The following is a 57,671-nucleotide window of genomic DNA, read 5'->3' as shown; positions in this document are numbered from 1 at the left end:
CAGATCGCCTATACAGTAAGTCGTCATTACAGCGGAAGCATCAAACAACGTTGGATCGGGAGCTTCAGGAAAAGATGGAGCAAGTGCTTCTGGATGCCACCGGCAAGCTGGCGCCGGATCTCTCCGCCGCCCTCATATTGGCCGATGGCAAGAGCGGGGCCATTCTGGCCGAGGTGGGCTCGGCAGACTATCTCAGCGCTGCCCGCTCAGGCTGGATTGATATGACTCGCAAACAGCGCTCGCCGGGCTCGGCCCTCAAGCCCTTTATCTATGGTCTGGCCTTCGAGGAAGGGCTGATCCGCGCCCAGACCCAGATCACAGACAGTCCCGTGGATTTTGGCGGCTACAGGCCCAAGAATTTCGATATGGGCTATCAGGGCGATGTGAGCATCCATGATGCGTTGCTGCTCTCGCTCAACGTGCCCGCCGTGGCGTTGCTCGATGCGGTTGGGCCAGCTCGCCTGATGGAACGATTGAAGCGTGGCGACGTATCGGTCAAACTGCCTGAAGGCAGCGATGTGGGGTTGGCGATCGGCCTTGGCGGGCTGGGTATTACCCTTAAGGATCTCACCCAGCTCTATACGAGCTTTGTCAATGATGGCCGGATCAAGCGGCTGCATGACCAGCCTCTGTCCCCTTCCGCAAGAGAGATCGTCCGCGCGCCAGTGCTGGACCGCAATGCCAGTTGGCATGTCGGCAATATTCTCAAGGATGCCACCCCGCCACGAGGCACTGGCACGCTTCCCATCGCCTACAAGACCGGCACGTCCTATGGCTATCGCGATGCCTGGTCAGTTGGCTTCGAAGGTCGCTATGTTATTGGCGTTTGGGTTGGTAAACCGGACAACAGTGCCGTGCCGGGCATCACGGGGCGCACCGCCGCCGCCCCCATCCTTTACGACGCCTTTGCCCGCTCTGGCTTAACGCTTACGCCCTTCCCCAAGGCGCCGTCCGGCACGCAAGAGCAAGCCTTTGTCGACCTGCCACCAACGCTCAAACATTTCAGGATTTCCAACCTCTGGTCCACCCCATCCTTGGTGCCTGAGGCTGCGCCTCAAATCAGCTACCCGCCGGATGGGGCAAGAATTGAACTCACCCCGACAGCACAGGGCAAACAAATGCCTCTGGTCGTCAAACTCCAAAATGGCAGACCACCCTTCCGCTGGCTGGGCAACGGGCGTGTCTTTGCGGCAAACGGTCGCAAGCGGCGCATCAACTGGATGCCCGACGGGCAGGGCCAATCAACCCTGACGGTCATTGATGCTGCCGGTCGGGCAGACAGTGTCAGCGTCTTTCTGCAAGTGCCAAGTGAAACCCCATAACGGGTCATTGCTATGAGAGGGTTTCATCATGGGATATTTGCAGCTGCGCCTGCTGACGCAGTTCATGAAACAGTTTTTCCTCTTCGATGAATTTCACCGCCGATCGCATCGGCATTGTATCACCCAGGACTCTTGACAGCAGCCAGCTGCCTTCCAGTATCAGCATCGCCTTGCGCAAAGGCAGATAGGATGCCTCGGCGGAGAGTCCGAATTTCCCTCCTTCATCAATGGCTTTCATTCTGATTCTTGCATAATGCTTGCGTGCTTCCTTGCTAAAAATTTCATTGCGTTCTCCCCCTTCCTGCAAGGTTGCAGACACCGTCATGAAACGCCAGTTTCCGTTTTTCTCAAAAGACGCATAAATCTTTTTGCAAAACTCGATCATCGCATCGTGATAATCGCCCCCTTCGGAATGCGCCTTGCGACAAGCCGCTTCGATCATATCGAGAAGCAATTCTGCGGAGTAACGGGCAGCGGCAATAGCAAGATCCCTTTTGCCGCCGGGGAAGTGATGATATAGCGACCCGCGCGTCACCCCCGCAGTTTTCAGGATGTCGGAAATACCAGTGGCTGCGTAGCCTTTTTGACGCAGCAAGTTGGCTGCTGCGACAACGAGTTTCTGATATGTGGAATGTTCCATTATTTTATCTTTACAGCACTAGACCATTCGGTCTACACAGGGGTCGGCCTTCGTATTTGGAAATGAGTTTCACCGGATTCAGATGACCCGGAGGAAGACCGAAATGCATAGCTCTATGCAGTAGCCATCTTATAGCAAGATTCGGCATGTAGTTTCTCGTTTGTGAATAAAGAGAAAAATCGAGCGTGCAGACTGGCCATGCAGAAGCCCTTCCTAGGTACCATCTGTCGTGAAATGGCATAAATTTCCTGATTTAGTCCCCACTAGACCCACGGAAATATGCCATAGACCATACCGCGCCTCCCCCAGATATGGCGCGGTATGGTCGCTTAATACCTGAAACGTTTCAGACTACTAATTTCCGCCAAATCCGACACAAAAAACCGGCCATCAGAGCGCATCTGAAAGCCGGCTTGTCTATATGTAAGGTGCCGAAGGACAGTCGGCTATTTGCTGAAGACCACCGTGCGATGTCCATCGATAAAGACACGGCCTTCTGCATGCAGGCGCAGTGCGCGCGAGAGCACACGCGCCTCGATATCGCGGCCGCGGCTGACCAGCTCGTCCGGGTTATAGGCGTGATTCACCCGTTCGGTATCCTGCTCGATAATCGGACCTTCATCCAGATCCGGCGTTACATAGTGGGCCGTGGCACCAATCAGCTTCACGCCGCGTTCCCATGCGCGATGGTAGGGCTTGGCCCCCTTGAAGGCTGGCAGGAAGGAGTGGTGGATGTTGATGATCTTGCCGAAATGCTTGCTGGACAAGTCATCGGACAGGATCTGCATGTAGCGGGCAAGAACAACGAGCTCGGCATCAGTACGCTCGATCAGCTCGTCCATCTTGGCTTCCTGTTCTTTCTTGTTATCCTTGGTCACAGGCCAGAGATAGAAAGGAATGCCAAGGCGCTCCACCGTGTTGCGGGCATCGGCGTGGTTGGACACCACGGCTTTGATATCCAGCGGCAATGTGCCTTTCTGCACACGATAGAGAATATCCTGCAGGCAATGATCGAATTTGGAGACCATAAGAATGGTCGAAACCTGCTTGTCGGCGGGCTGCAACGAGATATTGGCGTCAAATTTGGTCGCGAACTCGTCAATCGAGCTTTGCAGAGTGGCAAAGTCCAAGCCTTCCGGGGTCGCCAGAACAACGCGCATGAAGAAAGAACCAAGACCATCTTCCCGATTGGAATCCGCTGCGGGCTGGAAGAACTGGTTGCTCTCCAGAATGTTGCATCCGAAGGAGAGGAGACGCGCGCTCAGGTCAGCCACAACACCGGGCTGATCGGGGCATGTCATTTTCAAAATCATGCTCATGGGTCTGTTTCTTTTCAGTCAAACGAATAAGGCACTGGACCGCCTCTTTTGAGGAGGAAAGAGCCAATCAAAGATTGAGCGGGACATTAGCCAACTGTTGCGCGATAGGAAAGGGTTCGAGCCGTGAACAAAAGAGAGTTTGACAGGTTTTGCCGTGAAAATTTCGTAATTTTGCCTTTTGCTACCTTTCTTTCGCTATGTGCATGCGGATTTTGACCCTTACACATGGGCAGACCAGCAAAAATGCTGCAACAGTTTGATGCAATTTGATACAGAGATTGCGTTGACTTGACCCTGCCGGAGCGTTAGCCAGCTAAGAAACCGCAGGGCCGATAGACATAAATCAGGAAGACCAAGATGAGCAAAGCCAAACATGTTGTCGTTGTGGGGGCTGGACAGGCCGGAGCCACACTGGTGCAGAGACTGCGAGAGCTGGGCTATGACGGCGCCTTGACCCTGATTGGGGCAGAACCCTATCTGCCTTATCAGCGTCCACCGCTCTCTAAAGCCTATTTGCTGGGCGACATGGATCTGGATGGCCTGACCCTGCGCCCGCAAAGCTTTTATGACGAGCAGCAGGTCACTCTGAAACTCGGCACGGCAGTCACCGCCATAGATCCCGCCAGCCAAACCATAAATCTCGCAGAGGAGACCATTGCCTATGACCATCTGGTGCTGGCCACCGGTGGTGACGCAGCCTGCCTGCCTACAGCACAGGGCGGAGGACTGGCCGGGCTCTACCCCATCCGCGGGATTGATGACATCAACAAACTGGAACCGCAGATCCTGGCAGGCCGTAAGGTGTTGATTGTTGGCGGGGGCTATATCGGGCTTGAAGCCGCTGCGGTCTGTTCCAAGCGCGGCCTTGATGTCACACTCGTGGTGGCTTCAGAACGCATCCTACGACGGGTGGCGGCACCAGAAACATCTGACTATTTCCGCAAGCTGCATCAGACCCACGGCGTCCGCATCATCGAAGGGGCACAGTCGGTTACGCTTATCGGGGATAAGGAAGCCGGTGCGGCCGGGCATGTCTGCGGAGCGCGGTTGGGCACAGGAGAAGAGCTGGAGGCCAACTTTGCGATTTGCGGCATCGGGCTTAAGCCGTCTGTCGAGCTGGCAGAAATAGCTGGGTTGGCACTGGAAAATGGCATCCGGACAGATGACTTCTCATGCACCTCCGATCCGCATATCTGGGCCGCAGGCGATTGCACAAGCTTTCCCTATCGAGGTGGGCGCATCCGGCTGGAAAGCGTAGGCAACGCCATTGATCAGGCCAAGGCCGTCGCTGTCAATATTGTCGAGAGTCTCAAGGGCGAGGCAATGAAGCCCTATATCGCCAAACCGTGGTTCTGGTCAGATCAGTATGATGTCAAATTCCAGATTGCAGGCCTTAACAGCGGCTATGATCATGTGGTCATTCGTGACGTTGGTGAAGGCGTCGCGTCTCACTGGTATTACAAGGGCGAGGAACTGCTGGCTGTTGACGCCATGAATGACGGCCGTGCCTATATGGTCGGCAAGCGGCTCATCGAAGCGGGCAAGACGGCTGACCCTGCTGTTGTGAGCAACACCGCCATTGACCTCAAAGTGCTGATGAAGCGAGGGTGATGGTGAATGCTCAACATATGAGTTATCGAAAATACTAATCTTGCTCCAGCTTCTTTTCTGACTTTCTTTTGTGAGCATTCGTGAGTGAAGACGCAATCAAGCCACTTGGAACAGAAATGATGCCGATCCCAATCAATAAAACGAAGAGAGTAAACACCTTCCCTCCCGTGGTAATCGGAAAGACGTCGCCATATCCCACGGTTGTCAATGTCGCAACGGCCCACCAAAGTGACTGAAATACTGAAGAAAATTTGCCTGGCTGCGCCTCGTTTTCAAAATAGTAAATTCCAACAGCCGCCAAATAAAGAACAATGAGGGACATAAAAGCAAAGACTAAGAGCTCATGCTTGATGTCGGCGAATGCCATGCGCAGACGTTCAACGGCATCAACAAAACGCACCAGCTTCAATATTCTAAATAGTCGAAGAAGTCGAATTGCGCGTAAACCTCGCAAGTCAATTCCTAAAGATAGATAGAATGGTAGAATTGCGAGTAAATCAACCACCCCCCAGAAGCTGAATATATATTGCCAACGTTTCGGAGCAGACCATATCCTCAGAATGTATTCGGTACTGAACAAAGAAACGATGGTGGCTTCTTCCAAAGCCAGAATGCTCCGCATGGTTTCTGAGAGTTTTGGTTCGGTCTCTAAAGCTAAAAAGAAAGCTGATAGCAGTATCAACGCAGCCCACACCAACTCGAACGGCCGCCCCCATATTGGATCTATTCCATTCAAAATTGCATGTACTTTCCGCCTAGACAAAGCGAAAGGAAGTAAATTTCGACCCGCCCAATGTTCTGTCATTGCTTAACTCCCTACCCCACAACTATAGGATTTAAACAATCACCTAAGCAAGTGAATAGAAAAATATTTACTTCTTCATCGGCACCCCTGCCACATAGGTTTCGGCCACGGAGCGATCGTCGGACATGATCTGTAGAATGAACAGTTCTTCTGACAGAGACTGACAGGTCTCCATGCGCAGAGCCATGGCGGAGGTGGCTGCGCTGTCGAGCACGACGATATCTGCCTCCGAGCCAACATCCAGGGTACCGATCCTGTCTTCCAGACCGAGCGCAAGGGCGTTGCCTAATGTCGCCCAATAGAAGGCGCGCAAGGGATGCATTTTGGTGTCGTCGCGCGTGGCGAGCGCCTTGTAACCTTCATGCAGGGTACGCAGCATGGAATAGGACGTACCGCCACCAATATCGGTCGCGATGGCACATGTGGCGCCACGAGCCCGCAAGCCTTCATAGTCAAACAGTCCCGAGCCAAGGAAAAGGTTGGAGGTCGGGCAAAAGACGGGACGTGCGTCTGTCTCGATCAAAATATCGATCTCGCGCGTCTGCATATGGATGCAATGGCCAAGCAGCGCGTTGGCGCGCAGCAGGCCATACTGCTCATAAATCCCCAGATAGTCCGGCGCATCGGGATAAAGCGCCATGGTCTGTTCGATTTCCGCGTGGTTCTCATCCAGATGAGTCTGGATGTAACAATCAGGGTGCTCTGCGGCCAGAGCTTGGGCGCTTTCCATTTGCGCTGGTGTCGAGGTGATGGCAAAACGCGGCGTGATGGCATAATGCGCCCTTCCCTTGCCATGCCATGTGGCAATCAGCGCCTTGGAATCGTCATATCCGGATTGCGGCGTATCCCGCACCCCTTCTGGTGCATTGCGGTCCATCAGAACCTTGCCACCAATCACACGCATGTTGCGTCGTTCGGCTTCTGCGAAATAGGCATCTGCCGAGCTTTTGTGCGATGAGCAATAAGCCACTGTGGTGGTGGTACCATTGGCGATAATCTCATCAAAAAAGCGCGCGGCCATCGTGGCACAATGCTCCGGATCGGCATAGCGGGCTTCCGCCGGAAAAGTGTAGTTTTCCAGCCAGTCCAGAAGCTGTGCTCCCCAGCTGGCAATCACCTGCACCTGCGGAAAATGCAAATGAGTGTCGATCAAACCCGGCACGAGCAAATGAGGGCGATGATCCTTGATGATCGCCTCTGAGCTCGCCTCTGCCTGCACGTGTTCAAAGGTGCCTCTGGCTTTGATCAGGCCACCCTCGATCAACAGCGCACCATCTTCGATATAGAGATGTGCGCTGTCATCCTCGGGCATCTGAGGCTCTCGCAAAAAAGTTAGCAGTCTTCCGCGCAGGATCGTTTCAGCCATCATTTGTCCTATAGTCGTCTTTGCCAAAGGCAGGGTGGGTACTAGCATCGGGCAGCGCTGTGCACTATGCCTCAGGGGAATTCCTGATACCAGTCCAAAATGAAGCGGCCATATGACGAGGCTCGCATTCCTTTATGGGGAGAAGCCCGCAAGGTCATTCTCTGGACGGTTCCCCCAGTGCCCCATTGAATGAATTTGTCTTGTTCAAAAAGGCCGATACCACCTTCGTACCAATAAAGTCTGTCAAATAACTTTCATCCGCTAACGATTGTATTTGCTCCGTCATTCGGAAGACGAATTGAAATTGGCTTTGATTGGTCTTCTACTCTTGGTAGATGGGTTGGCTCACCTGAAGGCTCATCAGCCAGTCCATTGCAAATGGGGACGGGAGCGCATTAAGCGCCCAGTGAGGAGATTTGGCAATGGCAAGTTCAGAGACCCTGTATATGGGGATAGACGGAGGCGGCTCCAATTGCCGCGGACGTCTGAGAAGTGGAGACGGATCCCTTCTTGGAGAAGCAATCAGTGGCCCGGCACAAACCAGTCAAGGCATCATGGCAGCGCAGGAGCAGGTCGCGCGTGTCGCGCGGGAAACCCTCAAGGATGCAGGCTTCGGTGCAGAAGTGTTGGAGACGACCCATGTGGGGATAGGCCTTGCAGAGCTGCATATCAGCGCGGACAAGGAAGCCTTTCGCAACTGGGAACATCCCTTCGCCTCCTTGCGGGTCTCCAGCGATGCTCACATCGCCTGTCTTGGAGGACATGCGGGCGCGCGCGACGGCGGCATTCTGATCCTTGGCACAGGCAGTTGCGGATATGGTCTGGTCAAGGGCCACTCGGTGAATGTCGGCGGCTGGGGCTTTGACCTTTCAGACATGGCAAGCGCGGCACAAGTGGGCGTGTTGGCCTTGCGCTATGCAATCGCGGCGCTGGATGGCATTTATGAAGTCAGCACGATGACAGACCATATCATGGCGATGTTCGGGGACAGTCAGGAAGAAATGGCCCTATGGGCGAGCAGAGCCACACCGCCGGACTTTGCCGGTTATGGTCATCTTGTGGTGCGGTTCGCCGAAAAGGAAGATCCGGTGGCCCTCAAACTCATGTCTGACTGTGGCACACAAGCCAGCGCCATGTTGCGTGCTCTGGCGTGGCGCGGCATCAATCAAATTGCCCTGATGGGCAGCTTCGCTGAAGCGGTTGAACCATGGCTGGAAGCGGAGACCACATCCCTGATTGTTCCTCGGCTCTATGATGCGCGTGATGGAGCCATTCTCATGGCTGGCGGTACCCTCCCTCCTCTTCAGCCAAACCATGAGCAGGATATGGGTTACAAAGAACGATACGGTCATGGTTGAGTTTGGCCGCCTTATCGAGCATGTCAGGCAGGTCGCAGATCTTGAAACCCCCAGCGCTACGCCGCTTTATCTAAGACTTCAGCGCGGCATCGAAAAGGCAATCGAGGCCGGTCTTGTCGCGGTCAATGATGCCTTGCCCGCCGAACGAGAACTAGCCCATGCGCTGGGCATATCTCGCGTTACGGTGCGCAATGCGGTTCGGGTGCTCGTAGACAAAGGCATTCTGGTGCAGCGCCATGGGGCGGGCACCTTTGTCGCCTCAAGCCAAGCTCTGCGCCCAAGGCAAATCACAGGCTTTACCGAAGACATGCAAATAAAGGGGCACGCGACGGCCGCTCTATGGCTGGAGCGTTCAAGCGGGCCGCCCACCCCCGAGGAATGTGAGGCGTTGGAAATACTGCCCGAAAGCCCTGTCAGCAGGCTGTATCGATTGCGCATGGTGGATGAAAAGCCCGTATGTCTTGAGCATACGGTACTCCCTCACAGCGTCTTGCCAGACCCGACTGCGATCGAGACATCGCTCTACGCGTGGCTGGAAGATCACCATCAGCGCCCCACCCGTTGCGTGCAAACCCTGTCGGCGCGATTGCTGGATGTGAGCCACGCCCATCTATTGGGTGTACCAACCGGCTCAGCCTGTCTCTATGTGGAGCGGCGATCCTTCATCCGGCAGCGCCACGCGTACTCGGGATCGGGGGCCGGAGTAGGAGCAGGATCAACAGCTCCTTCGTCCCCCATTAACCCAGACAAGCCGACCCGAAGAATCAGTCTGATCAGGCAAGAGGATCATCCAATCGAATTTGTGAGGGCCTACTTCCGCGGAGACCTCTATGAATTCGTCTCCGAATCCACAATTTGACCCAAACCGTCGGAGAACTATGCACCAACAACTCGGCGGAGCTGTGTGTTTTGTCTTCATAAACCGTCAAAACCGCCTCCAAGCGTGGAGCCTCCCTTCTGTGATGCTATGATGGAGTATCCCTCTTGCCGCAGGATGCTCGTCATGTGCTTCCTTGCCAACCGGACCGATGCCATGACACAGATTCTGATGCATGCCCGCCTGTTTGATGGCGACCAGTTCCACGCAGGCAAGGCCGTGACACTGGAAGACGGTCGGATCAGCTCCATCATCGACAGCCCCAACAAACTGGGTGGCTATGAGCCGCATGACCTCACAGGGCTCGTTCTGGCTCCCGGTTTTGTTGATGCGCAAGTGAATGGCGGTGGTGGCGTTATGCTCAACGCAGACACAACCCTGCCACAGCTAGAGGCCATGGCAGATGCCCACAGGGCCTATGGCACCACATCAATGCTACCGACCCTAATCAGCGATGCATGGCCCGCCATGGAGCATGTTGCGCATCTGATCGAGCTGGCGCACCGCCATTGGGGAGAAGATCGCAGTCTGTCCGCAATCAAGGGCGTGCATTTCGAGGGCCCCTACCTCAATGCCGCCCGCAAGGGTGTCCATCCCGAAGAGCAATTGCGCCCGGTAGATGATCGGGCAGTGGATTTGATGACGCATCCCGATCTTGGTGTCCGCCTCATCACGGTAGCGCCGGAAAAAGTCGGCCCGGGCTTCATTCGGGAGTGCGTTCATCAGGGGGCTCTGGTTTCGGCAGGCCATACGGCTGGCAGCTATCAGGATATGACGGCAGCCATCCGGGCGGGTCTGCGCGGCTTCACCCATCTGTTCAACGCCATGACGCCCATGGGCAGTCGTGAGCCGGGGGTGGTTGGCGCTGCGCTCGATGATCCCGATACATGGTGTGGTCTCATCGCGGATGGCTTTCATGTGCATCCGGCTTCCATGCGCAACGCCATCAAGACCAAACCGCGCGGCAAGGTGATGCTCGTGACCGATGCCATGGCGAGCGTGGGGTCTGACGAGGCAGCCTTCACATTGCATGATCAAACGGTCACGGTTCAAGATGGACGCTGCCAGCTCAAAGATGGCACGCTAGCCGGCTCGGCCCTCACCATGATAGGCGCGGTGCGCAATGTGGTAGAACTGATCGGCCTACCTCTATCGGAAGCCCTGCGGATGGCGTCGCGCTACCCGGCCAGCTTCATGCGCATGGACACATCGCTGGGGTTGATTGCGCCTGGCTTCAGCGCCGATCTGGTGGCCTTCGATCCGGAGACATGGACCGTCAAGCATAGCTGGATCAATGGCTTTCACCGGGCGCATTGAAGGGCACACTCCTCATCAAGGGACAGCTATCGGTACTTGAGATTGTGATTCAAGTCAGCTGTCTCATTCTTAAGAAACCGATTCAAGTCGCGGTGCCAACACGTTCGAAAATCACTTCAAGTGAATGGAAATTCGCGAGTCTTATCATAATGATAGTCATCACTGTTGAAAGTGTGATTCAAACAGTTCAAGCCGTTCACAGACTGATTCAAGTCGGTGATGACAAGAGCGCCCGCACACACAGATCCACCGGCGCTAAAAGGTTCGTAAGGCTTGCCTGCGAGCAAAAAAACCGGGGTCGCCTCGGCGTACCCCGGTTCATGAACCTGCTTTTCTTCAAAGAATGAGAAAGCGGAGGAGAGAGCCTTATAGGGCTGACTTGATGCTTTCTGCAATGGTCGTTGTCGGGCGACCGATCAAGGCAGACAGGGTTTTGGAATTGTCTTCAAGCCAGCCGCCCGCAGCGTTGGCGCTGGAGTCAGCAAGCACCTGGGCAAAGCCTTCCGGCACGCCTGCACCCGTAAGCGCAGCGATATAGTCTTCCTTGGACATGTCCATATATGCAGCCTTCTTGCCAGACAGGGTCGCAACTTTGGCAGCCAAGGCACTCATCGTGAAGGCTTCGTCCCCTGCCAGCTCATAGATCTTGCCAGCCTGCTCTTCAACAGACGATGTCAGAACCACGGCAGCGGCTTCGGCATAGTCTGCGCGCGAGGCAGAGGCAACACGGCCCTCACCCGAACATCCGATCACGGCACCTGTTTCAAGCACCGGAGCGAGGTTTTCGCTGTAGTTCTCGTTGTACCAGCCATTGCGCAACAGGGCATGAGGAATGCTGGATGCATTCAGAATCGCTTCTGTCGCCGCATGCTCTTCAGCAAGCAGCATCGGAGACTGATCTGCCCTCAGGATGGAGGTATAGGCCATGAACTTGACACCATTGGCTTTGGCAGCCTCGATCACGGCTTTATGCTGAGGCACACGCTGGCCGACGGCGCTGCCGGAGATCAGCAGCAACTTCTCGACGCCCTTGAGGGCTTCGCCATAGCTCTCTGGCTGATCGTAATCGGCCTTGCGCACGTTAACACCCTGAGCTGCCAGATCGGATACGGTTTCGGGGTTGCGCACCAGAGCGACAATTTCGCTGGCTTCGGTTTTCGCCAACAGAGCTTTGATGACAAGTCGGCCGAGATGGCCAGAAGCACCTGTTACTGCAATCATTTTGTTTCCTTTCCCCGTTGCCCATGCTGGTGGGCGGTCGGTTTATCATTGATGTTGACCCTAATATGGGGTTGCTGCATTGTTATCACTAGAACTAGTTTTCAGAATGGATAGTTCCATAAATGAGTACAATCGGATATCAGCATTTGCGTCCGCTGGCAATTTTTGTGCGGGTTGTCGATGAAGGCAGCTTCGCTTCGGCTGCCCGTTCCCTCAAATCAAGCCGCTCTCGGGTTTCAGAACAGATCACTCAGTTGGAAGATGATCTGGGCGTGCGCCTTCTGCATCGCTCCACACGCAAATTGTCGCTGACGGAAGAAGGCCGCAGGGTCTATGACAAGGTGCGCGCCCTGCCCCGCCTGCTTGAGGAAACCATTGAAATCGCGACGCAGGAAAAGCCGTCCGGCCGCGTTTCCATTACGGCGACGCACGATGTCGGGGTTTCGCAATTGCTGCCCGCACTGGAAAGCTTCCGCGCCCGCTATCCCGATGTAGAGCTGGATATCATCCTCAGCGATGAGCGCCTTGACCTCGTCGCCGAAGGGATCGACATGGGCATTCGTATCGGCCTGCCCCGCGATGACAGCCTGATTGGGAGGGTGCTTTATGAAGACAGGTTCGGGCTTTATGCCAGTCGGACCTATCTGGCCGCCCATGGTACGCCAGCTGATGTGCAGGCGCTCAGTCGGCATCGCTGGGTCTGTCTGAGCAATGTCAGTCCCGGCGGCGTGCATCGGCTGTTTCGCGGCAAAGAGCTGATTACTATCACTTCGGCTCACTATGAGCTTTGCAATTCACCGCACATGGTGATCGCCATGGCGATGGCAGGCATGGGGCTGGCACAGATGTTTCCGTCCACCATCCGCAAAGAGGTGGCCGCAGGACAGCTGGTGCCTATTCTACCTGAATTGACCGGAGAGACGATGATCTTTTCACTGGTCTATCCATCTCGCAAACATTTGCCTCTCAGAACACGCGCATTGATCGACCATCTGTTGGCCGCGCGCCTGTTTGACGCCCCACGCGTTTGAGAGGACGACAGGCAAACAAAAACGCCCGGAGGATAACCCCGGGCGCTTTCAATTCATGTTGGGCAGCTCTACAGCTTATGATATCAGCTGAAGCAGCGTGTCCAGAGATGCCTTGGCATCGCCATAATACATGCGGGTGTTCTCTTTGAAGAACAGCGGGTTCTCGATACCAGAGTAACCTGTGCCCTGACCACGTTTGGAGACAAAGACCTGCTTGGCTTTCCAGACTTCCAGAACCGGCATGCCGGCGATCGGGGAGTTCGGATCTTCCTGCGCTGCAGGGTTCACGATGTCGTTGGAACCGATCACGATGACAACATCCGTTTCCGGGAAGTCTTCGTTGATTTCATCCATTTCCATCACGATGTCATAAGGCACCTTGGCTTCAGCCAGCAGCACGTTCATGTGACCGGGAAGACGACCAGCCACCGGATGGATGGCGAAGCGAACTTCCTTGCCCTTGGCGCGCAGGCGGCGGGTCAGTTCAGCAACATTCTGCTGAGCCTGAGCAACGGCCATGCCGTAACCGGGAACGATGATCACGCTATCTGCATCTTCAAGGCTGGCGGCAACGCCATCAGCGTCGATTGCGATCATCTCGCCTTCGATTTCCATGGCCGGGCCAGTGGAGTTACCAAAGCCGCCAAGGATCACCGAGATGAAGTGACGGTTCATTGCCTTACACATGATGTAGGACAGGATGGCACCAGAGGAGCCCACCAGAGCACCGGTCACGATCAACAGGTCGTTGCCGAGCAGGAAGCCGGTTGCCGCAGCAGCCCACCCCGAATAGGAGTTGAGCATGGAGACAACAACTGGCATGTCGGCACCGCCGATGGCCATAACCATGTGAACACCAATGACGAAGGCAATCAGCGTCATCAGATAGAGGGTCCATGCGCCCGCACCATTCATATACATGATGAGCAGGATGAAGGACACAACCACCATCACGATGTTCCAGAGGTGACGGCCCGGCAGAAGCATGGCTTTACCGTCAATGCGGCCAGCCAGCTTGCCATAGGCAATCAGAGAGCCGGTGAAGGTGATCGCACCAATGAAGACACCGAGGAAGATCTCGATCTCATGGATGACCTCTTCGGCAGGGGTCGGGAAAGCATGCGCAGTCATATCGGAGTTGAGACCGATGAAGACAGCAGCCAGACCCACAAAGCTGTGCAGCATGGCAACCAGCTGCGGCATGCCGGTCATTTCAACGCGCTTGGCGACAACAGCACCGATGACGGCGCCGATGACAACTGCGATGAGCAGAACGACAGGGCTGGCAGCAAGCACAGTGCCCAGAGTGATATCATGTGGATCGATCGGACCGAAAACGGTGGCCAGAACAGCGATCGCCATACCGACGATGCCGAACCAGACGCCGCGCTTGGCGCTTTCCTGATCCTTCAGTCCACCCAAAGACAGGATGAACAGCACAGTAGCCGCGATGTAGGCGGCGGTTTGCAATTCAGCGTTCATAATAACCTCCGCCTATCAGGATTTCTGGAACATCTGCAGCATACGACGGGTAACCATGAAGCCACCGACGATGTTGATTGAGGCGATCAGGATGGAAATGAATGCCAGAAGCAACACAATCCATGACCCTGAGCCAAGCTGCAGGAGCGAGCCGAGGATGATAATCCCCGAAATGGCGTTCGTCACAGCCATAAGAGGCGTGTGCAGGGAGTGGCTGACGCCCCAGATAACCTGGAAGCCGATGAACACGGCCAGTACGAACACGATGAAGTGGCCCATGAAGGCAGCAGGTGCATAAAGGCCGATAAGCCCCATAATAACTGCGCCAGCCACCAGAAGGCCGATCTGCTGACGACCAGCCTTGCGGGCGGCAGCTTCTTCTTCGGCCTTGATTTCTTCAGGAGTCTTTTCCTTGACTTCCTTCTTCGGCTGAGCCGCAATCGCCTGAATTTTCGGCGGTGGAGGCGGGAAGGTAATTTCGCCTTCAAAGGTCACAGTTGCGCCGCGGATCACATCGTCTTCCATGTTGTGGTTGATCTGACCATCCTTTTCAGGGGTCAGGTCAGTCATCATGTGACGGATGTTTGTTGCATAAAGCTCGGAAGCCTGTGCGCCCATGCGAGATGGGAAGTCGGTGTAGCCAACGATGGTTACGCCATTGTCGGTTACGACTTTCTCGTCCTTGACCGTGCCTTCAACGTTACCACCGCGTTCGGCGGCAAGGTCGACGATCACGGAGCCAGGCTTCATGGCCTTGACCATGTCTTCAAGCCAAAGCTTTGGAGCGGGACGGTTCGGAATCAACGCAGTGGTGATGACGATGTCCATGTCGCCGGCGATTTCGCGGAATTTGGCAAGCTGGGCGTTGCGGAACTCTTCGGACTGAACCGAAGCATACCCGCCAGTGGCCGAGCCATCCTGCTGTTCTTCTTCAAAATCCAAATAGACAAATTCGGCGCCCATCGATTCGACCTGTTCGGCCACTTCGGGACGCACGTCAAATGCATAGGTGACAGCACCGAGCGCAACAGACGTACCGATTGCGGCCAGACCGGCAACACCGGCACCAACAATGAGAACGCGTGCAGGCGGCACTTTACCGGCAGCGGTGATCTGACCGGTGAAGAAACGACCAAAATTGTTACCCGCTTCGATTACAGCGCGATAACCGGCAATGTTCGCCATGGAGGACAGAGCGTCCATTTTCTGGGCACGGGAAATACGTGGCACCATTTCCATTGCGATGACATTCGAGCCAGCAGCCTTGGCTGCTTCCATGCCTTCTTCGTTGCCTGCAGGGTTGAAGAACGAAATCAGTGTCTTGCCCTTGGCAAGATATTTCAGTTCGTCAGACTCTGGCTGTCGCACCTTGGCAACAATGTCAGCAGCCTCCCACAGCGCAGCCGCGTTCGGGACAATTTCAACGCCCGCTTCTGCATAAACCGCGTCGGAAAAACCGGCCAGAACACCGGCACCGCTTTCCAGGACACAGTCATATCCCAATTTCTGAAGCTGCTGTGCCGAAGACGGCGTCATGGCTACGCGCGCCTCTCCCTCGAACAGCTCCTTAGGTGTACCTATCTTCACGACAGACTCCCTTCTCACAAAATGTTAATGCTCCCCGCTGAGTCTCCCCAACAAAGAAGCAAATTACCCTCCGGCTCTTATAGTGCAGACCAAAGTCAAATTGCCAAGCCATCTTTGTGGATCAGTTGCGCGTTATCCGGTGCGATTTACCAAAATTTGTCCCGCATCGTGGTAATTTTTCCTCATTTACGCAAATTCACATAGATAAATCAGACGATTTGACATACTCCCTACAGTCATCAGAACCACTTTTTGAGTAGTTCGATTTCTGTCTCCATAATCAATAAGCGCGGCAATCATCCGGATGGATGCCAGGCGGGATATTTTCCATAAGAGCCAATATGGACCATATCTCTCTGTGCCACAGTGGGCTCAAGCCGTATGCAATTTCTAACCATACTGCACTGACTGCACATTAGATGATTGTAGCGCTTTGTGAAAGAGATGGAAGTGATCCGAGAGGACAGCTTTTCTGTATCGAATTGCCTAATTTTACAATTGTTTTGTTCAGAATCACGTTTTTTCCACGACAATTTACATTGATTATCGATATGGGCTGGCCAGAAGAGGGCCCGGCCCGTTGTATCTAGCTAGTCTGCGTAATGAATGGTTGTGGCCCGAGCCCTATTGAGAATGACCCGCACTGGCGCGTCTTCCACGAGTCCGACTTTCTGGGCCTCACGCAGGGTAACTTTCTTTTCTTCGCCCACGATCAACACGTGGGCCTTGCGGGCACGTTCCAGAACCGGAGCCGTTAGCGTGAAACGCGGCTCCCCATCTTCATGATCGCGAACCACCATGACCGTCGGCGCCCAAAGCCCCAGCGCTTCTTCAAGCTGGTCTGAGTTGGGAAGGAGCGCTGCTACACGCGTATCCGTTCCCATGCCCAGGATGCACACATCAATCGGTAGAATCTCATGCAGATCGGTTGCGATCAGAGGCAGCGCATCTTCCGGCTCGGAAACCTCGTGATAAAAAGGATGGAACTGGGCTTCAGCAGCCAGATTCTGCAACAGGAGTGTGCGAACCTGACGCCCGTTCGAGTGTCCGGAAGCTTCGGGCACAAAATGCTCATCCGTCAGGATGACAGAGACGCAGTCCCATTCGACATTTTGCAGACTGAGTTCGCTCAGGAAAGCACGCGGGGTTTCTCCGCCCGGAACAGCAAGCGTGGCTCTTCCCCTCTTGCGGATGGCCTTGTTCAGTTCAGCTGCCACCTGTTCGGCAAGGCCCGCCGCCAGGCTGCCTCGGTCGGGATAAACTCGGGTTTCAGTCACGTTTTTCTCCTGCATTCAGAGCATGCTGCGGTTCTGCAGCGGAACAGGCCCTGTTTATTCTTTCTGGAATGAATATGTCCGCCCGTTGCAATGCGCGACCTTATGAGGAGCCCCCATTCCAGACCGCGTTGGCAAACAGCAGGAGGACCAGATTGGCCCTCTCGAATCGCTACCCATGCCACCACTGGCTTATTAGGGCTGGCACATTGCAGTTTTATGATTGTCGGAAAAGAGCGGGAGACCTGAAAAAGGCAGCGCCCGGATGGAGCGCTGCCTGAAATAGCCCGACGGAGGAGATGACTAGTGATCAGCTCTAGTGCAAATCCGGATCAAAGGTCATGGCGTTGATCGCCCCTTCAAGACCGAAATTGGAATTACGGTATAGATAGATCGGCATATTGACGCGGAATTTGGTATGACGTCCGCCCTGATTGAAGCCGCGCAGGAAGTGTGGATTCTGGAAGATCCATTCATTCTTCTGCAGCACACCACCGGTCAGGAAGACACCGCCATAGGCAGAAATGTAAAGCGCCAGGTCGCCCGCCACAGCGCCCAGATGATGGGCAAACATGTTGATGGCGCGCACGGCCAGAGGATTGCCCTCTGTGCGGGCGACATCAAAGATATCGCGCGCCGACATCTCGGAGGGCTCTTGTCCGTCAAGCAGCTCCAGCGCTTTCATCAGATAAGGAATACCGGTACCCGACAGGATTGCCTCGGCTTCCAACGCAAGACAAGGGGTGCTGTCCATCTGGGTTTCGGGCCACAGTTCGGCCAGCTTGGTGAATATGGCGACCTCATCAAGGGAATGAGGCGCAACACGCACATGGCCGCCCTCGCCTTGCAGCACTTCGGGCTGATGGCCAGCCCAGACTTGGGTACCAACCCCCAGACCAGTACCCGGACCAATGATCAGGCGCGGCGGCGTCGGGACTGGCGGGGTTTGCAGAGCCGCAGGAAGCGCGCCCTGAATAAGCGTGAGGTCATCCGGATCGGCCGTGACGAGAGACCATGCAGCCGCCTCAAAATCGTTCAGAATGCGCGCGCCCTCGGCTCCGGCCGCGACGATGAGGTCGGCCTGCGAAAATTGCTGATTGCCAGCATTGGTCAATGTGACATAGCCATTCTGGATAACACCCGCTGCGGCCACCACGACATGGCGCGGGCTCGATCCAATCTTGCCAACGAAGCTTTTGACCGCATCGGTCAAGTGCATTGTGCCGGTCGTATCGAAAGTATGCTGTTCTTTGATGCGGCCATCCACCGCGGCAGCCAAACGCATATTGGTTCCACCAACATCGGCAACCAGTTCCCAAGCCATTGCGCTTCCCTCACAAATTAATAGTCTGACAAACAGGTTTCACTTCAACAGACAGCGCCTTAATCCATGGCAAGTCTTTGCCAAACTGCGCCGGGGCAATATCATCTCGCCCGAACCACGTTCTGCATACAGGGAATCAATGTTATTTTCATCCCCCAAATTAATTTTCCCTTTCTATAGGGCCGCCTTTGAGCCTTTGGAAGCTCCTTTTTCGAATAGCTGCAATCCCATGGAATTGCCCATTAGAGGGATCTCCGATAGATCGTCAGCAGACCGCGCTCTGAAGGTGAAGTCAAACCGGTGTTCTCCCAACAGGCCTTTTCGATCAACGAGCGCGCGCCATCGGTTGTGCAGTAAATTACCCCGAGCCCATGGTCTCTCGCGGCCTCCTCGACAGCACTAATCAACGCAAACCCAACGCCTCGGCGGCGATGGACGGACGGCACATAAAAGGCAGACAGGAACGGCCCGAATCCATATTCTTCTCCCAACCCCTCATTCTTCAACGCCACTATGCCCAGAGGCTCACCATCAGGGGAGAGAGCCAGACGAGCCAAAGGCAGGGCGTCTCCATCAGCCCATTCTTCCAGATCGGCAATGGCATCTCCAGGACCCTCTGGCCCATACCAGTCAGACCATTGGTAACAAAACCATTGGGCAATCACCGGAATTGCACTTTTGCATTTCGAAAGTGATACTGTATCAAACTTTTGCGTCATATGACCTTCTGCTCCCATTCAAGGAAGACCAAACCATGTGTGAAGACTTCCTCTTTGTCTATGGCAAGTTACGTCAGCATTTCGATAGCGAAATCTCTCGCCTCTTTTTCAATCATGCCCGCAATGTAGGCCCCGCCCTGTTTCAGGGACGCCTTTATCAGATAGCGCACTATCCCGGAGCAGTCCCGTCTGACGATCCGCAAGAGCAAATCGTGGGGCACCTGCTCGCCCTGCCAACTGAAGAGCCCCTCTGGCGCGCTATTGATGAATATGAAGGCATCGGACCCGACTTTTCCGAGCCGTTCGAATATGAGCGCTGCAAAATGCCGGTAAGCCTTGAAGATGGAACGCAGGTTGAGGCCTGGCTCTATATCTACAGACACGATCTCTCAAACAGCGACCGCATTCCCCATGGGGACTATTTCCGGTTTCTCGAGGTTGCCCCCCTTTAGACAAGCCCTTCCAGACAAGCCCCATTTGTCCAGAAAAAAGGGGCGACCCGATTGGCGCCCCTTCTTTGATAGACCGAAAGCGGATGGTGCGCATCAAACGCCCTGTCATGCGACCAGCACACGATCCGCCAACTTGGTCAGCCGCGCGAAAGCAAGGCACTCGGACGTGCCTTGGCAATGCCCTGAAGCACGAAACCGGCAACAAAGGCTTTGATCACGTCGCCCGGGATGAAGACCAGAACCATGGAAGCGGCTTCCATGAAGGATTTATCAAGGCGCACAGCCATGCCCAGAACACCCAGCAGGTAGAGTACGAAAATGCCGCCAACGATGGACGCGAAGGTACCGGCGATGAGCAGGTTGCCCTTGCCCCATTTCTCCACGATCAGACCGGTAGCATAGGCTGCAAATGGCCAGCCAAGGAAGAAACCGACGGTCGGACCGGCAAGCACGCCCAGCCCACCACGTCCACCAGCCAACAGCGGCAAACCGGCCAGAACCAGCACGACGAACAGGATCATGGAGAGAGCACCGCGGCGCGCGCCCAGCACGACGCCAGCCATCATGACACCAAGGCTCTGGGCGCTGACGGGTACTCCGAACGGTAGCATAAATTGTGGCATGAGGCCCAATGCGGCAACGAGTGCCGCAAACAGAGCGATAAAGGCAACTTGGCGTTCCATAAACTGTATTCTCCCTTACATTTTAGTGCACGCGCTATTGGGGCGCGCTATCCGACTGAGTTTCTTTTGTCTTTGTATTCTGAAGCCCGCCGCGCGCCTTCAGCGCTTCGGCAACTCGATCCGCATCATCAATGGCGCTGAGCGCCAGCGGCACCAACAGGCGCGGGCTTGTCCGCCGAGGGCTGCGTGCGCGCCAAGCCTGATTGAGCTGGGTTCCTCTTTGCAGGAACAGCGGCGTGAAGCGGATGACCAGCCCCATAGCAAACCCCAGCGCACGGGGCGGCAAGCCAAGCGCATGGAATGGCTTTGCCAGCGTTTCGATTACGGCCATCATATCATCAAGACGCGATGTCATGGTCACCAAATTTGCAAGGCTGACCGTCGCTATTATCTTGAGACAAATAGCGAGCCCTTCCTCGATGCGCCCTGTGACGACCTGATAGATGAAAATAATGGCAACAAGATAGACAACCGGCTTCAAGCGCTGGGCGCCCAGTTTCGCGAAATAGCGTCCGGCAGAGGCATAGAGCAAAACCACAGGAAGGCAGGAGGCCAGCAGCAGGCGCCAGTCAGCCAGCGGCCAGAGCACCAGCGTAAAGAGGCACAGCAGAAGAAGCTTCAGCCACACTGGCAATCGATGCATCCAGCTTCTTTGCTCTACGGTCAAGGACAGCATCAGCCCTGCTCCCCATTCGTGGCGGGCAGGCCGGGGCCAAGAATTTCGTCATCGCTGAAGACCAGACGTTCCATCTTTTCGCGATAGGCTGGCAACACATCGGCCGGGGCACCATCCGCAATCAGCTGTCCTTTTTCGAGCCAGAGAATGCGATCATAGCTCTCCAGATGATCAATATCGTGGGTGACAAGCACCACTTGCTGCTCAAGCCCGTCCAGCCAATGATAGAGCCGCCGCGTGGTAGGCCAATCGAGACCGGCAAAGGGTTCGTCTAGCAACACCGCCTTGGGCTGCATGGCCAGCACAGCCATCAGACAGACCAGATGCCGCTGCCCTTGCGACAGCGTAAAAGTGCCCCGCTCGGCCCAATCGAGCCGACCAAAGGAAGCAAGGAAGCTTCGTGCTCCTTCTCGGGCCTGCTTGCGGTTGCCAGACAGGCTTTCCAAGCCAAAGGCAATTTCCTCTTCCACTGTCGGGAAGATGATCTGATGATCGGGATTCTGAAAAATGAGCCCGATGGTTTCGATGGCCTTTTTGCGATCCTTGGCGATGTCGACCCCATGCACACGGATTTCACCGGCCTCAGGTTCGATGAGACCGGAAATCATGCGCGCCAAGGTGGATTTGCCCGAGCCATTACGCCCGATCAGACCAATGCGCTTTTCACGCAGCTCTATGGACAGGTCCTTGAAAAAGGGCTTGTCATTCAATTGATGGTTTACCCCATCAAGGACGATGGCATTGTTCATCATGTCACTATCAGCCGCATCTGAGGCGGCACCGGAGCGAAGGTCCGAGAGGCCTTTTTCGAAATCACCGACAGGTCAACTCCAGATCACGCGAGCCAAAGGCTCAAAATCTGCACGCTCAGAGGGCGATAGCGCTCATATGCGCTGATGCCAACTGCGTGCGGGCTGGCAAAGGTCATAGCCAAGAATGGACACAAAGGCCAGCAATCAGACCCATCCCAATGGTTCCTTTTGTGGAGAAACTGATCACAATTGTCGCAGATTGGGCCCAAAGGCCCTGTTTGCGATCTATCCGAGGTAAACCAAAGGTAATTTGCGAGTAACAGCACCAAAGGGCGATGCCACGCAGCACCGCCTTTTGATATTGCAATCATGAAGCGCCCTTTGCGCAGCGTCCGCTACTCGGCCAAACCAAGCGCCTCGAGATGTTTAACCGTTTGCGGCAACAGCTCCTTGCGGTCGCGCGCTTCGATGATCAGGCGCGGCGCGGCGTGGATGTCCGATAGCGCCTTGAAGACACCGCCCCAGGGAATAGAACCCTCACCCGGATGCCAGTGGCGATCGGCAAAGCCGTCGGCATCCTGCAAATGCACATGCCCCAGAAGCGGACCGGCGACAGTCACATAATCCGCCACCGGAGGGGCCTTATACTGGCCATGGGCCAGTTGGGCATGGCCGGTATCGAGGGAAACCTGCAACATCGGGCTATTGATGATTTCCACCAATTCGCAGCGCAACGCCGGATCGGCATCATCGATATTTTCCAGCATCAGGCAGCAACCAATCTGCTCGGCGCGCTGGACAACAGGTTCCAGTATCCGCTGCGCTGCTTCAAAGATATTCGGCTTGAGATAGGCATAGTTGGTGAAATTGAGGCTGTGCCAGAAAGTGAAAGGGCTATGCACGACCATGTGTGTCGCGCCCAGCTTTTCGCATTTGTTAAGTGCATCAAGCAGACGCACCGTCACAACCTGCTGGATCAGCGGATCGGTTGCAGCCAGATCGAGACTGAAAAACGGGCCGTGAATGCCATGCAGGCCCCTGAAGCCATCCAGAACATCCTTATAGGCCTCGATCAGGTCGTCCTGATCGTCATCCAGAACATCCACCATGCAGAAATCCTGCAATTCGATGGTGCGGTTCTTCTCAAAAATCCAGTCTTTCAGAGAAACAAGTTCATCATATTTGAGCGAAGCGCCAAGCACTGGCAATGGAGGCATGGGATGTAATTCCTTTTATCTGGCCTGTTTTTCAGGCCCGTATTTCAGATCCGTTTTTCTGGCTTTGACTATTTGGTCAAGGTCGGGCCGACTCGTTGGTTTGGCCTATTTAATACCAGCTCGCATGAAACTTTGAACAAACTGTCTCTGGAAAAGCAGAAAGCCCACAAGAAGAGGACCGGAGGTCATCAGCGTTGCGGCATTGATGACCGACCATTCCACTCCGGATTCTGTCATGGAAAAGACAGAGAGCCCGACGGTCAACGGACGGGTTTCCACCGAGTTGGTGACAATCAGCGGCCACAGGAAGTCGTTCCAATGGGCAGAAACCGACACAAGGCCAAAGGCAAGATAGGTGGGTTTAGCCAGCGGAATATAGACCCGCCAGAGAGTTCCGATCAGCCCTTCCCCTTCGATCCGCGCTGCATCATCAAGCTCTTTGGGGATGGTCATGAAGGTCTGGCGCAGCAGAAAAATGCAGAAGCCAGAGGCAAAATAGGGCAGCCCGATTGCCAGAATGCTATCCACCAACCCCAAGGTGCCCATGGTCTCATAGTTCTTGACCAACAGAATATCGGGTGTGACCATGAGCTGCAGCAGCACCAGCGTGAAGAGGATGGTCTTGCCGGGGAATTTCAACCGCGCAAAGGCATAGGCGGCGAATGTGCTGAGCACCAACTGCGCGCTGAGCGTCATGGCCACCAGAATCATGGTGTTGAGGAAATAGCGCGCAAAGGGCGCCTGCACCCACGCCTTTGGAAAGTTTTCCAGCGTCAGCGGGGCGGTCAGTGTGAAATTGGTCTCGTAGGCCGAGGGGTGGAACGCTGTCCAGACGGCATAGGCCAGTGGCAAAATCCATAGAAGGGCAAGTAGCCAGGCCCCGAAGGTCATCAGCACCCGATCGAGACGGGCTGCAAGCGAGGTGTCTTGAGCAGTCATTTGTAATGCACCTTACGATCGAGCCAGAAGAATTGCCCAATGGCCAACAGCGAGAGAACGAACAGGATGACCACTGTCATCGCACTGGCCGAAGCGGTGTCCCAATATTCAAAGGCCGTTTCATAAATGTGATAGAGCAGCAATCTGGAGGCATTGTTTGGCCCGCCGAGGGTCATGATGAAAATATGATCGATGAGGCGCACCGAATTGATGATGGCGTTCACCAGAATGAACAGGGTCGTGGGCATGATCAGCGGCAGGGTGACGCGGCGGAAGAAGGTCCAGCGCCCTGCCCCTTCCAGCTTGGCCGCCTCGCGCAAGGGTTCCGGAATGGTCTGCAAGGCGGCGAGATAGAAAATCATGAAGAAACCGGCATTCTTCCAGACGGCAACCACCAGCACCGTATAAAGGACCGTATCAGGGTCGCCCATCCAGTTCTGCGCGGGCAAATCAAACAGGGCGCGGATCTGGTCGATGAGCCCGAAGCTTGGGGTAAAGAAGAAAAGCCAGATGTTGCCCACCGCGATCATCGGCAGCACGGTCGGTGTGAAGTAGGCCATGCGCAGAAAGGAAAGCCCAGCCATGCGGCTATGCACAAACAGCGCCATGACCAGAGCAATGATGATGGAAGCAGGGATCGTGATGGCGGCATAGATGAGGTTGTTCCAGCAAGAGCGGATAAACACATCGTCTTCGAGCAGATAGAGATAGTTATCGATACCGACGAAATGCGCCGGACGACGTCCGTGGGGCGTCGAGAAAAAGCTGCTGATGACGGTTTCAATAGCTGGAATATGGGTAAAGCCCATGAGCAGCACCATCGCCGGTAACAGCAGCAGCAGAGCATATATCCAGTCGCGTCTCATTCTTGCCCTCACATGCGATCCATCGCAAAGTCATAAAAGAAGCGAGGGGAAGACATCCCCCTCGCAAAAGCCGATCGCAAAGTGGATCAGCGATAGTTTTTCAGAACGCGTTCCGCTTTCTTCTGAGCTTCTTCAAGCGCTTCCTTGGGTGATTTCTCACCAGCCAGAGCGGCATGAATGGCGTCGTTGAGGAAGTTGGTCACTTTCTGGTTTTCATAGGTGGACAGCTCTGCAACCGCATATTCAAGCTGATCGCGGGCAACGGCAGCCTGCGGCACGTCCTTGGCGTAGGCTTTCATCGCTTCGGTTTCCCATGCGGCCGGGCTTGGAGCGACATAGCCGGTTGCGATGGACCATTTGGCAGCCTGTTCCGGAGCAGAAATCCATTTTACGAAATTGACAGCGGCCTTCTTCTGGTCTTCGGAGGCATCCTTGAACAGAACGAAGTTGCCGCCACCGGTTGGTGCGCCGTAGCGTTCATGCTTTGGCAGGAAGCCGACACCAAAATCAAACGGAGCATTGGTGCGGATGTTGGTCAGGTTGCCGGTGGTGGTCCAGATCATGGCGGACTGACGCTCGAAAAAGGCTTTCGGCGTGGCAGACCAAGAGGTTACACCATCTTCGATGACCTTCTCTTTTTTGGCCATATCGACGAGGAACTGGAGGGCCTCAACCACTTTCGGGTTGGCAAAGTCGGTCTTGTTGCCGTCTGCATTGGCCAGAATGGCACCTGCTGGCGTGGACAACCCCTGGAATAGCCAGTAAGGGAAACCATCAAGCGGAATGCGCAGGCCCCACTGGGTTACGTTGCCGCTGTCGTCCTTTTTGGTCAGCTTGTGCGCATAGTCGACCATCTCTTCCCAGGTTGCCGGGGCCTTGTCCGGGTCAAGACCAGCTTCCTTGAAAGCTTCCTTGTTCCAATACATGACGGGCGTGGAGCGTTGGAAAGGAATGCCCCAGGTTTTGCCGCCGGTCTGACTGTTCATCATGAAAGCAGGGTAGAAAGAGCCGAACCATTCCTTGCCTTCTTCATCGGTGACGAAGTCATCAAATGGCTCGATCAGGTCCTGATCAATCAGGGTGAACATGTCAGTGGAGAGCAGCACCGAAAGCTGAGGTGCGTTGCCACCGCGGGCAGCCGTCATGGCTTTGGTCAGGGCGTCGGTATAGGAGCCTGCATAGATCGCATCGATATTCACGTCTTCATGGGACGCGACATAGTCTTCGGTCAGCGACTGGATGGTATCAGCAGCCTTGCCGCCAACAGAAACCGGAAAATAGAATTGCAGGTCAACAGCAAATGCTGGCATGGCAACAGCGGAAAGCATGGCTGCTGCAAGAGTGGATTTGAGAAAACGGGAAGCCATGGGTATGGTCCTTTTCATCCTGTTTGACTGTTAAAAATAGATTTGGTTATCGATCAAGACCGCAGGGCCTCGACCAGTTTTTGGGACTTTATGAGACGTGCCCCTGATGCCTTGTCGAACAAGGCCAGTTCCTCAGGAGCGAAGGAAAGGGAGACCGGACTGCCTGCAGCAAAATGGCTTCTGCCAGAGGCCCGCACGGTGATCATTTCATCGCCAACCAGACAATCGAGCATGGTGTCTGCGCCCTGAAACTCGGCGGCAGCGATGGTGGCCTTCAAGTGGCCCTTCTCATTAGGGGTTACTGCTTCCGGGCGAAGCCCGAGCAACAGTTCGGTGCCGGCATCACGGCTCAGTTGCCGCCCCATATCGCCAAGCGCAGAGGCTTCGAACAGGCTCATGGGAGGCGTCCCGATAAAGCGGGCAGCAAAGGTGGAGCGTGGCGCATCATAAAGGGCGCGTGGTGCATCAACCTGTTCCACCTGACCTGCATTGAGCAGCACCACCTGATCCGCCATGGTGATTGCCTCGGCCTGATCGTGGGTGACATAGACCATGGTAAAACCGAGTTTTTGTTGCAGGGCCCGCAGCTCGACCCGCATCTCGTGACGCAATTTGGCATCAAGGTTTGAAAGCGGCTCATCCATCAGACAAATGGAACGCTCTGCAATGACGGCGCGGGCCAGCGCCACGCGCTGCTGCTGTCCGCCGGAAAGCGCGCCGGGCTTGCGATCCAACAGTTTTTCAAGGCCCATCAGCTCAGCAACTGCGAGCAGCTTTTCGGTGCGCTGTTTCTTCGGCTCCTTGCGGGTCTTGAGGCCAAATATGATATTCTCGGCCACATCCAGATGCGGAAACAGAGCGTAGGACTGGAACACCATGGACAGATCGCGCTTATCTGGAGGGCGGCGAGTAACATCTTCATCGCCAATCCGAACCGTGCCTTCCGTGGCGGTTTCCAGACCTGCAATGATGCGCAACAAGGTCGACTTGCCGCAGCCGGATGGTCCAAGCAAGGCTGTAAAAGAACCAGCGGGAATGGATATGTTCACGCTATCGAGCGCCTTGGTCTGATCCCAGCTTTTGGAGATCGACTGCAGCTCGATAGATCGCCCGTGATGGGCCGGATGTGCAGCGCTCATCGCGTGCCTCGCTCATAAGGGTCGTTGCTCGCGTCAGCCTTCTCATCACGGCTTGTTTCATTGGCAATAATCACGCTGGCCGAGCCAAGCCCGCTTTCAAATGGATGCGGAATGGGTTCATCGCAGACAATGCAGGACACATCAGAAAGATGCCCGCCCCGCACATGGGCCGCGCGCCCGAATTTGGTATGGTCCATGACCAGAAAAGACTTTCGACTGTTTTTCATGATGGCCCGGCGGCTCCCTACTTCAGCCTCGGAGAAATCCAGCAGGCCGCCATCGGGCGTCACACCCGCCACGCCGAAAATACCGAAGTCCACCTCGAAGCGATCAAAGAAGGCCTCCACATCCGAGCCCAGAATGTCCTTGTCGCCCGGGCGCACGCTGCCACCCGCGATGGTCACAGACCAGTCGTGGCGTTCGCTTGCCTGCATGGCAACATTGAGGTTGTTGGTAAAGACCTTGAGATTGGCCTTTTCCTGCAAGGCCTCGATGACCATTTCCGGGGTGGTGCCTATGGAGAGCGCTATGGTGCTGCCATCGGGAATATGTTTGGCAACTTCAAAGGCAATCTGCCGCTTGGCGGTTACGTTCATGATCTTGCGCTTGGCATAAAGCAAGTTGCCGCTCACGGGTGGTGGCTCAACCCCGCCCCAGACGCGACGCAGCTCGCCAAGTTCACACAGGGCGTTGACATCACGGCGAATGGTTTGAGTGGAAACATTGAACTGTTCGGACAAGGCATCGATGGCTGAAAAGCCGCTTTCGGTAACCGTCCGAATGATTTCCAATTGCCGTTCGCTATAGTGTTTCATAATGCCCTGATCCGCTCTTTGCGAAGCTCACCAAAAGCTACCTTGCCCTTGTCCCCTCCAGTCAGGGGTGCCGACTTGTGGCTTTCGCCAAAGCTTGCACCCCCGTCGCCTGGAGAGGCTAAAGGCTCAATTGCTCTGTTTATGAGGGGACGTTAGGGCGGGAATATTTCAGCCATTTGAACGTTATGTGACATTCAAATGAAATTGAAAATGAACATGAGATTTTAACAACCATCTCTTTTCTGACTGAATTTTCTATTCTTTTCTGAATTTCCCGACCGTGCAAAGATGCTCAAATGACCATCGCTTTTAACCCGCGGCATGAAGGAAGCATGACAGGGCTAGCGATAGGGACGGCTCTGGTTAGGGCGTTCCTGCCAGATTCCGGTGCTGCAAGGCCGTGCTCTGAGCTGATGCTGCCCGTCTCGTCTTTTGTCAGCAAAGAGTCGTCATTCCATTATCTGATTGTCATCTTTGCGGAGCATAGTCGCCCGACTTCGGGAACCTCATCGAGCGTTTCCGCCTTGAAACACAGGTGCCTGCCAGATGATCAAAAATCCCGATATGCTGAAATTCATCCATCTGACCGATTGCCATATTGTCAAGGATGGCGGTGCTGTATACGGCCAACAGCCAGCAGGCAGGTTGCGCGCGGCAATCGACAGCATCAACAGCGAGCATCATGATGCGGACTTCGTCGTCATAACAGGCGATCTGACCCACCATGGCGATGATGCTGCTTATGAAATATTTGCCCGTGAACTACGGCGGCTGTCCATTCCGTCCCATCTTCTCGTTGGCAATCATGATGACGTGCGTACCTTCCGCTTTCATTTCCCCGAAGCACAGCGCTGCGATTGCGGCTTCATTCAAGGCTCCAAGCGCACGCCATTCGGCCTGTGCCTGTTTCTGGATACCAGCCAGCGCGGCAGCGATGTGGGGCGTTATTGCGAAGAGAGGCAAGGATGGCTGAAAGGTGTCTTGAGCGAAACCTCGGGGCCGGTGATGCTGTTCATGCATCATCCCCCCTTCGCCATTGGTCTGCCCGACATGGATGAGAGCCGCCTTGAAGATGCGGAGGCTTTCTGGCAGATCCTGAGGCTCCATCGCCATCGCGTGCGGCATATTTTTGTCGGTCATGCCCATCGGATGGTCTATGGCAATTGGCGCGGCCTGCCCGTTTCCTGCATGCGCGGGCTCAACCATCAGGTGGCCCTTGAGATGACATCCTCTCCGAAGGGGCAATATGGCAATTTCGAAGCTCCAGCCTATGGCGTGGTGCTGGCCAACGAAGAGCAGATCATGGTGCATATGCACGATTTCATGGATCGCTCGGATCGCTTCATCTTTTAGCGGCTCTAGTCGGTGATCACCGCGCCTTGTGGGGTCATCAGAATGCGCGCCAGTGTTTCATCCATATGCCGCGCCCTTACATCAAGCAGCTTCTCGGCATAAATGAGCCGTGTGCGCTGATAGGCTTCATCCTCGGCGACATTGTTAAGGCACCGGGGGTCTTTTTGCAGGTCGAACAACAGGGCCGGAAAGCCGGGGATATGCACATAGTGGAAGGCTTCGTCCCGCAACACTGCGAGCGAACAGTCCTCCTGCCGCATACGGGCCTTGAGTTCGGCGCTGCCTGCACGCTGGGCACGGAAATCAAACTCGTAAAAGGCGGCATCGCGCCACCCGCCTACAGGATTGCCGCAGACATGCTCCATAAGCGAGGTGCCATCAAGCACGTTAATCGCCTCATCTCCGAGGATTTCAAGCAAGGTGGGGAAGATGTCGCCGCTGGACGTAAAGGCGCTAACCGTCTCGCCGCGGCCACCGTCCGGCGTCCGGATAATCAGCGGAATGTGATAGCTGGAAGCGTGAAACCCGCCCTTTCCGAGCATCCAGTGATCCCCCATCATTTCGGCATGATCGGAGGTAAAGATGAAGGCCGTATTCTCCCAGAGCCCGCGCGCCTTGAGGCTGGCAATCAGGCGGCCAATGGCGGCGTCAACTTCCGAGATCATGCCATAATAGAGGGCGCGAATACGGCTGATATCGTGAGCTGACAGATCCTTGACACATCCTTTCGGGTTCGGGTTGCCGTCCTCATCATAGGTGAGGAAGCTCGATAGCCCGTTATGCTGCATCATCAAGTCGGCAAACGGGTGGCTTGCCGCCTCGGCTGTAGCGCAGGGATGCCGATCGAAGGCAGGTGCTGCGTCTTGAGCCGCCCCGGATGCATACATGCTGTTGTAAGGCTCTGGCACAACAAAGGGCGGATGCGGACGAATGAAGGAGAGATGGGCAAAGAAAGGCGCGTCCTCCCCCTGCTGCTCATCCAGCCAGTCTTCCATTTTTTCCAGCAGAAAGGCCGTCGGCGTTTCATCGGCTCCGTAGCAAGGCGGCAGCATGGAGACCCGTTCCCCCGGCTCCATCGGCGGCGTGTGGGCCTCAAAGCGGGACGCAACATCATGGCCGCGCGTCTTGAGCCATGTCAGCCATGGCTTGTCATCTTCGGGCAGCGCTTGCCCCACCTCCATGCCCGGCAGCACATTTTCATAGGTGGTCAGAGCCGGATCATCTGGTGCCAGAGTGCGCGGGTCGAGCGCCGTGTCGGTGTAGCCGAACAGCGTCGGCTTGTAACCAGCCCTGCGCCCGGCCTTGGCGAGCGTATCAAATTCGTCAGCCAATGGCGCTCCATTGCGCACCACCCTGTGGTTCATCTGGTAAAGGCCGGTGTAAAGGGTTGCCCGCGCCGGCGAGCAAGGAGCCGTTGCACAATAGTGATTGCGAAACAAAACCGCGTCGGCCGCCAATGCATCCAGATTGGGGGTCTTGAGAATCGGATGCCCCACCACGCCCAAACAATCACCGCGCCACTGATCGGCCGTTATAAGAATGATATTGGGTCTGGACATGGCACGGGCTCTCCTCAAATCCGATCAAAGGATCTTTTAACAATCAAAGTGTTTCGATCAGGGCTGACAGATCGGCCACCGTGTCGATGACATAATCCGCCCCACCCTCTTTGAGTAGCACAGTGGCAGCCTCTCGCAAGCTGGCAATTTCCCCTTCGGAAAGCGCAGCCAGTTCTTCCGGCGTCTTGCCGACGAAATTGCCGGAGAGCGCCAGCCCGACCGTGATACAGCCTGCGGCGACACCTTCCTTGAGGCCCGGCACAGTGTCATCCACCTTGATGACAGCAGAAGGCGGATAGACAGCCAGATCCACAAAGCTCTGATACATACCCAGTGGACCAGGGCGGCCCTCGGCCAGATCATCAGCACAGATGAGATTGTCCGGCTCGAACCCCTGTTTCTTCACAACAGGCAAGACATGCTCCATGATCGAGCGGGTATAGCCTGTCGTGGAGCCAATCTTGATGCCGCGCGCACGCAGCCAGTCGATGGTTTCCAGCGCACCGGGCACCAGATCGGCATAGTCGGCAGCGACCTTTTCATTCATTGGTACGAAGATCTCATAGATCTTGTCGACATCGGCATCGGTTGGTGCCTGACCATATTTGGCCTGCCATTGGGCTGCGATGGCGACATCGTCCATCATGGTGCGGATATGGTTCCATTTGGGCAACCCCATGGGGGCACGAGCCTGTTCAATGGACGCCTTGATGCCAAATTCCTCGAAGCATTTGACGAAGACGCCCATGGGCGCGAAGCTGCCGAAATCCACCAGCGTTCCGGCCCAATCAAATATAACCGCCTTTATCTGTGTCATGATTTTCTCTCTCCGAATGGCCCTCAAGCGTTCAGTTTCTTGCGTTCTTCAAAGGCTGCCTGAGGCGGGGCGGCGCTTGTTACGCCCAGTTCCTCAAGGCTCTGTTTTGCCGCAGCCACCACGCGACGCATGATGGCTTCATCCATCTGGCCGATGCAGCCAATGCGGAAGCTTTCCACCACCGTCAGCTTGCCTGGATAGATGATGAAGCCCTTGTCTTTCATCAGCTCATAGAAGCGATCAAACACGAAGCGCTCATCGGCCGGGCAGAAAAAGGTAACGATGATCGGCGAAAGCCAGCGCGCATCGAGCAGGGTTTCAAAGCCCAACTCCCGCATCCCGGCGACCATCACGTCGCGATTGCTGGTGTAGCGGGCCCCACGCACCGCTACACCGCCCTCGGCCTCATGGGCTTTCAATGCCTCAAGAAATGCCGCTACCACGTGGGTCGGCGGCGTGAAGCGCCACTGGCCGCTCTTTTCCAGATTTTCCCATTGGGCATGAAGATCAAGACTGAGAGAATGGCAGTTGCCTTTGGTGGCGATAAGCTCACTGCGGCGCACCAGCGCGAAACCAAAGCCCGGCACCCCCTCGATGCATTTGTTCGCCGAGGAAACCAGCGCTTCATAACGGATCTGATCGGGCTCCATGGGCACGGCGCCAAAGGCAGACATGGAATCCACCAGCAGCTTGCGCCCGGCGGCATAGGTGACTTGGGAAATCTCGGCGATGGGGTTGAGAATGCCCGAACTGGTTTCGCAATGGATCGCCAGCACATGGGTGATGGCAGGATCATTGGCAAGGATATCAGCCACCTCGGCACCACGCGGAGGCAGATAATCGCCCTTGTCGAGCAGATGATAAGCCCTGCCAATGGCTTCCATTGTCTTTGCTGCCCGCAGGCCATAGGCCCCATTGGCCAACACAAGCAATTTGCCATCTTTAGGCACCATGTTGCCGAGCATCGCTTCGACCAGATAGGAGCCGGAGCCTTGCATGGGGATGCATTCAAAGGCACCTTGTTCCGCCCCCAAAAGAGCGAGCAGTCGGCGGCGCATATCGGCGGTCATGGCACGGAAGTCGCCATCCCAACTGCCCCAATCCCTCAGCATCGCCTGCTTGACGGCAAAGGAGGTGGTCAGCGGACCGGGTGTCAGCAGAAAGGGTTCGCCCATTTCGGGATCAGGCAGCAAACTGCTTTTCAGATTGTTGGCACGTTCATTGTCCAGCTTGGACATCGGACGATCCTCTTCTCGTTAGACTTTCTTGGTTATTGGGGAAGCAGCAGAGCTGGTTGCTCCCTTTTGGGTCTGGTTTCTAATCGGTGGTATCTGCGCTTTGTTTGTCGCGCGAGAAATCGAACTCATCCACCCTGTGGCAAGCCACAAAATGCTCTGGCGCTATTTCCTGCCAAGTCGGGATTTCACTGGCGCATTGCTCCGTGGCATAGGGGCAGCGGGTGTGAAAGCGACAGCCGGATGGCGCGGCGAGCGGGTTGGGAATTTCGCCTTCCAACCTGATCGGATCGAAACTCTCGTCCGGATCTATGGTCGGAATGGCCGACAAAAGCGCGTGTGTATAGGGATGGCGCGGCTTATAGAAAAGACTCTCGGTAGGCGCATATTCAACAAACTTGCCCACATACATCACGGCCACACGATGGGACATTTGGGCCACCACAGACAGATCATGGGCAATGAACAGAAAGGCGACGCCCATTTCTTCCTGCAGGTCTTTGAGCAGATTGACGATCTCTGCCTGAATGGACACATCCAGCGCGGAAACGCTCTCGTCGCATACGACAAAATCAGGCCGCGTTACCAAGGCCCGCGCGATGCAGATGCGCTGGCGTTGTCCGCCCGAGAATGCGTGGGGGAAACGGCGCAGATGCTCCAGATTGAGCTTGCAGCGACTTGCGATATCGCGCACCCGCTGATCGATCTTGTCGCGATTTTTCATCATGCCGGATGCGACCAGAGGCTCGGCAATGATGTCACGCACAGTCATGCGCGGATTAAGCGAAGAATAGGGGTCCTGAAAGACAAGGCTCATGCGCGGGCGAAAGGAACGCAGAATGTCACTCGCCATATTCGCAATCGAATGGGGACCTTCAGAGAAGACCATGCCCATTTTCTTGCGAAAACGGCGCAGCTCTTCTCCTTCCAGCTCGTCGAGATAGATATCATGCTCGCGAGTGTGGAAGATCACATCGCCTGCAGTGGGGTCAATGGCGCGCAGGATGGCGCGGCCAACGGTGGTTTTGCCAGAGCCGGATTCTCCCACCAACCCGACCGTTTCGCCTCGTCTTATGTCAAAGCTGACATCGTCGACCGCACGCAGATAGGAGACTTCAGATGAAAAAAGCTTCTTCTTGCGGATCGGGAACCGGACTTCAAGATTCTTGACCTCGATGAGAAGCTCGTTCTCTTGTTTGGTGCTGTTGTCCATCCTTGTTGCGTCCATGGTCATGCGCTTGCCCTTTGCTGTTTTTCATGCAGGAAGCAGCGCACGGTGTGATCTTCTCCCACCTGTAAAATCTGCGGCTGATGTTGATCGCAGAGCCCGGCAATCACCTTGGTGCAGCGGGTATGAAACGGGCAGCCTGTGGGCCGGTCGTTGGGGCTGGGGATGTCTCCGGGAATGGGCGTCAAGCGGTCATGCAGCCGGTCGACGCTGGGCAAGGCCTTGATCAGTCCTTGCGTATAGGGATGGGCTGGCTCGTGGATGACCTTGTCGGTCGGGCCTCGCTCAACAATCGTCCCTAGATACATCACCGCCACATCATCGGCGATATGGGAAATAACGCCTAGATCATGGGTAATGAAAATCATGCCCATGGAAAGATCGCGCTGAAGGTTACGCATCAATTCAAGCACCTGTGCCTGAATGGTTACGTCCAGCGCGGTAGTCGGCTCGTCGGCGATCAGTAAAGCGGGCCCTGCCGACAGGGCCAGTGCAATCATCGCCCGCTGACGCATGCCGCCGGACATTTCGTGAGGATACTGATCCACCCGTGCTTCCGGGTTGGATATACCCACCTTGTCGAGCATTTCTACGGCGATGCGGCGCGCATCCTTGCGTCCGACATTGCGATGCAGCCGGATCGCTTCCACCATCTGGTTACCGATGGTGTAAACGGGAGAGAAGGACGCCATGGGCTCCTGAAAGATCATACCTATTTCGCCACCCCGAATATGGCGAATGGCCCTTCCCTTCTTTCCCAGCCTGTTGATATCGCGTGTCTTTCCGGATTTGTCGGTATAGAGAATTTTCGCTTCACTGGAAATGATGCCGTTGCCGGGCAATAGCTGCATCAGTGCCTTGGTGGAGATGGATTTACCCGAGCCGGATTCCCCAACGATGCCCAGCGTGCGCCCCGGCTGGACTTCAAAAGCAATATCCTGAACCGGCGTGATCAGCCCTTCATCGGTGCGGAAGGAAATGGAGAGATTTTCTACTTTCAGCATGATTGATATCCTTCCCGTTTCCTATCGTGCGTCAGAATATGGGTCGGCCGCATCGCGAAGACCATCGCCCACCACAGTGAAGGCCAGCACGGCCAACACCACGAAGATTGCGGGAATAAACAGCCAAGGCGTCTGCTCGATGACTCGCACCGACTGGGCCTGTTGCAACAAAACACCCCAAGACACCGTGGGGGGGCGCAAGCCGAGGCCGACGAAGGACAGCGCCGTCTCGCTGAGGATCATGTAGGGGAACGAAATCACCAGATCGACAATGATAAAGCTGGTGAAGCTGGGCAGCATATGCTGGGAAATAATGCGCAACGGGCGCGCTCCGGCCAGCCGTGCCGCCACCACATAATCCTCCGAACGGATGGAAAGTAACTGTGAGCGGATGCGTCGAGCCAGCGTGGGCCAACCAAAAAAGCCTAGGATGAGCGTCATCGCGAAATAGACTTCTGTGGTGGACCATTCCTTGGGCATGGCTGCGGCCAGCCCCATATAGAGCGGGATGATCGGCACCACACGGATAACCTCGGTCACGCGTTGGATGATGTTGTCCACCCAGCCCCCAGCATAGCCAGCCACGCCACCGATGATGAGAGCGAGCACGAAAGAGATCAACACGCCAATCACACCGATAGAAAGCGAGGTACGGGTTGCATAGATCGTGCGCGAAAAGACATCGCGGCCCAGATCATCCGTGCCCCAAAGATGCAGCTTGGCACGCTTGTCATCCAACAAAAAGAAATGGGTCTTGGAGGGGATAAAGCCCAAGAGCTCTGTCTTTTCCCCTTGGGCAAAGAAGGTGAGATAGACACGCTTCTCGGGATCGGGCACCGAAATAGCCCGCAACGTCACGGGATCTCGCTTTGTACTGACACCATGCACGAAGGGGCGCCATGAGCAACCATTCTGATCGCAGAAGAGCGGCACTTGAGGCGCGCCATCAAGATATTTGGTGTCGCGGCTAGTTGGGCCATAGGGCGCCACGAACTCGGCAAAGATGCCCAACAACGCCATGAAGATAAGCACCGCAGCAGCAACCATGGCTGCACGATGGCGACGGAAACGCCACCAGATCAGGGTCCATTGGCTGGCTGAATAATATTTGAGGCGCTTCTTGTGTTCCTTCGCGCTTTCTTTCTTTCCTTTGGTTGAGGTCACCATGGAAGCGCAGGTGTCTGTGATATCTGCCATGATCAATTGCTCCCCAGTTTGATGCGTGGATCAAGCCAGGCCAGCAGCAGGTCCGAAATGAAGTTCATCAACACAATCACAAAGGTAAGCATCAGCAGGATGGCTCCGGCGACATACATGTCGAGATCGAGATAGGCATTGAGCAGCAATTCGCCGAGCTCTGTCAGCCCCAGCACGACGGCAACGATGGGGAGCTCGGAGAAGATTCGGTTGACGTCAAAGCCGATGGTGGAGACCACCGGATTGATGGCAAGGCGGGCGGGATATTTGATCAGCAACTTGGTCTCCGGCACACCACGGGCACGCGCTGCCGTAACCGAAAGCTTGTTGAGTTCATCTGACATGGTGGCGCGAATGGTCTGGATCTGATAGGCGACCGCAGACCAGGCCAGCACGAAGGCCGGAAGCCACAGATGCTTGATCAGATCCCATGCCTTGGCAAAGGACCAAGGCGCATCGGACATGCCCGTTGAAAACAATCCACCAATGTCCGCACCGAACCAGAGATTGACGAAATAAAGCAGAATGAGAGCCAGCAGGAAGTTGGGCAGAGCCAGCCCCAGATAAGAAAAGATCGTGAGACCGTAATCGGCAAAAGAGGCCCGTCTGACAGCGGCATAGATGCCTATTGGGATGGCTATCAGATAGGTGAGCAGCAATGTTCCAAACAGGATCGCCATTGTCAGCCAGACCTTGTCGCCGATGACCTTGGTCACATCGGTCTCAAAGGCGAAGGCCTGCCCGAAATCGCCATGTAGAACGATGTTGCCAATCCAGTCGACATAGCGCAGTGCCATGGGTTTATCGAGGCCGAAATCATGCCGGATGGCCTCAATGTCCGCTTCCGTAATGGCGATACCGGTGCCTGAATATTTGCGGAAGGCATAGCGATCCGCATAGTCACCAGGTGGGATTTCCATGATCAGAAAAACCATCATGGAAACAAGCACCATCGTGACAATCATGCCAACCAGTCGCTCAAGCGTAAAACGAAGCATTCTCGGATCCCCACAGGAAAACCCTGCCGACATGGGCAGGCACCGGTGCGGAGAGCATTCCCCGCACCTGATTGGTTAGAGCAGCCTTGTCGATGGCTTTATTTGGACAGGAACCACTGTTGTGGGCGGTATGGGTATGTCCAGTAGAAGTCGTAAGACTTGGCTTTGATCGGTTTGACGTTTTTCAGATCATTACGATACATGAATGGCGCGACGATATCGCCGACGGTGCCTATTTTCAGCAGATTGTCGACATGGATCTTGACGATCTCGGCACCCAGTTTATTGGATTCTTCAGAGCCCATGGAAACCTGTAGGAACTGCTCGGACAGGTCATAGAGCTTCTTGACATAAGCAGGTGGCTCCACGCCTTCCTTGCCATCGGAATCCATCCACTGAGCCCAAGCAAAGCCGGTGCCCGGGTTGAAGACATCCCCGAATGGCGGGATGAACGCAGTCACATCCTGAGAAATGGCAGGACCGGCGGTGCCGTCATATTTCCAGGTCGTCAGATCAAGATCATTGTTGTTGGCGCCAGCGCGATATTCATCAGAAGTCACCTCTTTGAGATCGATGCGAACACCCACGGCGGACCAATAGTCGCGCACCAGTTCCATCATCTTCACTGGCACACCCTGAGAGGAATAAATCAGGCGGATCACCAGCGGCTTGCCATCCGGACGTTCCAGCGTGCCGTCGCCATCAGCATCCTTGAGGCCCATATCGGCGAGCAACTCTCTGGCATGATCAGGATCGAATTCGATATCCTGATTGAGGATGTCTTCGGAAACAAAAGACACGGTCTTTGGTTCGGCCGGTACACCCTGTGCCGGCGTCCCCTGCCCCAGATAGACAATCTCGTTGATTTCTTCACGATCCAGCGCAATGGACATGGCGCGTTCAAAGCGGATGTCATTGAACATTTTGGCCAGCACCGGATCCTTGTGGGTGCGGTTGAAGGAGAAGAAGATATTCTCCCCGAAGGTCGGCGCGTAGGAAACGGTATAGTTGCCCTTGGCTTCATTCTCCTTGAGCAGCGGGAAGTCCTCCAAGAAGACGGCCTGCTGTTTCCAGACAACTTCACCATTCATGATCTTCAGATTCTGGACTTCCTTGTCCTTGACGTAGCTTTCGTCAATTTCTGGAATATAGGGAAGCTGATTGCCAGCGGTGTCAACCATATGGAAATAAGGGTTGGCGACCAGCTTGCGGCCTTCGGCATTTTCTTCCACCACAATGTGGGATTCCAGCGTCGGCACCACGGCACGACCGAATCTCTCAGCGACTTCAGCATCCTTCAGCAGCGGGCTCGGCACGTCTTTCCAGTCGGAGCCGCCATAATACATCTTGATTGCCGCAACGCCATTCTCAAGCCCCATATCCTTGGCCAGCTTGTCGGCATCCTTGTTGTATTTCGGCATGAACTGGGCGAGAAAATGCTTGGGCTGGAAAGCTTGACCATAGTCAACGGCGAAGCGGTTGAGAATGCCTGGTGTCGGCACAGGGAAGGTGAAGGAGACGGTAACATCATCCAGCGCCTTGACAGCAGCAGGCTCTCCGGCGAACAGCCAGCGGCCCGGCGTCTTCTCGTAAACATCTTTGTTCAGGATCAGATCGTTATACCAGAATTCGATATCGGCAGCGGTAAAAGGCTCGCCATCAGACCATTTATGACCCTTGCGCAGGGTGAAGGTCAGCTGCGTGTAGTCGTCATTCCATTCCCAACTCTTGGCAATGTTCGGAACCACAGTCTGAAGGTCATCGGCATAGCGCACTAGATTCACATGGCGCACGGAGAGAAGATCCGAGGTGCCGGATTCAGTCCCCTTGGAAAGACCGGTGATCACACCACCATAGGTGCCGACTGTATCATAAGGAGCCACGACCAGTGGCTCTTGCGGCAAACGATCCGCAAGCGCAGGCAGCTCTTTGTTACCGAGGATCTGGCTGTTGAATTTGGCAATATCCGGGTTCTGGGCAAAGGACAGCTCGCAGCTACCTGCTTTTTGAAATTCGGCCAACTCAAACTGCTCAGGATAGGCAGAGGTCAGGCCTTTCATATCTGCAACAGTCGCTACCGGGCAAGCAGCAAAGGCAGAAGCGCTCAGCGCGACATAGGCCGCTCCGGCGAGAAAAACGGATTTGGGGCTCATTGGAAGGTCTCCCTGTTTGGATCGAGCAGCCCCTTCCTAGAGACACTATTTAACAGTTTTATGAACATTCATTATCTATAGCTTAAAGCTATCAATTGGGTCATGACATAGAACAGTCACAATTCTGACGCGCACCCCGCCGGGGATTTCCACTTCTATTTTCACTCATTGTCTTGAAGGGCATTGAACATTGCCCTGATCGCGGAGACATGCTGCATCTCTGGCAGGCAAGCAAGATAGTGCGAAACGGAGAGGGTTTCATCTTCAATGGGAATGATGACCAAATTGTTGGAAGGCAGCACCTCGCCTTCCATCGCTACGCCGATGCCCATACCGCTGTTGATCGTGGTTACAATAGCGCCCCAGGACCCCAGTGCAAGCACCGTGTTCAGCTTCACTCCAGCTGAAGTTGCAGCCTTTTCAAACACCCGACGCGTGCCTGAGCTGTTTTCCCTCTGCACGAGAGCCGCATTGGCTACATCCTGCCAACTGGCCGAGCCCTTCCCGCAGAGTGGATGATCCGGCGGGACAACGAGAACGATCCGCTCAGTGCGGATCTTTTCGACATACAAACTGCTTGGCGCCTCATCCGAGGTAATGAAAACAACATCAAACTTGCCATCTTCCAGCAGGGGCAAAAGGTCATTCGAAGCCATGGCGCGCGCTTCAATCTCCACCTCCGGGAACTGGGTCATGAAGTCTGACAAAATGGGCATAGCAAACTGATAGGTGGAATAGCCAAGACGCAGTGAACCAGCCTGCATGCGCCGGCGCCCTTCAAGGGCATGTTCGATCTCGTCGGTCATAGCCAGAACGGAACGAATGCGTGACAGGATTTCGCGGCAGGTTTCCGTCGCCTCGGCCTGACGCCCGTTTCGATGGATCAATTGTGTGCGATAGTGCTTTTCCAACGCAGAGAGATGGTTGGAAACCGAGGGTTGGGAAATGCCCAACTCTTTGGCCGCAGCAGAGAAGCTGCCAGTGCGCACAACGGCTTCCACTGCGCGCATCTGATTGATTGATAATTTCATTTCCCGTCACCCATATGTCGCTATCCACATTTAGTGGATCACAGATGACCTCAGGATGACAAGATTGTCGCCTCTCAAATCGCAAAAGTTCGCCAAAAAGCAAAATTGCGAAAAATTTGGAATATCGAGATAAAACAATGTTCCGGACATAGTGCAGAAGCAACGATTACGCAACCATTCCGTTTAATTCGTCTTCTTTTCTTGAATTCTAAAGTAGTATTATTTTAGGAGAGTTGTTTTCATTCCAACTTTACGATCTCTCTCAAGTGATAATTAACCAACTTTTTTTCTGTTGGTTGCGCGCTGCTGCTTATGGCAAGTTTTTGTATGCTGATTGCCTTCCCGAATATCTTTGTCGAACTGTTCTATATTAGAAATTGAAGATAGAGCGATGAGATTGTCACGACATCCATTCGCAGAACTCGTCCACAGCCTCACTCGGGTAATAAATTACCTTTCAAATCAAGCAATAAAGCGAAATTTCGATTCTCTCTCTGTTTTGCGTGAATGGATGAGAATCACCGGTGACCCCATTTTCACCGTCCCCAGTGGCCAGCGACTGTCTTTGATGCATCATCCTCTGGAGAGAGACGCCTGCCGCCCCAATTTAGCAATCAACAACAGCCATGGAACGCCGTGGAACAGCATATCGAAAATATCAACGGGTCGGGTGAGCGTACCCGCGACCAGCATCTTGAGCTTTTGCCAGACGTGCGGTTCGGGCACAAAGGGAGCCAGCCCCAATGTCAGAGCGATCATCACGAGTGTGCCCAATGGCAATCTGTCCAGAGTCTTCATCATGGCAATGCAATTCCCGCTCTTGGCTGCCTTCACGTGCCTGTGCTTTTTTGTAACCAGTCTCTGCCCCTAATCGCTTCCAGCAGCATCGCAGAGTAAAGAAGGCCGATTTTTCGAATGGCTACTCTTATTTGGTAATAATCGCAACAATGCTTTCGATTGAGACCATTGACCAAGCAAATTGATGGGCGCGCCACCTTGCCTCCGCACGAACTGTCCTTATATCCTTAAGAGACTACGTAAAAAGGACAATTAGCAGAGGGGTAATCAATGTTTGATGCATCAAAACTGATCAATGAATTTCTGGGAGCAGCCGGTGCCCCCGGAACACGGTCTCAGGGCACCGGGGCTGGCAATGGCGATTTGATGCAAAGGGGCAAGGATTATCTTTCACAGAATGCGGGAGGCATTGGCGGCGGCGCTTTGGCCGGAGGTCTGGCAGGCTATATGATGGGTTCCAAGAAGGGACGCAAAATGGCCAAGAAAGCCGCAACCTATGGCGGGCTGGCACTGGTGGCAGGCCTGGCATACAAGGCCTATTCGGATTATCAGGGCAAGAAGGCAGGCGTTCCGGTGGTTGACGGACAGGTCGGGCGTGGCGATCAGACGATTCCTGCCCATCTTCATGCCCCTGAAGGCGCGGTAGCACGCAAGATCACCCATGTGCCCGTGGTTCCCATGGGCTCCGGGTTTGAAGTAAACGAAATGACCCAGCGCGCCACGGGCTTCGGGGCAACGCTTGTGAGCGCCATGATTGCGGCAGCCAAAGCCGATGGCACCATAGATGCGCTAGAGCAACAGGCCATCTTCGAGAAAATCGGTCAGGAAGATCTGAGCGCTGAAGAAAAGGCCTTTTTGCTCGATCAGATCAACAAGCCGCTCGATATTGATAGCATCGTCTCTCAGGCACGCAGCACAGAGCAGGCCATGGAAATCTATCTGGCCTCTCTCATGGCCATTGAACCGGACACTCCTTCCGAGCAAGCCTATTTGTCTTTGCTGGCTGCACGCCTTGGCCTCGAACCAGAGTTGATTGATCAAATTCATCAGACCCTGCTGGAAGCAACGGACTGAGTCGGTCCGCTCAATCGAACGCTACGATATCGGTTTTCAGACCGCGCTAATTCCCTCTTGGCGCGGTAGGATAAAGCGGCCTGATTGAGAAAATACAAGCCTCGGGGCATGAGTGCTGGCCCTCTGAACGAGCAGTCGTTAAACTACAGACATATGGGCTTGGAGAGTTTTGGACCTTTGTTAAGAGAATCTCGCCATAGGAGCCTTGAACATATTGATAGACTAGGGAGGAGGGCGCGCACCGCAAGAGCGTATGCCTCAGCCCTGTCATTGTTGTTTCTTGTTAACGGCCCTCTTCCCTTTTCATATGCGGGGAGGTGGAGCCATGCTTGAGTGAGGGCCCATGTTCCAGTCATTATTCCGCCGTTTTCGTCTTTCCCATCTGATCCTGCCCTTACTCGCGCTTGGCACTGTGAGCATGCCGACAGACGCCAGCGCCAATGATGCGTCAGCGATGCTTGATGCTGGCGGCATACGTCTGGTAGAGACCAACGCCATTTCCCTTGACGTGGAAGATCTCTATATCAGTCCCGAGCAGATCCGCATTCACTATGAATTCTTCAACCATTCCGCTGAAGACCAGCGCATGCTGGTTGCCTTTCCGGTTCCCGAAATAGAAGCTGAACCGGAATGGAATTATGGCATCAACAATGCGGATCCGATCAACTTTCTGGGCTTCACTGTGCATTCCAATGGCCAGCCGATCAGGCCTGAGTTAGAAGTCAAGCTCACCATGAATGGCCGCGATTATACCGAAGATCTGGTCAGCAATGGTGTTCCTTTACACCGCTTTGCGCCGGACTATTATGATCGACTGGAGAATATTCCAGACTCCGCCAAGCAGGCACTGGCCGCGAAAGGCCTGATCAACTGGGTGCCGGGAGAGGCATGGTTCGACAAGAAATGGAAAGTAAAAGCCACCTATTATTGGTGGCAAACCTTCCCGGCCAATAGCCGCACCGTGCTGGACCACAGCTATGCGCCGGTCGTTGGTGGAGGCGTGATTGATGAGCAATATGGCATTCGTGACAATATCGAACGCTTCTGCATCGATGACAGCTTCATCCGGGGCTTTCGGCGTTTGCTCAAGAAGGGTGGGCATGAAACCACCGTCAGCTCTGAAGTTCGCTATATTCTGAAAACCGCCAACACCTGGCTTGGCCCCATCGGGGACTTCCGGCTGGTCATCGACAAGATGCAGCCAGACAACTTGATCACCCTCTGCATCAACGGCATTCGCAAGATCGCCCCGACGCAATTTGAATTCAGGGCCCAGAATTATGTGCCCGACCAGAATCTCGACATTATGGTCGTGAAGATGCCGGACTGGTAAATGCTGGGCGGATGCACCTTGGTGCCTTTTGCTATGATAGGAATGGTATCAAGGTTTACTCGCCAAGATTCAATTCCAGAAAAGTCAGGTCCAGCCAACGGCCGAATTTTGTGCCAACTTCATGCAGGGTTCCCGCCCGATTGAAGCCCAGCTTTTCGTGCAGCCTGATGGAGGCTTCATTGCCAGCCTCAATGCCTGCTACCATCACATGAATGTCAGTCTGTTTGGCCTTGCTGATAAGAGCTTGCATAAGCGCCTTGCCTATCCCCTGCCCCCGGTTGTCTTTTTGCACATAGACCGAATGTTCCACGGTGTGGCGATAGCCATCCCATGCGCGCCAGGGGCCATAGGTTGCGTAGCCAGCCACAGCGCCCTGCTCGTCTTCCATCACAAACAGCGGCCAGCCATCTGTCTGTTTTGAGGCAATCCAGTCGGCCCTGTTCTGAACGGTCACGGTTTCATCATTCCAGATGGCCGTGGTGGTACGCACGGCATCGTTATAAATCTCTGCGATGGCGGAAGCATCATCCAGATTTGCAAACCTGATCATTATCCTATGCTCCCCTTGCTTCTGGATTCTGGTCAGCGCTCGAGGCTCACCCAGAGCACCACGGCATCTTCCTTGCTGGTGGTGACACAGCAATGCCCCATGGAGCTGTCATAATAGACGCTATCGCCCGCTTGCATAGCCAGAGGCCGGTAATGCTCTGTGTGCAGTTCGAGCTCGCCAGAGAGCACATACATAAATTCCTCGCCGCGATGGCGAATCCAGTCGCCGAAATCGGAAATATCTCGCGCCTTGATCGTGCTGACATAGGGCAACATCGCCTTGCTGGTCAGCTCGTTGCACAAAAGCTCATGGGAATAGGTCGCGGTAACCTTGCCTTCGCCCTCGCCCTTACGGGTAACATCCCGCCGCCCGGTCAGGTCGCTCTTGCCGCTTTGCAGAAACAGGTTCGGCGTTTCCAGCTCCAATGCCTGCGTCAAACGGCGCACGATGTCGAAGCCCGGGCTGGTCTGGCCATTCTCGATCTTGGACAGGGTCGAGCGACCAATGCCCGCATGACGCCCTGTTTCTTCCAGCGTCCAGCCTTTGCGCTTGCGTGCCTCGCGCACCATTTGGCCCAACTGATCCATGCCGGGAGCACCGGGTGCCGACGCACCGGCCGGAGCAAGCACACCGGGAATGGCTTCCGTGACAGACGTGTCCTCTTGGAGGCTTTCGATGGTGCCAAATTCCCCGCGTTCCAGATCACCCATGCTCCACTCCTGTCGTCGCTGCCCTGATTGGGCTGCAAATTCGCACAAATTTCTCTCAAGGTCAAAATCTGCAATGAAACCCCTCCGGGGTAGATTTTGACAAGCATAAGCATCATTATTGCATATAGGGGAAAATTCCCCTATAAGAAACTTAGCAAGAAACCACGTGAAGAATCGGCAGCTTTCCGCGATCCTCTATGTTTCCTAAAAGCCCTAGCCGATCGTTTCCCTTGGAAAAACCGCGGGAGACTGTCACGATCCGGGGTGTGACAGCCACAGGCAAAGACAAGGATTGAGGAGCAGGCAATGACCTTCAAACTGACCGATTATGAAGCTTATGATTTTGCCAACCGACGCCATATCGGGCCGTCGCCGAGCGAAATGGCTGAAATGCTCAAGGTGATAGGCTTCACCACACTGGATGAGCTGATCGATGCAACGGTTCCGGCGTCCATCCGCCAGAAAGAGCCGCTCAAATGGGGTGGTGCACTGGCCGAAGGCGACACGCTGCATCACATGCGCAAGGTTGCTTCCAAGAACAAGCTGCTCACCTCGCTCATCGGTCAGGGCTATTATGGCACCAGCACCCCGCCGGTCATCCTGCGCAACATCCTTGAAAATCCGGCCTGGTACACAGCCTACACCCCTTATCAGCCAGAGATCAGCCAGGGCCGCCTTGAAGCGCTGCTCAACTTCCAGACCATGGTATCCGACCTGACCGGCCTTGAGATCGCCAACGCCTCATTGCTCGATGAAGCCACAGCCGCAGCGGAGGCCATGACCATGGCCAAGCGCGCAGCCAAGTCCAAATCCAACATTTTCTTCGTGGATGAGAATTGTCACCCGCAGAATATCGCTGTCATCGAAACCCGTGCAGAACCGCTGGGCATCGAAGTGAAGGTTGCCGCTCCTGAAGAGCTGGAGCCAAGCGAAGTCTTCGGTGCGATCTTCCAGTATCCGGGTACCCATGGCCATGTGCGTGATTTCACCTCTGCCATAGACGCGCTGCACGAGAACAAGGCCCTTGGCATCGTGATTGCCGACCCGCTCGCACTGGCGCTGCTGAAATCTCCGGGCGAAATGGGCGCAGACATTGCCGTCGGCTCTACCCAGCGCTTTGGCGTTCCGCTTGGCTATGGCGGACCGCACGCAGCTTACATGTCCTGTCGAGATGCCTTCAAACGCTCCATGCCGGGGCGCATCATCGGGGTGACCATCGACAGCCATGGCCGCAAAGCCTATCGCCTCGCCCTTCAGACCCGAGAGCAGCATATTCGACGCGAGAAAGCCAACTCCAACGTGTGCACCGCACAGGCGCTGCTTGCTGTCATCGCCTCCATGTATGCGGTCTATCATGGGCCGGATGGCATCAAGGCGATTGCGCAATATGTCCATCGCAAGACGGTACGTCTGGTCGACGGCCTCGAAAAACTTGGCTTCAAGCCGGAGCCGGATGTGTTCTTCGATACTATCACGGTGGAAGTGGGCGCGCTGCAAGGCGTGATCCTCAACGCAGCTGTCGCCAATGGCATCAACCTGCGCAAGGTGGGCAACACCAAGATCGGCATCAGCCTTGATGAGCAGACCCGGCCAGAAACCGTGGAAGCGGTCTGGAAGAGCTTTGGTGGCGAGCTGACCTATGGTGCCTTCGAGCATGAGCGCGAGCAGGATATCCCCTACCGTCTGCCAACCAACAATCTGCGCACGACCGAGTATCTCACGCACCCGATCTTCCATCTCAACCGTGCCGAAGCCGAGATCACCCGCTATATGCGTCGCCTCGCCGACCGCGATCTGGCACTCGACCGGGCCATGATTCCGCTTGGCTCCTGCACCATGAAGCTCAACGCCACCATCGAGATGATCCCGATCACATGGCCCGAATTTGCCAACCTGCATCCGTTTGTGCCCGATGATCAGGCGCTGGGCTACAAGGAGATGATCGACGATCTCAACGAGAAGCTCTGCCTTGTGACCGGTTATGACGCCATTTCCCAGCAGCCGAACTCGGGTGCACAGGGCGAATATGCCGGTCTCATCACCATTCGCAACTATCACATGGCGCGCGGCGAAGGCCATCGCGATGTCTGCCTCATCCCGACCTCGGCCCATGGCACCAACCCTGCCTCGGCCCATATGGCCGGTTTCAAGGTGGTGGTCGTCAAATCAGCCGAGAATGGCGATATTGACGTGGAAGATTTCCGCGCCAAGGCCGAAAAGCACAGCGCCAATCTGGCCGCTTGCATGATCACCTATCCGTCCACCCACGGTGTTTTCGAGGAAACAGTGCAGGATGTCTGCGACATCACCCACGAGCATGGAGGACAGGTTTATATTGACGGGGCGAACATGAACGCCATGGTGGGTCTTTCCCGCCCGGGCGACATTGGCGGCGACGTCAGCCATCTCAATCTGCACAAGACCTTCTGCATTCCCCATGGCGGTGGTGGTCCGGGCATGGGACCGATTGGCGTCAAGGCGCATCTTGCCCCTTACTTGCCGGGTCACCCTGAGCGCGATGCAGCCATCGGACCGGTGTCTGCGGCGCCATTCGGCTCGCCTTCCATTCTGCCAGTCAGCTGGGCCTATTGCCTGTTGATGGGCGGAGCTGGCCTAACCCAATCCACCAAGGTGGCTATCCTCAACGCCAACTATATCGCGGCCAGCCTCAAGGGCGCCTATGATACCCTTTATGCTTCCAAGGCCGGCCTTGTGGCCCACGAATGTATTCTGGAAACCCGCCCGCTCAAGGATAGCTGCGGCGTAACCGTGGATGACATCGCCAAGCGCCTGATGGACAATGGCTTCCATGCCCCCACCATGAGCTTCCCGGTTCCGGGCACGCTGATGGTCGAGCCAACGGAATCCGAGCCCAAGGCCGAGCTTGATCGCTTCATCAATGCCATGCTCGACATTCGCCGCGAAGCACAGGATATTGAAGACGGGAAAATCGACGCGGAGAATAATCCGCTGAAAAATGCCCCACATACCGTGCGCGATCTTGTCGGCGAGTGGGACCGCCCCTACTCTCGCAAACAGGGATGCTTCCCGGCGGGGGCCTTCGAAGTGGATAAATACTGGCCGCCGGTTAACCGCGTCGACAATGTTTATGGTGACCGCCACCTCATCTGCACCTGCCCACCGGTGGATGCCTATGAGGAAGACGAAGCTGCGGAGTGATCCGCAGCACCTCTCATTGAGTGAGCGCCCATGTTCCTCTCCATCTTCGACATCTTCAAGATCGGCATTGGTCCTTCATCGTCCCACACCATGGGGCCGATGAATGCGGCCTTGCGGTTCATGGATGATTTGCGAGCGGGACGCTTCATGGGTGTCGATGCTGGAGACGTCCGTCGCATAAGCTGTTCGCTGCATGGCTCGCTGGCCTTTACCGGCAAGGGCCATGCGACAGACCGCGCGATTATCCTCGGGCTTCTGGGCTTTGCGCCAGACCGGCTTGATCCGGACAAAGCCGAAGCTCAGGAAGAACGGGTACGCGAGGAGAAATTCATCGAACCAGAAGGGTTCCCGCGGCTGCGCTTCAATCCGGATGAAGACCTCATCTTCGATTATGGCCCATCGCTTCCCGGTCACGCCAATGGCATGAAGCTGTTCGCCTATGGCGAAGGCAATCGACAGCTGGCCAGCGTCACCTATTATTCCATCGGCGGTGGTTTCATCGTGACAGCCAGCGAAATGGAAGAGAAAATCAGCCACAAGCCCGACGCGCTTCATCAGGCACAGGAAGCAGCAGGGTTCCCCTACCCCTTCGGCTCGGCTGCTGAGATGCTGGCCATGGGGCAGCGCTCCGGCCTTTCCATTGCCGCCATGAAGCGCGCCAATGAGGAAATCAGCCTGTCGCGGCAGGAGCTTGACGCAGGCATTACCGGCATTTGGCAGGCGATGCTCTCTTCCATCGATAGAGGACTGGCCAAAGATGGCATTCTGCCCGGTGGCCTCAAGGTCAAGCGGCGCGCCAAGCACATCCATCAGCAGCTCACCGGCGCCCATGGCGACAATATGCCGATGCCGCATCAGGTGAATGACTGGCTGAGTTGCTACGCGATGGCAGTTAACGAGGAGAATGCAGCAGGCGGGCGTGTGGTCACGGCCCCGACCAACGGCGCAGCGGGCGTGGTGCCTTCCGTTTTACGTTACTATCGCGACCACTGCCCCGGCTCCAATGATGCGGGCATCACAACCTTCCTTTTGACTGCCGCGGCGATTGGTGGCCTCATCAAGCATAATGCGTCCATATCGGGAGCTGAGGCGGGCTGTCAGGCCGAAGTCGGTTCCGCAGCGGCCATGGCGGCCGGCGGACTATGCGCAGCTCTAGGCGGCAGCAATGAGCAGATTGAGAATGCAGCAGAAATCGCTCTGGAGCATCATTTGGGCATGACATGTGATCCGGTCAAAGGACTGGTTCAAGTGCCCTGTATCGAGCGTAATGGCCTTGGCGCCATCAAGGCCGTGTCAGCGGCTTCCCTCGCTCTATATGGTGATGGTTCCCACTTCATGCCGCTCGACAATTGCATCCGCACTCTGAGGGAAACCGGTCGCGACATGGATGAGAAATACAAGGAAACGTCGCTCGGCGGGCTTGCCGTCAATCTTCCCGAATGCTGAGGCATGGTGCGCCCGCCTCGCTTCTTTTCTGGCGATAGGCTCATCCTGAGCCGCATGGATCATGGGCCTATCTTGTGGCGGGCTCGCCGTCAACCTTCCCGAATGCAGAGACATGGTGCGCCAATCAGGGAACAGGCAATTCCAATTCATTCACACATGGCTATTTTGCAGTGCAAAAATTAGGAAATACGATAATTTACGGATGCCCACCTCCGTAAAAATCAGTAAGTATCTTCTACAAAAGTAGGAGAATATGATGGTTGGCGTAGATCAAGACCCTGAGCTTATTGAAGTGGCGCGTGCCATAGCGCTGGATGCTGAAGCAATCTCACCAAGCCCATGCACAATGGACGAAGAACCAGCTTTTGCGGCATTGGACACGCAGCTTCTCGCCTATAGCATCGGCCGCGACAGGGTCCGTACAGGTGCTGTTTCTTATGATTTTCCAATCCTGATGCAAGCCATTGAACATGTGATTGCGCGCGAAAAGTCGGCTAGTCTCTAATCCTAAGCATGTTGCAGCGCACTAGAATATGCATGAAATGCTATAGTCAGGCTTGTATCTGATTTGCATGACAGCAACGGGCGTTCCTTCCAGCCCATCTGTCAGAATATATTCTTTATTGATCAGAGGCTCCCCTACCTTGATCCCCAGATGGCGCGCTTCTATGTGATTGGCTTTCGATGCGGAAACACACAAACTGCCGTGATAAAAAGGATTCTTTTCCAGTAACGTGATGCAGGGAGCTTTGACCTTGCCTCCTTCTTGGAACAGTTCGGGAAAGGCATTTCTGCGGAACCAGCTTCGCTCAAATTGAAAAGGGGTCTCACTGGCATAGTGAACCCCCTCTGTCCGCAAGCACTGATCTTCCAGCCTTGTCTCTCCAATATTTTGCAGGAGCATTGGGAGTGCACACATTTCCCTCTTAAGGGAAACATAGCGATGATCCTTTCCCATCGCCTCGATTTCGCGACACGGAAACTGGATTTTCAGATTGGCCATCCGTTCGCGACCATCGCGCACGCGGCTGCCCGCCTTGCGCCTTCGGTCAATAATCTGTTCTTCGGCCAATTCCCCCAATGCGCGGTTGACGGTTGCTCTGGCGCAATCGAATTGCGCAGCCAGCTCTGTTTCTGTTGGCAGCAAATGGCCCGGGGGCCATTCTTTACTGCGGATCATAGTCGAAATATAACCCTTGATCGCAAGGTATCCACTTTTTGGCACGCTCCCTACACATCCTCCGCCTGAAACAATCGCAACCCTGGCGCTCTCAACGCGCATGTGCGTTGTCTTGACCACCCTCTGCGCCCATATGAGCCACGCATAAAATATTTTAGTCCAAAAAATATATTAATTCTTGCATAATCAATCAAGACTATATTTATAGTTGCATTTTGTATTCGGACTTTCTCCAAAAGAGACGTAACTGCAAGACTTTGATCCCCTTACACGGGCGCTGTCCGAGCCTTGGAAGGCACTCTGTTGGCGCCTACCATAGTCTGATCAACCGCGCCCTATGGATGCGCTTCTTGCCAAGGGCTGTGATTGGCGGCACACTTGCGTCCTCACGCCATGCATAAGGAGACTTGACTTGATAAAGCCAGGGCACAGCTATAATGCCGCCTGTCATTGCGGTTCCGTACAATTTCGTGTCACGATATCGGAAAATGACAAGCCGCCGAGACGCTGCACATGTTCCATCTGCCGGATGAGGGGCGCCGCGGCAGTTTCAACACCATTGGATGGTATCGAGTTTCTCAAAGGCGAGGAGATGCTGACCAAGTATCAATTCGGCACGATGACCGCCGAGCATTATTTCTGCTCCAAATGCGGTATCTATACCCATCACAAGCGCCGCTCTAGCCCGAATGAATATGGCATCAATGTCGCTTGCATTGAAGGCGTCAGCCCGTTTGATTTTGAAGAAATCGTCGTTTTTGACGGGGTCAATCACCCCAAGGACAATGACGGTGCATCACATATTGCCGGCTATCTGCGCTTCACCCAGGACTAGATTGGCTTCCGCCTTCATCCTTCCCGCTCGCCTGATTTCTCGGCAAACATAGCGAACAACAAAAAGGCCGGAGCGAGGTTGCTCCGGCCTTTTCATTATTCTTGCTTCTGGTCACTCAGGTTTAACCACCAAAGTCATCGAGCATGATGTCTTCGCGATCAACGCCCAGATCAAGCAGCATGTTGATCACGGACTGGTTCATGATAGGAGGACCGCACATGTAATATTCGCAGTCTTCCGGAGCTTCATGGTCACGCAGATACTGTTCATACAGCACATTATGAATGAAGCCGGTGTAACCGTCCCAATCATCCTCGGGCAAGGCATCAGACAAGGCAACATGCCAAGTGAAGTTCGGATGTTCTTCGGCCAGCTTGTCGAAATCTTCTACATAGAACATTTCGCGCTTGGAGCGAGCACCATACCAGAAGGTAATCTTCCGTTTGGTATCGAGGCGCTTGAGCTGATCGAAGATGTGCGAGCGCATCGGAGCCATACCGGCACCACCACCAATGAAGACCATTTCTTTTTCCGTATCGCGAGCGAAGAACTCACCAAACGGACCGGAAATATTGACCTTGTCACCTGGCTGGAGGTTGAAGATGAAGGATGACATCTGGCCCGGAGGTACGTTCGGCTGGCCCGGAGGGGGACTGGCGACACGCACGTTGAGCATGATGATGCCTTTTTCTTCAGGATAGTTGGCCATGGAATAGGCGCGCTCGATCGGCTCTTCAACCTTGGAGACATATTGCCAGAGATTGAATTTGTCCCAATCTTCGCGATATTCCTCTGCAACGACGAAGTCCTTGTAAGCGACCTCATGAGCCGGCGCTTCAATCTGAATATAGCCACCAGCGCGGAAATTCACATGCTCATCAGCGGGCAACTGCAGGACAAGTTCCTTAATGAACGTGGCCACGTTGTCGTTTGATTTAACCGTGCATTCCCATTTCTTCACACCGAAGACTTCTTCAGGCACCTGAATTTTCATGTCCTGCTTCACAGCGACTTGGCAGGAAAGGCGATCGCCTTCCTTTGCCTCACGCTTGGTGATGTGGGCTTCTTCGGTTGCCAGGATGGACCCGCCGCCTTCGAAGACCTTACAGCGACACTGCGCACAGGTACCACCGCCACCACAGGCGGATGCAACAAAGATCTTTTCGCCAGCCAGAGCGCCAAGCAACTTGCCGCCAGCGGGAACAGAAATGGTTCTTTCACCATTGATGGTGATGTTCACATTGCCTGAGGAAACCAGTCGGCTCCGCGCAAACAGAATGAGGGCCACCAACGCCAGAACGATGAGAACAAAGAACGTGATGCCAAGGGCAAACTCTTCCATCTTATAGCCTCCCTTACAGCTTCACGCCGGAGAAAGCCATGAAGCCCATGGCCATCAAACCTGCGGTGATGAATGTGACACCGAGGCCCTGCAAACCGGCAGGCACATCGGAATATTTGAGCTTCTCGCGTACACCAGCCATCGCAGTGATGGCCAACGCCCAGCCAAGGCCGGAGGAAACACCGTAAACGGAGCTTTCCACGAAGGTATAGTCGCGTTCCACCATGAACAAAGAACCACCAAGGATGGCGCAGTTCACAGTGATGAGCGGCAGGAAGATACCCAGTGCGTTGTAAAGAGCGGGGAAGAAGCGATCGAGGATCATTTCCAGAATCTGCACCATGGCGGCAATCACGCCGATGTAGGAGATCAGACCGATGAAGGTCAGATCCACATCGCCAAGGCCGAGCCAGGAAAGGGCGCCGTCTGCCAGGAAGAAATGCAGGATCAGGTTGTTGGCAGGCACGGTAATGGCCTGAACAACCGTCACGGAGATCCCGAGACCGATTGCGGTTTCAACCTTCTTGGACACGGCAAGGAATGTACACATGCCAAGAAAGAAGGAAAGCGCAAGGTTCTCAATAAAGATCGCCTTTACCGCAAGAGAAATTAGACCTTCCATAATTAGTGGCCTCCCTCTTGTTCGATGATTGAGAAGTCACGCGCCTCAACCTGATCCGGTTTCCAGGTACGGAATGCCCAGATGATCAGACCGATAATGAAAAAGGCACTTGGCGGCAGAAGCAGCATACCGTTTGGCACATACCAGCCACCGTTGTTCACGGTTTTGAGGATGGTAATACCGAACAGGGAGCCTGAGCCGAACAACTCACGCACAACGCCGACCAGCATCAGAATGAGCGAGTAGCCAAGACCGTTGCCGATACCGTCGAGCAAGCTTGCTAGCGGCGGATTCTTCATGGCGTAGGCTTCAGCGCGGCCCATCACGATGCAGTTGGTAATGATCAGACCAACGAAGACCGAGAGGGTCTTGGAGATCTCGAAGGCATAGGCCTTGAGCACCTGATCCACGAGGATCACGAGGGAAGCAATGATCACCATCTGCGCGATGATACGGATGTTGTTTGGAATATGGTTGCGGATGAGCGAGATGAACAGGTTGGAGAACGCCGTCACCAGCGTCACCGAAATGGCCATCACGAACGCCACTTTGAGGGATGAGGTCACAGCAAGAGCTGAACAGATGCCCAGAACCTGCAAAGTGATCGGGTTGTTATCGACCAACGGGTCGACCAACATGCTATTTTTGTGCACAGACATTAGACCGTCCCTTCTTTGAGATTATCAAGGAAGCGCTTGAAGCCTTGTTCGCCCATCCAGAAATGGATGAGGTTGTCAACGCCTCGGCTGGTCAGCGTAGCACCGGCCAGACTGTCGATATGGTAATCCTGCGTCGCAGGGGTCGCAGGGGTCTTGGTGACAGCAATTTCAACATTGCCATCTTCACCATAGATCTTCTTACCCGGCCACTGGGCACGCCAGCGTGGGTTGTCGACCTCGGCACCAAGGCCTGGAGTTTCACCCTGTTCGTAGAACTGGAAGCCAGCAACTTCATTGCCATCAGCTTTCAGAGCAACAAAACCAAACATCGTGGACCACAGGCCATAGCCATGGACCGGAAGGATGATCTTGTCGATGTCACCAGCATCGTTGCGGATCAGGTAGACAGACGCCAGTTTGGCCTGACGACCGATGCCGGCAGGGTCATTCTGTAGATCAATTGACCGAGCAGGATCGTTGGCTGCTTCACGCTGATCGTAAGTGGTTGGATCAGCGGCATCAGAGAAGGTGCCGGTTTCGATATCAACGAGACGCGGTTCAACTTTTTCGTTGAAAACCTCATTGACGTTGACACCAGGTTCAAACAGGCCAGCCACCTGCAAAATATTGCGGCGTTTGTCCAGAACCTTGTTCTGCTCCTGTACCGGTCTGAGAGCCACGGCTGCAGCTGACACGATCATGGAACAGAACAGACACAGGGCGACGGCCACGATAACCGTCTTGACGGGATTGTCCGCTGGCATCGCCAGAAAACGTCCCCAAGGACCAAGTTTCTTATCCGTTGCCTCAGGCATTGCGAGCAGCCCTCCGCTTGATGTTGGCGCGCACAACGAAATAGTCGATGAGCGGCGCAAAGATATTGCCGAACAGGATCGCGAGCATCATTCCTTCCGGGAAAGCCGGATTGACGACGCGGATCATGATGACCATGAAGCCGATCAAAACACCGTACCAGAAGCGACCGGCATTGGTTTGAGCAGCAGACACGGGCTCGGTGACCATGAAGACCAGACCGAATGCCCAACCGCCAAGAACCATGTGCCACCAGAATGGCATACCGAACATCGGGTTGGTGTCAGAACCAATCAGATTGAGCACCAGCGAGAAGCCGACGGTACCGGCAACACAGCCAGCGATCAGACGCCAGTTTGCGATGCGGGTGTAGACCAACACAATGCCGCCGATCAGGCAGGCCAGAGCGGAGGTTTCACCCATAGAACCCTGCATGATGCCGAAGAAGGCATCCCACCAGGATAGGCCCATATCGGCCAGCGCCTGAGTTCCGTGCAGTGCAGTTGCACCCAGAGCAGTAGCGCCGGTGAAGCCGTCGACCGGGGTCCAGATCGCATCACCGGACATTGCTGCCGGATAGGCGAAATAGAGGAAGGCACGACCGACCAGAGCCGGGTTGAGGAAGTTCTTGCCGGTGCCGCCGAACACTTCCTTACCCATCAACACACCGAAGATGATACCCAGAGAGACCATCCAGAGTGGGGTAGAGGCAGGAACGATCAGAGCGTAGAGCATGGAGGTCACGAAGAAGCCTTCGTTGATCTCATGACCACGCACGATGGCGAAGATCACTTCCACTATGCCACCTGCGGCAAGCGTGAAAATATAGATCGGCAGGAAGTAGAGCAGCCCATGCACCAGGTTGGCTAAGATGCTGTTCGGATCGAAGCCAATGCCCAGAAGGTTGATGATCCAGGCGCGCCAGCCGGCGACCTCGGTCAGCCCCATGCTGGCGATGGCTGAGTTGGTTTGATAGCCTGTATTATAAAGAGCCATCAGAACACAGGGGAATGTGGCGATAACCACATAAGACATAACACGCTTCAGGTCGATATCGTCGCGCGCATGTGGCGCGGCGCGTGTGACCATCTTTGGCGTGTAGATGAAGGATTCCACCATTTCGTAAAGGGCGAAATACCGTTCCAGCTTGCCGCCTTTATGGAAATGCGGCTCGATGCTGTCGAAGAAATTGCGCAGACCCAAGGCTTAGCCCTCTTTTTCGATTTTGAAGAGATTGGCTCGCAGAGCTTCGCCATACTCATATTTCGAGTGACAGATGAAGGTGCAAAGGGCCAGATCTTCTTCCTCCAGCTCCAAAGCCCCCAAATTCTGGGCGAGATCGGTATCCAGCGTCAGCAGCGCCTTGAGCAACTGGGTTGGCAGAATGTCCAGAGGTACAACCTGCTCATAGCTGCCGAATGGCACCATGGCACGCCGTCCACCGCGCTGGTTGGTTCCGAAGGCAAATTTCTTGCCCGCGCCAAGCAGCGAGGAAAGGTGAACGTTGGTGAAGGACCAATAGTTGTTGGAAGGATAGCCCCACCCCAGAATGCGCTGTTTGGTGTCTTCTTCCATCAATGTCAGCTGGGTTGCCGAGCGGGAGAGGAAGGCGAACTGGTCTTCAGCGTTCGTCCCCGAAAGAATGGAACCGGAAACGACGCGGCAATTGATGCCGATTTCGATTTCGCCAGCCGTCAGTTCGTCAGTGGAAGCACCGACTCGTGTCTTGACCAGCCGCGGGTTGCTGGCCAGAGGACCACAAAGCGCGATGGTACGGTCGGTGTCGATCTTACCTGTCGTGAAAAGATTGCCGATGGCGATCACATCTGCGTAACCGATAGACCACACGGTCTTTTCAGCATTCACGGGATCGAGAAAGTGAATGTGCGTACCAGCCAGACCGGCCGGATGCGGACCTGCGAAGGATTCGAAGACGACCTTCTCAGAGGTTACGCCGGGCATTTTATCGTCCGGAGCATGGCAAACATAAACGTGACCGTCTGTCAGATTGGACAGAACATCGACACCAGCGCTGAAGGCTGCTGCATTCTCGCCGATGATTACGGCAGGATCGGCAGCAAGCGGGTTGGTGTCCATTGCTGTGACAAAGATGGAATGCGGGACTGTCCCTTGTTCAGGCACATAGGAGAATGGCCTTGTCTTGAGATAGGTCCACTGCCCACTTTCATAGAGACGCTTCTGGACATTTTCGCGCGGGAGGGCGCTCAACTGTTCTGCAGGAGTCGACTCGAAGGTGATCTCTTCTTCCACCTCATCCAGTGCAATCACAATGGTCTCAAGCACTCGCCGTGCACCACGATTGATTGCCGTAACGGTTCCGCCTCCTGGAGCCACATAGACCACGTCTTCGGAAGCTTTGTGCAAGAAGAGCGGT

General features: G+C 55.0%; 52 protein-coding genes (2 of these 52 only partly in view). 14 read left to right on the top strand and 38 right to left on the bottom strand.

Annotated features, from left to right (window positions below):
• On the top strand, positions 1-1,322 hold the 3' portion of the coding sequence (pbpC, locus tag BM258_RS00800; protein WP_244544548.1) for a penicillin-binding protein 1C. It extends 787 nt beyond the left edge of the window; 1,322 of the gene's 2,109 nt are visible here — the last part of the coding sequence; its start codon lies off the left edge, out of view; its stop codon occupies positions 1,320-1,322.
• Positions 1,323-1,332: 10 nt separating this feature from the next.
• On the opposite strand, the gene BM258_RS00795 is transcribed toward pbpC, so the two are convergent.
• Positions 1,333-1,962: a TetR/AcrR family transcriptional regulator gene (locus BM258_RS00795; RefSeq protein WP_090067870.1), complete on the bottom strand. Its 630-nt coding sequence runs from the start codon at positions 1,960-1,962 to the stop codon at positions 1,333-1,335.
• 446 nt (positions 1,963-2,408) lie between these two features.
• Entirely contained in the window at positions 2,409-3,281 is an 873-nt protein-coding gene (gene purU / locus BM258_RS00790) for a formyltetrahydrofolate deformylase (protein ID WP_090067868.1), read from the bottom strand.
• A 357-nt stretch (positions 3,282-3,638) separates the two neighbouring features.
• Between purU and BM258_RS00785 the strand changes: the two genes are divergently transcribed.
• The gene (locus BM258_RS00785; RefSeq protein ID WP_090067866.1) at positions 3,639-4,892 is read left to right on the top strand and encodes an NAD(P)/FAD-dependent oxidoreductase; all 1,254 of its coding nucleotides are present in this window, start codon (positions 3,639-3,641) and stop codon (positions 4,890-4,892) included.
• 34 nt (positions 4,893-4,926) lie between these two features.
• Here BM258_RS00785 and BM258_RS00780 read toward each other — a convergent pair whose 3' ends face one another.
• Entirely contained in the window at positions 4,927-5,697 is a 771-nt protein-coding gene (locus BM258_RS00780) for an ion transporter (protein WP_090067864.1), read from the bottom strand.
• 67 nt (positions 5,698-5,764) lie between these two features.
• Positions 5,765-7,063, bottom strand: a complete 1,299-nt coding sequence (gene guaD / locus BM258_RS00775) for a guanine deaminase (protein ID WP_090068890.1) — start codon at positions 7,061-7,063, stop codon at positions 5,765-5,767.
• 422 nt (positions 7,064-7,485) lie between these two features.
• Here guaD and BM258_RS00770 point away from each other — a divergent pair, with 422 nt between their 5' ends.
• The 3 genes from BM258_RS00770 to nagA all read left to right on the top strand — a co-directional run bounded on the left by BM258_RS00770 (position 7,486) and on the right by nagA (position 10,615).
• Positions 7,486-8,421 (top strand): glucosamine kinase nucleotide-binding domain-containing protein, encoded by a 936-nt coding sequence (locus tag BM258_RS00770; protein ID WP_090067862.1) that lies wholly within the window; start codon positions 7,486-7,488, stop codon positions 8,419-8,421.
• Entirely contained in the window at positions 8,414-9,280 is an 867-nt protein-coding gene (locus BM258_RS00765) for a GntR family transcriptional regulator (protein WP_175527853.1), read from the top strand. The genes BM258_RS00770 and BM258_RS00765 overlap by 8 nt, the downstream gene beginning before the upstream one ends.
• Before the next feature lie 144 nt (positions 9,281-9,424).
• Positions 9,425-10,615 (top strand): N-acetylglucosamine-6-phosphate deacetylase, encoded by a 1,191-nt coding sequence (gene nagA, locus BM258_RS00760; RefSeq protein WP_210186613.1) that lies wholly within the window; start codon positions 9,425-9,427, stop codon positions 10,613-10,615.
• 366 nt (positions 10,616-10,981) lie between these two features.
• Here nagA and BM258_RS00750 read toward each other — a convergent pair whose 3' ends face one another.
• On the bottom strand, positions 10,982-11,836 hold the full coding sequence (locus BM258_RS00750) for an SDR family oxidoreductase (RefSeq protein WP_090067856.1): 855 nt from the start codon (positions 11,834-11,836) through the stop codon (positions 10,982-10,984).
• Positions 11,837-11,958: 122 nt separating this feature from the next.
• Here BM258_RS00750 and BM258_RS00745 point away from each other — a divergent pair, with 122 nt between their 5' ends.
• Positions 11,959-12,867, top strand: a complete 909-nt coding sequence (locus tag BM258_RS00745) for a LysR family transcriptional regulator (RefSeq protein ID WP_090067854.1) — start codon at positions 11,959-11,961, stop codon at positions 12,865-12,867.
• 75 nt (positions 12,868-12,942) lie between these two features.
• Here BM258_RS00745 and pntB read toward each other — a convergent pair whose 3' ends face one another.
• The 5 genes from pntB to BM258_RS00720 form a co-directional block, all read right to left on the bottom strand.
• The gene (gene pntB, locus BM258_RS00740) at positions 12,943-14,349 is read right to left on the bottom strand and encodes a Re/Si-specific NAD(P)(+) transhydrogenase subunit beta (RefSeq protein WP_090067853.1); all 1,407 of its coding nucleotides are present in this window, start codon (positions 14,347-14,349) and stop codon (positions 12,943-12,945) included.
• A gap of 15 nt (positions 14,350-14,364) precedes the next feature.
• Positions 14,365-15,936: a Re/Si-specific NAD(P)(+) transhydrogenase subunit alpha gene (locus BM258_RS00735; protein WP_090067851.1), complete on the bottom strand. Its 1,572-nt coding sequence runs from the start codon at positions 15,934-15,936 to the stop codon at positions 14,365-14,367.
• A 590-nt stretch (positions 15,937-16,526) separates the two neighbouring features.
• Positions 16,527-17,213 carry a 6-phosphogluconolactonase gene (gene pgl, locus BM258_RS00730; protein WP_175527852.1) on the bottom strand — a complete coding sequence of 229 codons (687 nt, stop codon included), beginning with the start codon at positions 17,211-17,213 and terminating at the stop codon, positions 16,527-16,529.
• 313 nt (positions 17,214-17,526) lie between these two features.
• Positions 17,527-18,534 carry a glucokinase gene (locus BM258_RS00725; RefSeq protein WP_090067846.1) on the bottom strand — a complete coding sequence of 336 codons (1,008 nt, stop codon included), beginning with the start codon at positions 18,532-18,534 and terminating at the stop codon, positions 17,527-17,529.
• A gap of 242 nt (positions 18,535-18,776) precedes the next feature.
• The gene (locus BM258_RS00720; RefSeq protein WP_175527851.1) at positions 18,777-19,253 is read right to left on the bottom strand and encodes a GNAT family N-acetyltransferase; all 477 of its coding nucleotides are present in this window, start codon (positions 19,251-19,253) and stop codon (positions 18,777-18,779) included.
• Between the two features lie 35 nt (positions 19,254-19,288).
• On the opposite strand from BM258_RS00720, the gene BM258_RS00715 reads away from it, so the two are divergent.
• The gene (locus tag BM258_RS00715) at positions 19,289-19,705 is read left to right on the top strand and encodes a gamma-glutamylcyclotransferase family protein (RefSeq protein ID WP_090067842.1); all 417 of its coding nucleotides are present in this window, start codon (positions 19,289-19,291) and stop codon (positions 19,703-19,705) included.
• 137 nt (positions 19,706-19,842) lie between these two features.
• Here the strand turns inward: BM258_RS00715 and BM258_RS00710 are convergent, their stop codons facing one another.
• The 9 genes from BM258_RS00710 to BM258_RS00670 all read right to left on the bottom strand — a co-directional run bounded on the left by BM258_RS00710 (position 19,843) and on the right by BM258_RS00670 (position 28,159).
• On the bottom strand, positions 19,843-20,388 hold the full coding sequence (locus tag BM258_RS00710) for a biotin transporter BioY (protein ID WP_090067840.1): 546 nt from the start codon (positions 20,386-20,388) through the stop codon (positions 19,843-19,845).
• Between the two features lie 34 nt (positions 20,389-20,422).
• Positions 20,423-21,064, bottom strand: coding sequence for an energy-coupling factor transporter transmembrane component T family protein (locus tag BM258_RS00705; RefSeq protein WP_090067838.1), 642 nt, complete (start codon positions 21,062-21,064; stop codon positions 20,423-20,425).
• Positions 21,064-21,816, bottom strand: a complete 753-nt coding sequence (locus BM258_RS00700; protein ID WP_210186612.1) for an energy-coupling factor ABC transporter ATP-binding protein — start codon at positions 21,814-21,816, stop codon at positions 21,064-21,066. The genes BM258_RS00705 and BM258_RS00700 overlap by 1 nt, the downstream gene beginning before the upstream one ends.
• 395 nt (positions 21,817-22,211) lie before the next feature.
• Positions 22,212-23,033 carry a sugar phosphate isomerase/epimerase family protein gene (locus BM258_RS00695; RefSeq protein WP_090067837.1) on the bottom strand — a complete coding sequence of 274 codons (822 nt, stop codon included), beginning with the start codon at positions 23,031-23,033 and terminating at the stop codon, positions 22,212-22,214.
• Between the two features lie 105 nt (positions 23,034-23,138).
• Positions 23,139-23,972 (bottom strand): carbohydrate ABC transporter permease, encoded by an 834-nt coding sequence (locus tag BM258_RS00690; RefSeq protein WP_090067835.1) that lies wholly within the window; start codon positions 23,970-23,972, stop codon positions 23,139-23,141.
• The gene (locus BM258_RS00685) at positions 23,969-24,838 is read right to left on the bottom strand and encodes a carbohydrate ABC transporter permease (protein WP_090067833.1); all 870 of its coding nucleotides are present in this window, start codon (positions 24,836-24,838) and stop codon (positions 23,969-23,971) included. The genes BM258_RS00690 and BM258_RS00685 overlap by 4 nt, the downstream gene beginning before the upstream one ends.
• Before the next feature lie 86 nt (positions 24,839-24,924).
• Complete coding sequence (locus BM258_RS00680) at positions 24,925-26,205, bottom strand: ABC transporter substrate-binding protein (protein ID WP_244544547.1); 1,281 nt, start codon at positions 26,203-26,205, stop codon at positions 24,925-24,927.
• A 53-nt stretch (positions 26,206-26,258) separates the two neighbouring features.
• A complete protein-coding gene (locus tag BM258_RS00675; protein WP_090067829.1) occupies positions 26,259-27,344 on the bottom strand; it encodes an ABC transporter ATP-binding protein in 1,086 nt (361 codons plus the stop codon).
• On the bottom strand, positions 27,341-28,159 hold the full coding sequence (locus tag BM258_RS00670; RefSeq protein WP_090067827.1) for a DeoR/GlpR family DNA-binding transcription regulator: 819 nt from the start codon (positions 28,157-28,159) through the stop codon (positions 27,341-27,343). Before BM258_RS00670 ends, BM258_RS00675 begins: the two co-directional genes overlap by 4 nt.
• A 546-nt stretch (positions 28,160-28,705) precedes the next feature.
• On the opposite strand from BM258_RS00670, the gene BM258_RS00665 reads away from it, so the two are divergent.
• Positions 28,706-29,512, top strand: a complete 807-nt coding sequence (locus BM258_RS00665) for a phosphodiesterase (protein ID WP_210186611.1) — start codon at positions 28,706-28,708, stop codon at positions 29,510-29,512.
• Positions 29,513-29,517: 5 nt separating this feature from the next.
• Here the strand turns inward: BM258_RS00665 and BM258_RS00660 are convergent, their stop codons facing one another.
• The 10 genes from BM258_RS00660 to BM258_RS00615 all read right to left on the bottom strand — a co-directional run bounded on the left by BM258_RS00660 (position 29,518) and on the right by BM258_RS00615 (position 41,535).
• Entirely contained in the window at positions 29,518-31,071 is a 1,554-nt protein-coding gene (locus BM258_RS00660) for a sulfatase-like hydrolase/transferase (RefSeq protein WP_090067825.1), read from the bottom strand.
• 43 nt (positions 31,072-31,114) lie between these two features.
• Positions 31,115-31,888: a phosphonoacetaldehyde hydrolase gene (gene phnX / locus BM258_RS00655; protein ID WP_090067823.1), complete on the bottom strand. Its 774-nt coding sequence runs from the start codon at positions 31,886-31,888 to the stop codon at positions 31,115-31,117.
• 23 nt (positions 31,889-31,911) lie between these two features.
• The gene (locus BM258_RS00650) at positions 31,912-33,063 is read right to left on the bottom strand and encodes a 2-aminoethylphosphonate--pyruvate transaminase (RefSeq protein ID WP_090068883.1); all 1,152 of its coding nucleotides are present in this window, start codon (positions 33,061-33,063) and stop codon (positions 31,912-31,914) included.
• A gap of 142 nt (positions 33,064-33,205) precedes the next feature.
• Complete coding sequence (locus BM258_RS00645; protein ID WP_244544546.1) at positions 33,206-34,357, bottom strand: ABC transporter ATP-binding protein; 1,152 nt, start codon at positions 34,355-34,357, stop codon at positions 33,206-33,208.
• A complete protein-coding gene (locus tag BM258_RS00640; RefSeq protein ID WP_090067821.1) occupies positions 34,354-35,355 on the bottom strand; it encodes an ABC transporter ATP-binding protein in 1,002 nt (333 codons plus the stop codon). Before BM258_RS00640 ends, BM258_RS00645 begins: the two co-directional genes overlap by 4 nt.
• A 21-nt stretch (positions 35,356-35,376) precedes the next feature.
• On the bottom strand, positions 35,377-36,552 hold the full coding sequence (locus BM258_RS00635; RefSeq protein WP_244544545.1) for an ABC transporter permease: 1,176 nt from the start codon (positions 36,550-36,552) through the stop codon (positions 35,377-35,379).
• A 2-nt stretch (positions 36,553-36,554) separates the two neighbouring features.
• Positions 36,555-37,550, bottom strand: a complete 996-nt coding sequence (locus BM258_RS00630; RefSeq protein ID WP_210186610.1) for an ABC transporter permease — start codon at positions 37,548-37,550, stop codon at positions 36,555-36,557.
• A 98-nt stretch (positions 37,551-37,648) separates the two neighbouring features.
• Positions 37,649-39,703, bottom strand: coding sequence for an ABC transporter substrate-binding protein (locus BM258_RS00625; protein WP_090067819.1), 2,055 nt, complete (start codon positions 39,701-39,703; stop codon positions 37,649-37,651).
• Between the two features lie 161 nt (positions 39,704-39,864).
• Positions 39,865-40,734, bottom strand: coding sequence for a LysR substrate-binding domain-containing protein (locus BM258_RS00620; protein WP_090067817.1), 870 nt, complete (start codon positions 40,732-40,734; stop codon positions 39,865-39,867).
• Positions 40,735-41,307: 573 nt separating this feature from the next.
• On the bottom strand, positions 41,308-41,535 hold the full coding sequence (locus tag BM258_RS00615; RefSeq protein WP_210186609.1) for a hypothetical protein: 228 nt from the start codon (positions 41,533-41,535) through the stop codon (positions 41,308-41,310).
• A gap of 267 nt (positions 41,536-41,802) precedes the next feature.
• Between BM258_RS00615 and BM258_RS00610 the strand changes: the two genes are divergently transcribed.
• Complete coding sequence (locus BM258_RS00610; protein WP_090067815.1) at positions 41,803-42,606, top strand: tellurite resistance TerB family protein; 804 nt, start codon at positions 41,803-41,805, stop codon at positions 42,604-42,606.
• 343 nt (positions 42,607-42,949) lie between these two features.
• A complete protein-coding gene (locus BM258_RS00605) occupies positions 42,950-43,939 on the top strand; it encodes a DUF4424 family protein (RefSeq protein WP_090067813.1) in 990 nt (329 codons plus the stop codon).
• A gap of 55 nt (positions 43,940-43,994) precedes the next feature.
• Here the strand turns inward: BM258_RS00605 and BM258_RS00600 are convergent, their stop codons facing one another.
• Both BM258_RS00600 and BM258_RS00595 read right to left on the bottom strand, forming a co-directional pair.
• Positions 43,995-44,489 (bottom strand): GNAT family N-acetyltransferase, encoded by a 495-nt coding sequence (locus BM258_RS00600; protein WP_090067811.1) that lies wholly within the window; start codon positions 44,487-44,489, stop codon positions 43,995-43,997.
• Positions 44,490-44,521: 32 nt separating this feature from the next.
• A complete protein-coding gene (locus BM258_RS00595) occupies positions 44,522-45,199 on the bottom strand; it encodes a helix-turn-helix domain-containing protein (RefSeq protein WP_210186608.1) in 678 nt (225 codons plus the stop codon).
• Between the two features lie 306 nt (positions 45,200-45,505).
• On the opposite strand from BM258_RS00595, the gene gcvP reads away from it, so the two are divergent.
• From gcvP to BM258_RS00580, 3 genes are all read left to right on the top strand, one after another.
• Positions 45,506-48,379, top strand: coding sequence for an aminomethyl-transferring glycine dehydrogenase (gene gcvP / locus BM258_RS00590; protein WP_090067809.1), 2,874 nt, complete (start codon positions 45,506-45,508; stop codon positions 48,377-48,379).
• Positions 48,380-48,409: 30 nt separating this feature from the next.
• Positions 48,410-49,825 (top strand): L-serine ammonia-lyase, encoded by a 1,416-nt coding sequence (locus BM258_RS00585; protein ID WP_090067808.1) that lies wholly within the window; start codon positions 48,410-48,412, stop codon positions 49,823-49,825.
• 256 nt (positions 49,826-50,081) lie between these two features.
• Positions 50,082-50,330: a hypothetical protein gene (locus BM258_RS00580; protein WP_139229174.1), complete on the top strand. Its 249-nt coding sequence runs from the start codon at positions 50,082-50,084 to the stop codon at positions 50,328-50,330.
• 21 nt (positions 50,331-50,351) lie between these two features.
• Here BM258_RS00580 and BM258_RS00575 read toward each other — a convergent pair whose 3' ends face one another.
• Entirely contained in the window at positions 50,352-51,107 is a 756-nt protein-coding gene (locus BM258_RS00575) for a GntR family transcriptional regulator (RefSeq protein ID WP_090067804.1), read from the bottom strand.
• A gap of 310 nt (positions 51,108-51,417) precedes the next feature.
• On the opposite strand from BM258_RS00575, the gene BM258_RS00570 reads away from it, so the two are divergent.
• A complete protein-coding gene (locus tag BM258_RS00570; protein WP_244544544.1) occupies positions 51,418-51,840 on the top strand; it encodes a GFA family protein in 423 nt (140 codons plus the stop codon).
• Between the two features lie 121 nt (positions 51,841-51,961).
• On the opposite strand, the gene nqrF is transcribed toward BM258_RS00570, so the two are convergent.
• The 6 genes in view from nqrF to BM258_RS00540 are tightly spaced (at most 13 nt apart) and all read right to left on the bottom strand, a layout consistent with a single transcriptional unit that may run on beyond the window.
• Positions 51,962-53,182 (bottom strand): NADH:ubiquinone reductase (Na(+)-transporting) subunit F, encoded by a 1,221-nt coding sequence (gene nqrF / locus BM258_RS00565; protein ID WP_090067800.1) that lies wholly within the window; start codon positions 53,180-53,182, stop codon positions 51,962-51,964.
• 13 nt (positions 53,183-53,195) lie between these two features.
• Positions 53,196-53,804, bottom strand: coding sequence for an NADH:ubiquinone reductase (Na(+)-transporting) subunit E (nqrE, locus tag BM258_RS00560; RefSeq protein ID WP_090067798.1), 609 nt, complete (start codon positions 53,802-53,804; stop codon positions 53,196-53,198).
• A 2-nt stretch (positions 53,805-53,806) separates the two neighbouring features.
• Positions 53,807-54,463, bottom strand: coding sequence for an NADH:ubiquinone reductase (Na(+)-transporting) subunit D (locus BM258_RS00555; protein WP_090067796.1), 657 nt, complete (start codon positions 54,461-54,463; stop codon positions 53,807-53,809).
• The gene (locus BM258_RS00550) at positions 54,463-55,278 is read right to left on the bottom strand and encodes a Na(+)-translocating NADH-quinone reductase subunit C (protein WP_090067794.1); all 816 of its coding nucleotides are present in this window, start codon (positions 55,276-55,278) and stop codon (positions 54,463-54,465) included. Before BM258_RS00550 ends, BM258_RS00555 begins: the two co-directional genes overlap by 1 nt.
• Positions 55,271-56,479, bottom strand: a complete 1,209-nt coding sequence (locus BM258_RS00545) for an NADH:ubiquinone reductase (Na(+)-transporting) subunit B (protein ID WP_090067792.1) — start codon at positions 56,477-56,479, stop codon at positions 55,271-55,273. Before BM258_RS00545 ends, BM258_RS00550 begins: the two co-directional genes overlap by 8 nt.
• Positions 56,480-56,482: 3 nt before the next feature.
• Positions 56,483-57,671, bottom strand: partial view of a Na(+)-translocating NADH-quinone reductase subunit A gene (locus BM258_RS00540; protein WP_090067789.1) — the 3' portion only. Its footprint extends 161 nt past the window's final position; only the last 1,189 of its 1,350 coding nucleotides appear in the window; its start codon lies beyond the right edge, outside the window; it ends in the stop codon at positions 56,483-56,485.

It is taken from the genome of Cohaesibacter marisflavi, from assembly GCF_900115225.1.
Lineage (GTDB): Bacteria > Pseudomonadota > Alphaproteobacteria > Rhizobiales > Cohaesibacteraceae > Cohaesibacter > Cohaesibacter marisflavi.
This window is presented reverse-complemented; position numbering and strand designations above follow the sequence as displayed.

Coding starts and splice junctions, on each gene's coding strand:
- BM258_RS00795 (WP_090067870.1), bottom strand. CDS start 1,962: ATGGAACATTCCACATATCAGAAACTCGTTGTCGCAGCAGCCAACTTG.
- purU (WP_090067868.1), bottom strand. CDS start 3,281: ATGAGCATGATTTTGAAAATGACATGCCCCGATCAGCCCGGTGTTGTG.
- BM258_RS00785 (WP_090067866.1), top strand. CDS start 3,639: ATGAGCAAAGCCAAACATGTTGTCGTTGTGGGGGCTGGACAGGCCGGA.
- BM258_RS00780 (WP_090067864.1), bottom strand. CDS start 5,697: ATGACAGAACATTGGGCGGGTCGAAATTTACTTCCTTTCGCTTTGTCT.
- guaD (WP_090068890.1), bottom strand. CDS start 7,063: ATGGCTGAAACGATCCTGCGCGGAAGACTGCTAACTTTTTTGCGAGAG.
- BM258_RS00770 (WP_090067862.1), top strand. CDS start 7,486: ATGGCAAGTTCAGAGACCCTGTATATGGGGATAGACGGAGGCGGCTCC.
- BM258_RS00765 (WP_175527853.1), top strand. CDS start 8,414: ATGGTTGAGTTTGGCCGCCTTATCGAGCATGTCAGGCAGGTCGCAGAT.
- nagA (WP_210186613.1), top strand. CDS start 9,425: ATGTGCTTCCTTGCCAACCGGACCGATGCCATGACACAGATTCTGATG.
- BM258_RS00750 (WP_090067856.1), bottom strand. CDS start 11,836: ATGATTGCAGTAACAGGTGCTTCTGGCCATCTCGGCCGACTTGTCATC.
- BM258_RS00745 (WP_090067854.1), top strand. CDS start 11,959: ATGAGTACAATCGGATATCAGCATTTGCGTCCGCTGGCAATTTTTGTG.
- pntB (WP_090067853.1), bottom strand. CDS start 14,349: ATGAACGCTGAATTGCAAACCGCCGCCTACATCGCGGCTACTGTGCTG.
- BM258_RS00725 (WP_090067846.1), bottom strand. CDS start 18,534: ATGGCTTGGGAACTGGTTGCCGATGTTGGTGGAACCAATATGCGTTTG.
- BM258_RS00720 (WP_175527851.1), bottom strand. CDS start 19,253: ATGACGCAAAAGTTTGATACAGTATCACTTTCGAAATGCAAAAGTGCA.
- BM258_RS00715 (WP_090067842.1), top strand. CDS start 19,289: ATGTGTGAAGACTTCCTCTTTGTCTATGGCAAGTTACGTCAGCATTTC.
- BM258_RS00710 (WP_090067840.1), bottom strand. CDS start 20,388: ATGGAACGCCAAGTTGCCTTTATCGCTCTGTTTGCGGCACTCGTTGCC.
- BM258_RS00705 (WP_090067838.1), bottom strand. CDS start 21,064: ATGCTGTCCTTGACCGTAGAGCAAAGAAGCTGGATGCATCGATTGCCA.
- BM258_RS00700 (WP_210186612.1), bottom strand. CDS start 21,816: ATGATGAACAATGCCATCGTCCTTGATGGGGTAAACCATCAATTGAAT.
- BM258_RS00695 (WP_090067837.1), bottom strand. CDS start 23,033: ATGCCTCCATTGCCAGTGCTTGGCGCTTCGCTCAAATATGATGAACTT.
- BM258_RS00690 (WP_090067835.1), bottom strand. CDS start 23,972: ATGACTGCTCAAGACACCTCGCTTGCAGCCCGTCTCGATCGGGTGCTG.
- BM258_RS00685 (WP_090067833.1), bottom strand. CDS start 24,838: ATGAGACGCGACTGGATATATGCTCTGCTGCTGCTGTTACCGGCGATG.
- BM258_RS00680 (WP_244544547.1), bottom strand. CDS start 26,205: ATGGCTTCCCGTTTTCTCAAATCCACTCTTGCAGCAGCCATGCTTTCC.
- BM258_RS00675 (WP_090067829.1), bottom strand. CDS start 27,344: ATGAGCGCTGCACATCCGGCCCATCACGGGCGATCTATCGAGCTGCAG.
- BM258_RS00670 (WP_090067827.1), bottom strand. CDS start 28,159: ATGAAACACTATAGCGAACGGCAATTGGAAATCATTCGGACGGTTACC.
- BM258_RS00665 (WP_210186611.1), top strand. CDS start 28,706: ATGATCAAAAATCCCGATATGCTGAAATTCATCCATCTGACCGATTGC.
- BM258_RS00660 (WP_090067825.1), bottom strand. CDS start 31,071: ATGTCCAGACCCAATATCATTCTTATAACGGCCGATCAGTGGCGCGGT.
- phnX (WP_090067823.1), bottom strand. CDS start 31,888: ATGACACAGATAAAGGCGGTTATATTTGATTGGGCCGGAACGCTGGTG.
- BM258_RS00650 (WP_090068883.1), bottom strand. CDS start 33,063: ATGGGCGAACCCTTTCTGCTGACACCCGGTCCGCTGACCACCTCCTTT.
- BM258_RS00645 (WP_244544546.1), bottom strand. CDS start 34,357: ATGACCATGGACGCAACAAGGATGGACAACAGCACCAAACAAGAGAAC.
- BM258_RS00640 (WP_090067821.1), bottom strand. CDS start 35,355: ATGCTGAAAGTAGAAAATCTCTCCATTTCCTTCCGCACCGATGAAGGG.
- BM258_RS00635 (WP_244544545.1), bottom strand. CDS start 36,552: ATGGCAGATATCACAGACACCTGCGCTTCCATGGTGACCTCAACCAAA.
- BM258_RS00630 (WP_210186610.1), bottom strand. CDS start 37,550: ATGCTTCGTTTTACGCTTGAGCGACTGGTTGGCATGATTGTCACGATG.
- BM258_RS00625 (WP_090067819.1), bottom strand. CDS start 39,703: ATGAGCCCCAAATCCGTTTTTCTCGCCGGAGCGGCCTATGTCGCGCTG.
- BM258_RS00620 (WP_090067817.1), bottom strand. CDS start 40,734: ATGAAATTATCAATCAATCAGATGCGCGCAGTGGAAGCCGTTGTGCGC.
- BM258_RS00615 (WP_210186609.1), bottom strand. CDS start 41,535: ATGATGAAGACTCTGGACAGATTGCCATTGGGCACACTCGTGATGATC.
- BM258_RS00610 (WP_090067815.1), top strand. CDS start 41,803: ATGTTTGATGCATCAAAACTGATCAATGAATTTCTGGGAGCAGCCGGT.
- BM258_RS00605 (WP_090067813.1), top strand. CDS start 42,950: ATGTTCCAGTCATTATTCCGCCGTTTTCGTCTTTCCCATCTGATCCTG.
- BM258_RS00600 (WP_090067811.1), bottom strand. CDS start 44,489: ATGATCAGGTTTGCAAATCTGGATGATGCTTCCGCCATCGCAGAGATT.
- BM258_RS00595 (WP_210186608.1), bottom strand. CDS start 45,199: ATGGGTGATCTGGAACGCGGGGAATTTGGCACCATCGAAAGCCTCCAA.
- gcvP (WP_090067809.1), top strand. CDS start 45,506: ATGACCTTCAAACTGACCGATTATGAAGCTTATGATTTTGCCAACCGA.
- BM258_RS00585 (WP_090067808.1), top strand. CDS start 48,410: ATGTTCCTCTCCATCTTCGACATCTTCAAGATCGGCATTGGTCCTTCA.
- BM258_RS00580 (WP_139229174.1), top strand. CDS start 50,082: ATGGTTGGCGTAGATCAAGACCCTGAGCTTATTGAAGTGGCGCGTGCC.
- BM258_RS00575 (WP_090067804.1), bottom strand. CDS start 51,107: ATGCGCGTTGAGAGCGCCAGGGTTGCGATTGTTTCAGGCGGAGGATGT.
- nqrF (WP_090067800.1), bottom strand. CDS start 53,182: ATGGAAGAGTTTGCCCTTGGCATCACGTTCTTTGTTCTCATCGTTCTG.
- nqrE (WP_090067798.1), bottom strand. CDS start 53,804: ATGGAAGGTCTAATTTCTCTTGCGGTAAAGGCGATCTTTATTGAGAAC.
- BM258_RS00555 (WP_090067796.1), bottom strand. CDS start 54,463: ATGTCTGTGCACAAAAATAGCATGTTGGTCGACCCGTTGGTCGATAAC.
- BM258_RS00550 (WP_090067794.1), bottom strand. CDS start 55,278: ATGCCTGAGGCAACGGATAAGAAACTTGGTCCTTGGGGACGTTTTCTG.